Consider the following 57,671-nt stretch of genomic DNA (forward strand, 5'->3'; position numbering starts at 1 on the left):
TGAACGGCGATTCCGGAAATTGGGCACAAGTGTTCAGCTTCGGCCGGAATGGGTGTTCACGTTGAACCAGAATCGGTGTTCACGTTCCGCCGGAATGGCTGTTCACGATGGGCCGGAATATGCAAGTAATCGGTATCATCAACCAATCAGCTTTAACAGTGGAAAACCATGCGCAAACTGACCATCAGTGCAGTCGCAAAGCAAGCCGGAGTTGGCGTCGAGACGATCAGGTATTACCAGAGGATTGGCCTTCTCGCGGAACCGGTGAAACCCGCTGCCGGCTACCGTACCTACAGCCAACGGGATATTCGGCAGATCCATTTTATCCAGCGCGCCAAGCAGCTGGGCTTTAGCCTTAAAGAGATCAAGGTGCTTCTTTCACTTGAGCAGGGGGACTGTGACCGGACCAGGCAACTGGCCACCCATAAGCTTGCTGATGTGCAAAACAAGATTCGGGACCTCAAGGCGATCGCCACCACGCTCGAGCAGCTGATAACCTCCTGCGAACGCAACGAATCCGGCAGCTCCTGCCCGATCATCGACGCCATCTCAGATAAACCGTAGCGCAGGCTTGCGTCCGTACCCGGGTACGGAGTTTATAGTCTATATATGCAAGGCTTTCTTTGAGGGGATCGGTGACAGCTATGCAGCTATCAGCGTTGAGCGAAAAATTGGGCACACTGGGGGCCGTCGTCTCGGCGATGGGGTGTGCATCATGCTTTCCGGTACTGGGTGCCCTCGGCTCCGCACTGGGAATGGGGTTTCTGGCGCAGTTCGAAGGGGTCTTTATCAACCGGTTGTTGCCGCTGTTTGCGGCTGTTGCGCTGCTCGCCGCATTGGCCTCCTGGTGGTCGCACAAACGGCATCTGCGCGGCATGCTTACCAGCGCCGGGCCTGTTATGGTATTGGCGACCTTATACCTGTTCTGGACCAGTGCCTGGAGCACCTACCTGTTCTACGCGGCGCTGCTGCTGATGTCGACGGTGGCGATATGGAATCTGCTGTCGCCGCCACAACGGACCTGTCAGCGAACGGCAATGCACAAGGAGGCAAAATGAGCGATAAGATCCGCCTGAGCTCGACCATCCGCTGTCCAAACTGTGGTCACGAAAAGACCGTGACCATGCCAACGGATGCCTGCCAGTGGTACTACGAATGTGAAGCCTGCGGCACGCTGCTTAAACCCCTGCCTGGCGACTGCTGCGTATTCTGTTCATACGGCACCGTGCCATGCCCGCCGATCCAGCAGGGTAGCCACTGTTGCGCTTCAATAGCCTCCGGGACAAGTAAATCCAGCTGACACCCACGGAATACCTGATTTGGGTATTAGCTGTACTCGGAGAGTTTGAGATGACTGTAGATAAAAATATGCGCTGGGTAGCACGAGCTTTTGGAATTGCTTTTAGTGTGTTCTTGTATCAATTGATATTTGATGGTTCGTTTTCATACAACACCATGGGGCGAGAGATTACGGTCACAGTGAACAGTAATCCGGTAAAATTCTATTTCGCCATAATTTGGTGTTTTGTTATGTTGCCTGTCTGTGTCTATTTTGGGTTTATAGCTAAACTAAAGGACTAAAAATAAAACGGCTAACAAGGTAGTTAAAAGGTCGGGCAAAAGATAGTACGCTTTGTTCGCTTCGCTCAAAAGTATAGCTTGCTACCTTTATCCGTTTATTGCGGCGCTATCAGCCAAAACGACATCGTCCAACTGCAAGGGTTCTCCGCGATTAGAGCACCCAGTTAATCAAAGCGCCGGATCATGTCGACGCTGGCACCTCCTGTACCTTCAGTTCCGGCCCGCAAGATCGCGGGCCGCTCTATCCCAGACAGCAAACGCTCAACCGGGTGTGGCCCGATCCTCCCAGGGGCTCAGCTGCAGACAGGGGCCGCGGAACAGGACCGGGCCATCGGGTGAACTGCCCCGTGTAACCAGCAGTTCACGGCTGTTCTTGATCGCCAGCCACTCCGGTTTGCTGAGCAGCCGGGTCGATTGCGCTTGGGCCAGGGCGCCCAGTGCGGTGATTTCGCCGCTGTCGCGGTCGATCGCCCAGAGGTTCAGGCCGGCCAGCTCCTGCCGGTCCAGCCGTTCGTTCCACTGGATATGCAGGTGCGAACGGCCGGGGGCGTCGCCCTTGTAGGCGGTGATGATCATTGTCGGCTCCGCCTGGGCGGATACCGGTTGCATCATCGCCATATAGTTGACCGCCTGCACGCTGGTCGGCGTCGGTTTCAGCAACAGGCCCAGGCTCACAACCAGCAGCAGCGCAGTGGCCAGGCGCCAGACCGACAGCCGTGCCCAGAAGCCGGTTTTGCGGGGTGTTGCGGCACGGTTGCTGTCGAGCTGCGTCTGAATGTTCCGCCAGACCCGCTCGGGTGCTTTGACGGGGGCCAGTTCATCGTTGATCTGATTCATACGGTCCTGCCAGGCGTAGACAAGGGCTTCTAACTCCGGGTCCTGTCGCATCAGCCGCTCGCAACGGCGTCGTACCCGTTCAGACAGGGTACCCAGCACGTAGTGGCTGGCCAGGTGCTCGCGCACATGCGGTTGCCGGTATCTCAGGTTTCCAGGCATTGATGCAGCTCCTTTAATCCCCGGCGAATCCAGGATTTCAGTGTGCCCAAAGGGGTTTGCAGCCGTTCAGACAGCTCCGCGTGGGTCAGACCGTACAGGTAGGCCGAGACGATGGCGGTACGGGGCTCTTCGCGGATCTTTCGCAGGCAGCGGCTGAGGTCATGGTGCTGCTGCCAGAGCCCGCTGTCATCGCCAATCAGCTGGCCGATCAGCGGGTCGTCCGAGCTTTCCGGGCGTCGTTCCGAGCGCCTGATCCAGTCGATGGCGGTGTTGCGGGTGAGCTGGCAGATCCAGGCCCAGGCACCGCCCAGATCGCTGCGGTAGCTGTCGGCATTGCGCCATATCTTGGCATAGCTCTCCTGAAGCGCGTCGGCGGCCAGCTCCCGGTCCGGGATGATCTTCAGCGTCAGCGCGTACAGCCTGCCGTTGGTCAGCCGGTACAGCTCCTCGAAGGCAGGGCGGTGTTGCAGTTTCACCTGGGCCAGACAGGCTTCGACCTGACGGTTCCATTGGTCCGGATGCAATTGCGAATCCTCGTCAGACCGGCCGGCACGGGGCCGACCGGTGGTTGCTACGTTCCGTTACCGGACGCTCAGTTGCCGGGCTGGTGCGCCAGGTGCCAGACACCTTTTACCCCGTCGCCGCTGATATCGCCGGGCTTGCTGTCCTTGATCCAGGTGTACAGCGGCTTGCCGTTCAGCGCCCACTGGTAGCTGCCGTCGCGGCGTTCGACGATGTTGAACGGGGCGCTGGCCTTGGCGTTTTGTGCGGCCTGCAGCGGCGGCCATAGGGTGGCACATTTGCCGTAACAGTTCGACTCTCCCGCCTTGTCCTTGTCGAAGGTATAGAGGCTCTGCTGGCGGTTGTCGGTCAGTATGCTGGCGTTTGCGGTTTGGTATACCTTGACCGGCACCTCATCGGCGCGCGCCACGAACCAGATGTTTTTCACGCCGTGACCTGTGGTATCGCCTGCCTGGCGGTCCTTGATCCAGCTGTACAGCGGCTGGTTTCGGTAGGTCCACTGTCGGCTGCCGTCCTTACGTTCGATCAGTCCGAACTCGCCGCTCGGCGCAGCATCGCCGCTGGCAATGAACGGCGGCCATTTCTCGGCGCAGGGGCCGTAGCAGTTGGACTGGCCCGGCTGGTCCTTGGCAAAGGTGTACAGCGTATTGCCATCGGCGGTGCGCCATACCGATCCCAGCTGGGTGTGCTGTACGGCGGCAGGCGCCTGGCTGGCCTGCTCGGGGGCATTGGAGGCGCAGGCGGCCAGAGAACCGGTGAGGAGCAGCGGCAGGAGAGGCTTGATCGATTTCATAGAGTGTTTCCCAAGAGTTGAGGTTTGTATCTGAGGAAACGTCGGCCGGATGCATTTGGATGCAGGGGGGCGGAAAATTTTTTCTCGATCCCTTTATCGGGAGTTGCCGGCGATGCCGGTTCTCTATGAGTGCCGCCTACAGAAAGAAGGTGATATGAGGGCGACACCCGCAAGCCATGCCAGAACGGTCGTGGCTGAAGCCCTTCCTACAGGGGCCGAGCCGTGCCACACCCGCCGCGGTCGATACCCAAGGGGCATGCCAAGCCCACTGCTACAGGGTTTTTGTCGTAGCAGCCCGCTCCGAGGGCGACACGCGAAGGCCGTGCCGCACCCGTCGCGGTCGGTACCCAAGGGGCATGCCAAGTCCGCTGCTACACGGCGACACCCGCGGACTGCGCCACACCTGACGAGGCTGTCGTTATCTAAAGGAAGGCCTAAAAGAACGCGAACCGGATTGCCGAGCCCCTCAGCAGAGACAATCCGGTTCGCAAAGAGTGCCGGCAGTGCGCCGGCGGAGGGTCAACTTTCGAAGAAGTTAATGATCCACTGGGTGGTGGTCAGGTCATCGACCTCCGCATCCAGTGAATGCAGCGCTTCACGCACCCGGTTGGCTGGAATCCGGTCCCGCCGGGTTTTGGTCAGTGCCGCGGAGTAGGCCCGGGAAAACTCCGGGTGCCCCTGGATGCCGAGCATGTTCTTGCCGACCTGGATCATGTAGTACGGGCAGAACTGGCTGGACGCCAACACCTGGGTGCCTTCCGGCAGCAGGGTGACCTGATCCTGGTGGCTGACCACCAGATCCAACTCCGGCTGGTAGGGTTCCATCCAGCCCCGCTCATGGGTGATCTGGTTGAACGACACGCCGCAGCCCCAGCCCCGTTCCGACAGTTCGACCCGGCCACCCAGCGCCTTGGCCAGCAATTGATGGCCGAAGCAGATGCCGACATACTTCTTGCCGGCCTGGTGCAGCCGGCGCACGAAGTTTTCCAGCTCGTCGACCCAGGCCAGCCCGTCATTGACGCCATGCCGGCTACCGGTAGTCAGGTAACCGTCGCACTCGTCGAGATCGGCCGGGTATTCGCCCTTGCGTACGTCGTATACCCGGAACTCCAGGTCGTCCCTGACCTGTCGCAGAAGCTGCTCGAACATCTGCGGGTAGTTGCCGAACTCGGGCTGAAGTTGCTCAAGTACGTCATCACACTGCAGGATGCCAATAATCATAGGATTCTCCATCCGTCGGGTTCAGAGTTCACCGCGTACAGCCTGGCGACAGATATCGGCGTACTGTTCGGCAGTGAACTGGATCGGGTTGCCGCCGGCGCTCGGATCTTCGGTCGCCATCTGGCCCACCTTGTCGGCCTGGCTGTCGTCGATGCCGATTGCGCGCAGGTTGTGCGGGATGCCCACCTGTTCACGCAGTGCCAGCACCCAGTTCAGGAAGCCGTCGAAGCTGGCGTCTTCCAGGCCCAGGTAACGTGCGCTGCGCTCGATGCGTTCTTCGATGGCGTTGCGGTTGGCTTTCAGCACGTACGGCATCAGGATCGCGTTCAGCATGCCGTGGTGAGCGTCGTACAGCGCGCCCAGCGGGTGGGCGAGGGCGTGCATGCCGCCCAGGCCTTTCTGGAACGCGGTGGCACCCATCGCCGAGGCGACGATCATCTGCATACGCGCTTCGATGTTCTGGCCGTCTTCGACGGCTGTCGGCAGGTACTCTTTGACCAGCCGGATACCTTCCACGGCGATACCTTCCGCCATCGGGTGGTAGAACGGCGAGCACAGCGCTTCCAGGTTGTGCGACAGGGCATCCATACCGGTGGCGGCGGTGACTTTCGGCGGCAGGCCGACGGTCAGCTCCGGGTCCAGGATCACCAGCGACGGCAGCATCTTCGGATGGAAGATGATCTTCTTGATATGGTTCGCGTCATCGGTGATCACCGACGCGCGGCCCACTTCGGAGCCGGTGCCGGCGGTGGTCGGTACCGCGACGATCGGCGCGACGCCGGCTTCGTTGACGCGGGTCCAGTTGTCGCCGACATCTTCGAAATCCCACAGCGGACGGTCCTGGCCGACCATCAGTGCCACCGCCTTGGCGGCATCCAGACCGGAACCGCCACCGAAGGCGATCACGCCGTCATGGTTGCCGGCCTGGTAGGCGGCCACGCCATCCATCACGTTCTGGCCGGTCGGGTTGCCCTTGATGTTGCTGAACAGGCCGCAGTTCAGGCCGGCTTCACGGCACTGCTGAACCGCCGCTTCCACCATCGGCAGGGCGGCCAGGCCCGGGTCGGTGATCAGCAACGGCGCGCCCATGCCCAGCTGTTTGCAGCAATCGGCCAGCTGGCCGATGGTGCCGGCGCCGGCACGGATGCTGTTCGGATAGTTCCAGTTACCGCTCAGGTTTTCGTAACTCATGCATATCTCTCCTCGGGAACCGGCGTACATCGCGCCGGGCCGTTTGTATTTTTCTGCGTTGTCGGACGTCATGTGGACGGCCTTCATTGTTTCAAGTCGGGTCGCGCGTTGTAGCAGCCCGCTCCGAGGGCGATCGGTCAGGGAGCCGGTTAGCTGCCCCAAGTCTCGGTCGGAGCCCGCTGCTACGCTTCCGTACCTTGTAGCAGCCCACTCTGTGGGCGACCGGTCAGGGGGCCGGTTAGCCGCCCCAAGTCGCGGTCGGAGCCCGCTGCTACGGTTCCGTACCTTGTAGCAGCCCGCTCCGAGGGCGACCGGTCAGGGGGCCGGTTCGCCGCCCCGGGTCGCGGTCGGAGCCCGCTGCTACGGTTCCGTACCTTGTAGCAGCCCGCTCCGAGGGCGACCGGTCAGGGGGGCGGTTAGCTGCCCCAGGTCGCGGTCGGAGCCCGCTGCTACGATTCCGTGCGTTGTAGCAGCCCGCTCCGAGGGCGACCGGTCAGGGGGCCGGTTCGCCGCCCCGGGTCGCGGTCGGAGCCCGCTGCTACGGTTCCGTACCTTGTGGCAGCCCGCTCCGAGGGCGACCGGTCAGGGGGCCGGTTCGCCGCCCCGGGTCGCGGTCGGAGCCCGCTGCTACGGTTCCGTACCTTGTAGCAGCCCACTCTGTGGGCGACCGGTCAGGGGGCCGGTTAGCCGCCCCAGGTCGCGGTCGGAGCCCGCTGCTACGGTTCCGTACCTTGTAGCAGCCCGCTCCGAGGGCGACCGGTCAGGGGGGCGGTTAGCCGCCCCAGGTCGCGGTCGGAGCCCGCTGCTACGCTTCCGTACCTTGTAGCAGCCCGCTCCGAGGGCGACCGGTCGGGGAGCCGGTTAGCCGCCCCAGGTCGCGGTCGGAGCCCGCTGCTACGGTTCCGTGCGTTGTAGCAGCCCACTCTGTGGGCGACCGGTCAGGGGGGCGGTTAGCCGTCTCAGGTCGCGGCTGAAGCCCCTCCTACAGGAGTTCGTCCGTGCGCGACCTAATCCCTTAAAAAACAATAAATTAAACGCTTTTCTTAACGTGGAACGACTTCGGTCGGGTCAGGTGTTCGTAACCCAGCGTCGATAGGGTGCAGCCGCGGCCGGAGTTCTTGACGCCGGTCCAGGCCAGTGCCGGGTCCAGGTAGTCGCAGCGGTTGACGAAGAAGGTGCCGGTGTTGACCTGCTCACCGATCGCCACGCCGGCTTCGATATCCTTGGTGAATACCGAAGCGGTCAGGCCGAACTCGGAATCGTTCATCAGGGCGATCGCTTCCTCATCGCCGTTGACCTTCTGGATGCCGACCACCGGGCCGAAAGACTCTTCGGTCATCACCCGCATGCTGTGATCCACCTCGGTCAGCAGCTGCGGTGCCAGGTAGGCGCTGCCCGGCTGGTCCAGCTCGAACAGGGCCGGATCGATCTGTGCCTTGGCGCCCTTGGCCACCGCGTCGGCAACCTGCTCGCGTACGAAGTCGGCAGCGGAGGCGCGCACCAACGGCCCCAGCGTGGTTTCCGGATCGTCGGAGCGGCCCAGCTTGTACTGCTTGACCAGCTCGACCGCCTTGGCGACAAACGCGTCATGGATGGACGCATCCACGTAGATCCGCTCGATACCGCAGCAGGACTGGCCGGAGTTGAAGAAGGCGCCGTCGATGGTGGTTTCCACCGCGTGGTCGATATCGGCATCGGCGCGCACGTAGGCCGGGTCCTTGCCGCCCAATTCCAGACCGACACCGATAAAACGACCGGCAGCGGCTTTCTCGACCATCGCGCCGCCCGGTACCGAACCGGTGAAGCAGACATGGTTGACCTGCTCGGCCTGGATCACCTGCTCGGTGTCGGCATGGGACAGGTGCAGGTACTGGAATACGCCTTCCGGCAGGCCGGCGGCTGCAAACGCTTCGGCAATCCGCTCGGCGCACAGCGGTGTCTGTGCGGAGTGTTTCAGCAGCACGCTGTTACCGGCCATGATCGCCGGCACGATGGCGTTTACAGAGGTCAGGTACGGGTAGTTCCACGGGGCGATCACGAACACCACGCCCAGCGCTTCGCGCTTGATGTAGCGGTCGAAGCCTTCCTTGTGCGGTACCTGCACCGGCGCCAGCGCCTGTTCGGCGGCGTCGATCATGTAGCGGGCACGTTCTTCGAAACCACCCACTTCACCGGCGCCGTAGCGGATCGGCCGGCCCATCATCCAGGACAGCTCCTCGCCGATCTGCTCCTTGTTGGCGACGAAGGAGTCGACCATCTTGCTGCAGATCGCGGCGCGCTCGGCCAGCGGTACCTTTTTCCAGCTCTGCTGGGCGCTGGCGGCCTTGCTCAGGGCCTGGCTGATCTCATCCTGAGAGGCGTAATCACGGGTAACGTAAACGGAGCCGTCGATCGGCGAAATCGTTTTCAGCTGGTTGCTCATTTGAATTTCACTCAACTAAACAGGGTAACTTTTTAAACCGGATAATACGGGTCAAATCGGGGTGGCGGGGCGCCCCCGCCACCGGCATCAGATAATTTCGAAGTAGCGTTCCAGCTCCCAGTCGGTGATGTGTTTGCGGAACTCGCGGCCTTCCCATTCGCGGGTGGCGGCATAGTGTTCCACAAACTCGTTACCGAACAGTTCACGGGCAACCTCCGACTGGCGCAGTGCCGTGGATGCGTCGAACAGGGTCTGCGGCAACGCCAGGCTCTGCGGGTGCTGCTGGTCGTAGGCGTTACCTTTGACCTGGGCTTCCGGCTCCATCTCATGCTCGATGCCGTACAGGCCGGCGGCCAGCGAGGCGGCCAGGGTGATGTACGGGTTGGCGTCGGCGGAGCCGAGACGGAACTCGACCCGTTGAGATTTGGCGGAACCCGGAATCACGCGCAGGGCGGTGGTGCGGTTCTCGACACCCCAGGTGGCGTCGGTCGGCGCCCAGAAGCCCGGAATCAGGCGCGAGTAGGAGTTGACGGTCTGCGCCATCATCACCAGGAACTGCGGCATCAATTTTTGCTGGCCGGCGATGAAGTGGCGCTGCTGCTTGCTCATGTTGTACGGCTGGTCCGGATCGTAGAACACCGAGCCGGAACCGTCCTTGTTGTACAGCGACATATGGATGTGACCGGACTGGCCCGGGTAGTCGTTGGACCACTTGGCCATGAAGGTGGCCATCATGTCGTTGCGCTGCGCCCAGACCTTGGTGAAGGTCTTGAACAGCGCCGCCTTGTCGGCTGCGTCTGCGGCGTTGTCGACTTCGATCGCCGCTTCCAGTACGCCCGGGCCGGTTTCGGTATGCAGACCTTCGATCGGGAAGTCCATCTGCTCGCCCAGCTCCAGCAGCGAGTGGTACAGCTCGGCGTGGGTTGAGCCGCGCAGTACGGAGTAGCCGAAGAAGCCCGGGGTGATCGGCTTCAGGTTGCGGAAGCCCTTCTCGCGGATGGAATCCGGCGTTTCGTTGAACAGGAAGAACTCGTACTCGAAAGCGGCCTTGGCGCTGAAGCCCATATCGTCCGCTTTCTGCAGTACCCGGCTCAGCAGGTTACGCGGGCACAGCTTGGCGGCTTCGCCGTCGAACTCGCACAGGAACAGCAGCATGCCCGGCTCGAACGGAATGTCGCGGCAGCTGTGCGGCAGCACCCGTACCGGCGCATCCGGGTAACCGGTGTGCCAGCCGGTGTATTTAACATCGGTGTTTTCATACAGCTGGTCGTTGGAATCCCACCCCAGTACTACGTCACAGAACGCGAAACCGCTATCCAGCGAGGAGAAGAATTTCTCGCGGCTCATGTACTTGCCACGCATGATGCCGTCGATATCGTGCAGGCCGACTTTGACGTATTTCAGGCCACGCTCTTCAACGATTCGCTTTGCATCGGCGACGGTTTTGACATCTCTTGGGTTCATCATCTTGGGTGCCTTCTTATAGTTGTTTGAACCAGATTGCAGGAAGGGATCTGTTTCTTATGAAAATCAAATCGCTTTCTGGAATCCGCTTGTTTCAGGTTTCAGGTTTCAGGTTTCAGGTTTCAGGTTTCAGGTTTTTGGGCGGGCTGCCACCCCGGCGGGGTGGCAGCACCTGCTTATATCGCTTAGTTGGACAGCTCGGCTTCCGCCTGGGCGATCGCTTCGAACTCCTCTTCCGGTGCCTGGGCAACCAGGTGATGCCGGCTGTAGAAGCCGAAGTAGGCCACCATGATGGCGTAGAACACCGCACTCCACAGGGCCGCTTCCTGGCTCACCACGAAGGTGGACGCAAAGGCGATGATCGACAGGATGAACGCCACGCCGGAGGTGAAAGTACCGCCCGGAGTTTTGTACGGACGCTCCAGTTCCGGCTCCTTGTTACGCAGGATGATGTGCGACAGCGTCATCATCGCGTAGGAGATGGTGGCGCCGAATACCGCCATGGTGATCATCAGGTCACCTTCGCCGGTCAGCGACAGCAGGAAGCCGATCACGCCCGGTACCACCAGCGCCATGGTCGGCACCTTGCGCTCGCCGGTCACCGACAGGAAGCGCGGCAGGTAGCCGGCACGGGACAGTGCGAACACCTGGCGGGAGTAGGCGTAGATGATCGAGAAGAAGGAGGCGATCAGGCCGGCCAGGCCAACCAGGTTGACGAAGGTGGCTGCGGTGGAGTCTTCACCGTAAACCGCCTGCAGCGCGCCAACCAGCGGTGCGCCGTGGTCTTTCATCGCATCGGCGCCGGCGATACCCGGGGCCAGGAACAGTACGCAGCCACCGAAGATCAGCAGGATGATCATCGCGGTGATGATCCCCTTCGGCATATCGCGGGCCGGGTCTTCGGTCTCTTCAGCGGCCAGCGGCACGCCTTCCACCGCAAGGAACAGCCACATCGCGAACGGCAACGCCGCCCAGATACCCATGTAGCCCTGCGGCAGGAAGCTGCTGGAACCGGCCACGTCCGGGTTGGGGGCGATATCGAACAGGTTGTCGACACTGAAATACGGCAGCGCACCGAAGATGAACACCAGGATCGCCGCAGCAGCGATGGCGGTGATCACCATCATGATCTTCAACGCTTCACCGGCGCCCCACAGGTGGATACCGACGAAGATGGCGTAGAAGGCGGCGTAGACCATCGGCCCGTTCCAGCCGAACAGTTCGTTGACGTAACCGCCAATGAAGATGGCGATAGCCGCCGGTGCGATGGCGTATTCCAGCAGGATTGCGGTACCGGTCAGGTAGCCGCCCCAGGGGCCCATGGCACGTCGTGCGAAGGAGTAACCACCGCCGGCAGTCGGCAGGGAGGAGGAGAGCTCAGCCAGAGTGAGCACCTTGAAGGTGTACATGATCGCCATGGCGATAGTGGCCAGCAGCATGCCGCCGAAGCCACCCTGTTCCAGACCGAAGTTCCAACCGGCGAAGTCGCCGGAGATCACATAGGAGACCCCCAGGCTCGCCAGCAGGATCCAGCCGGCCGCACCTTTTTTCAGCTGGCGCTGCTGAAGGTAGTCGTTCGATACCTTCTCATATTCGACGGAGCTACTCGCATGTGTATCTGCCATCTTATTCGTCCTCGTAGACTTGTTTTTATTGTTTGCATCGGCCATCGGCGCGATACGGGACACAGCACATTGATGGCTGCATTCGGCTCCACAGCTCATCAACGCGATAGAACCATCCTAGTGGAGCCTGCCGAGCGATGACAAAGCAGGATCAACAGGAGCGTTGGGTTACTATCGTATTTTTTAATAGTTTATTAACCTATTGAAAATAAATGGAAATGTCGATGCTTTGCGGTGCTTTTAAAGCGCCCGAAAACAGTGCGTGTTAGCGTAAGCCGGGCAGTTTTGGGGCGTGAATGAAGAAACCGTCATCTTGCCGACAGTCAGCATCGATTTTTTTGATAACGAGCCATTAGACTTTGGTCTTGGTGCGGCCTGATCCAGGCCATGGTCAGGTGATAGACCGCAAAAGCGCAGGGTGTCGATTAGAAGCGCCCTGATGGTAGGTTGGTGGTGAACATAGCGAACCCCAACACCCTAGCTACCCCAGAGCTGCTTCAATAGCTCGGTGGTACGGGCGGCCGGGTTCTGGCGGATCAATTTCTCCTCCGCCGCCAGTTTCAGGAACAGCCCATCCAGCGCGGACTGGGTGACATGCTCGGTCAGGTCCAGCTCAAGCGATTGGCCGACCAGCGGCAGTGACGCCGCCTCGCTGGCCAGGGTGTTGTAGTAGCGGGTGGCGCCGACCTGGTTCAGCGAATCGCTGATCACCGGGCGAAACAGTTCGGCAATCTGCGGGCCGGTCTTTTCGCGGAAATACTGGGTGGCGGCATCGTCCGGCCCCTGGTAGATCCGCTTGGCATCCTCGAAACTCATCTGCTTGATCGCATCCAGCACCAGCCCGGTCGCCTGGGGCGCCGCCTGCTCGGCGGCGCGGCTGAGGCTGGTGTCGAACTGATCGACCAGGTCGGCCAGGCCGTACTTGCGCAGGATGCCGCTGATGGTTTCGATACTGGCCGGCAGCGGGATGCGGATCTGGCTGTCGTCCAGATAGCCGCCCGGCTGGGCGATCCGCTCGATCGCCCGTTCGCTGCCGACCGCCAGCGCCTCTTTCAAACCGTCGATCAGGGTGGCGTTGCTCAGCTGCTGACCCTGCTCAGCCGGTTGCTGTTGCAACAGACTGCCGGCCGATTCCTTGGCCTTGTCCAGCAGATCACCCCAACCGGCCTGGCCGGATAACGGGAGTAACAGTAAAGCGGCAGCGAGTACCTTGCGCATTGGAGAGGTCCTGGGAGGGGATGGAGGTACTCTCTATTCTAGAGCAGTCTGCTGCGATGGCGGGTTGTTCAAAGAAATCTCATCGCCGGATTGGAGGCTCATGAATAGTGGGTACAGTTACTAGGCGAAAATATCGATCATTTCTCTGTATGTCTGACGCACTACGCGGGAGGCGCGCCCCGCCAGGTTCGTCAATCCGGCGAGTCGCTTGATAACCGCCTGCGGCGGTGGCGCCCCGGGTGACGCCCTACATTTGATCCGCCGAGCCTTGTTGCGCCGGCCAGTTGGTAGGTTGCGATTATAAGCCTGTAGCAGCGCGCTCCGCGCGCGATGAATGCTATTTACGGAATCGAAAAACCTTGGATTACGACACCCGAAGCGCAGATAAAGACCGCTATGTCGATACTTAACAGCATGGTGCCTCGAGCCGCGGAAACTTGTAGCCCAGGATTAAACGGCAAGGCACACAACTGTGATGTGACTTAAGAAAGGGGCGTCGGAAGGCCGCCCCTTGATGGATAGCTTTCCGTTTTCAGACTGAAAGCAACTCCCAGGAGGCGCCAAGCACATACAGGGTTACTAGGTCGGTGTGGTTATACACATCATAGGTTTTCCCATCGATCGCGACATTGCTTACCAGACTCCAGCCGCTATCGGTAGTTCTGAAGCTGTCTTCACCGTCTCCGACGACCATCAGCTGGTGACGACCGGCGTAATCGCCGCTGGCTTCGAAGGTGTTAAAGCCAGCCATATCGATCACATCGGCCGCCGTCAGCATCAGACGGTTATCGCCCGCGCCGGTCAGGTCGATTTTCTCGACACTGTCGATACGGCTACCTCCGGTGGGGTTGGCGCCGGCCTGGTTGGCGATAGCGGTGAGGTCCAGTGTCAGACCGCTGCCCGAGAGTTCGAGGGTGTCGAGTCCGCTGCCGCCGTCGATACGGGCCAGCTGGCCGTCGTTGCCGCCTTGGCCGTAGTTCGATTCAAGCGCGGTGATCATGGTGCCATCGATAACGAAGCGGTCGTCGCCCGCACCGCCATAGAGTACGCTGGCGGCGGTGGCGGTCAGGCTGTCATCGCCAAGCCCACCGACCAGGGTGGCGGCGCTGCCGCCGTCACTGAAGCTGTCGTCCTCTGCCGTACCCAACTGGTCCACCGCCGTTTGGTTGAAGGCGCCATCGGTGGCGCCGAAGATTACATAGCTTTTGCCGGCGTTTGAGGTATTGTTCGGGGAAGCGTATGGGGCGCCGACGATCAGGTCGGCCAGGCCGTCGCCGTTGACATCGCCGGCCGCGGCGACGCTCCAGCCGCTGCTGTCGTCTGACGCCTCGCCGTTGATCGCGAAACCGCCGTCGCCGCCGGCGATGGTAGCCAGATCGATGGCATTGGTGTTATCCGCCTTGCCGAATACCAGATAGCTTTTGCCGGCGTTTGAGTTACCATTCGGGTCTGCGCCTAGGGCGCCGACGATCAGGTCGGCCAGGCCGTCGCCGTTGACATCGCCGGCCGCGGCGACGCTGTAACCGCTGTTGTCGTCTGCCGACTCGCCGTTGATTGCGAACCCGCCTGTGCCGCCGGCGACGGTAGCCAGATCGATGGCCTCGGTGTTATCCGTCTTGCCGAATACCAGATAGCTTTTGCCGGCTTCAAAGCCACCGTTCGGGTCAGCGGATGGGGCGCCGACGATCAGATCGGCCAGGCCGTCGCCGTTGACATCGCCGGCCGCGGCGACGCTCCAGCCACTGTTGTCCCATTCCGCCTCGCCGTTGATCACGAACCCGCCGTCGCCCATGGCGGAGAGATTCACAGCGGTGTTATCCGCCTTGCCGAATACCAGATAGCTTTTGCCGGCGTTTGAGGTATTGTTCGGGGCAGCGTATGGGGCGCTGACGATCATGTCGGCCAGGCCGTCGCCGTTGACATCGCCGGCCGCGGCGACCCTGTAGCCACTGTTGTCCCATTCCGCCTCGCCGTTGATCACGAACCCGCCGTCGCCCATGGCGGAGAGATTCACAGCGGTGTTATCCGCCTTGCCGAATACCAGATAGCTTTTGCCGGCGTCTGAGTTACCGTTCGGGTCAGCGCCTATGGCGCCGACGATCAGGTCGGCCAGGCCGTCGCCGTTGACATCGCCGGCCGCGGCGATGCTGTGGCCGCTCAGGTCGCCTTGCGCGTCGCCGTTGATCACGAACCCGCCGTTGCCATTGGCGATCTCGGCCAGATCGACGGCATCGGTGTTATCTGCCTTGCCGAATACCAGATAGCTTTTGCCGGCGTTTGAGGTATTGTTCGGGTCAGCGTATAGGGCGCCGACGATCAGGTCGGCCAGGCCGTCGCCGTTGACATCGCCGGCCGCGGCGACGCTCCAGCCACTGTTGTCGTTTTCCGCCTCGCTGTTGATCACGAAACCGCCATTGCCATTGGCGACCTCGGCCAGGTCGACGGCATCGGTGTTATTCGCCTTGCCGAATACCAGATAGCTTTTGCCGGCGTTTGAGGTATTGTTCGGGTCAGCGTATAGGGCGCCGACGATCAGGTCGGCCAGGCCGTCGCCGTTGACATCGCCGGCCGCGGCGACGCTGTAGCCGCTGGTGTCGCCTGCCGCCTCGCCGTTGATCACGAAACCGCCTGTGCCGGCGGCGATTGCAGAAAGCTCGATGGGGGGCGGTGGGGTGATGGTGACCGTGCCGTTGGCGGCCGATGACAGGTTACCCGTCGGATCCACTGTGTAGACCTTATAGCTGCCATCCACCAAGCCCGTTGCCGCCAGTGCGGTATCGCTGTTGGCGGCGGTGATTGCCACGCTGTTCCACAGATCGTCGTTAGCGTCGGTGATATCGGCCAGCTTGGTTACCGTAACGTTGCTGTTGACCAGGTAGGCGGTACCGATCTCGCTGCTCTGCATGGTGGCACTGCCGCTGTTGTTGATGGTGGCGGCGGTGACGGTGGCGGTCGGGGCGACGGTATCAACCAACTCCAATGCAACGTAAAGGGTATTGGGATAGCTGTCTTCGTAGTCCTGGACGAAGCCATATTCCATGTAGATACCGGCGTGGCCCGAATTCGACGGTGTGGCCGACCAGTAGACGGAGAAGGGATTCCACCCCGAGGGAGTACCGTTGAGGTCAAAACCCGTCCCCGTGCCATTATAGGCGTCCCAGATCGCCAGCAGGCCGTCGTAGGTGCCGTTGGGTTCGCCGGCCGGGTTGTTACCGACCGCAGTGCCGGGGCGAGAGTTCTCGGTAAGTGGTGACTCGCCGATGGTCGGCAGCGCCAACTTGACGCCGTTCAGCTCGGCATAGCGGTAGGTATTGTCGGTGTCCACGTTTTCGTACAGGCCGTCATTATTGTTATCGGTCGCGCCCGTTTTCCGATTTCCATCAATATCGAATACAAAAATACTGTCCAGCTCATCGTGCGTGGCATCGTCCTTGCCGCCGTTCAGGCTGCCAGTGTTGGCGCTGGTGCCGTCACCGGAGCGGTCCCAGTGGTAGTACCACTTGCCATCCACATTCACCGGGACGATCAGCTTGCCGTAGTCGCCCAGGTCGATAATCGGCGGTGCCGGCACGGTAAAGACCGCATTGCCGGACGCTGGGTTACCGGCCGTATCTTCAACCTTTGCCGCCGTGAAGGTCAGCGTATCGTTCACCGCCACGGTCGTACCGTTGCCCAACGTAAGTTCGAAGGTGCGGGCATAGCCGTCAACGGCATCGCTCGCCGCCAGCGCGGCACCCGTGCCCAGGCTGTGGCTGTTGCTTACGGTGAGATCGCCCGCAGTCAGGCTGGCCACCTTCACCGGTTCATTGAGCTTCAGAGTGATCTTGTCGCCGACGCCGTAGCTGCCGTCCTCGGTGCCGCTGCCCGCCGCTATCGGCGTGGTGGCATCAACCGTGGGTGCTGTGCCGTCCACGGTCACGCTGTTGGTCGAGGCGGCACTGAGATTGCCCGTCGCATCCACCGTGTAGACATTGTAAGTACCCTCGCTTAAGCCCGTTGCCCCCAATGCGGTATCGCTGTTGGCAGCGGTAATCTCGACGCTGTTCCACAGGTTGTCGGCGGCGCTGGTAATATCGGCCAGTTTGGTTACCGTGACGTTGCTGTTGACCAGGTAGGCGCTACCGGTCTCGCTGCTCCGCACGGTGGCAGTGCCGCCGGGTTGAATGGTGGCGGCGGTGAAGGTTACGGTCGGAGCGACGGTATCAACCAACTCTAACACAACGTTCATATTGAAGGCGTCGTGGTCATCGTGGACGGTGCCAACGTTCAGATTGATGAAGGCGTGGCCCGAACCCGATGGTGTGGCCGACCAGTAATTGCTGGACTTCCAGTCCGAGGGGGCGCCGTTGATTATAGTATTCGTTTCTGTGCCATTATGGGCATCCCATATCGCCAGCAGGTCGTCATAGGTGTCGTTGGTTTCACCGTTTGGGGTGTTATTGACTGCCGTGCCGGGGCGAGGGCCCTGGATTACCGACGATTCGCCCATGGTCGGCAGTGCCAGTTTAACGCTATTTAGCTCGGCATAGCGGTAGGTATTGTCGGTATCTACGTTTTCGTACAGGCCGTCATTATTGTTATCGGTCGCGCCCGTTTTCTGATTGCCATCAATATCGAATACAAAAATACTGTCCAGCACGTCATGGCTGACAGTGTCGTAACCGTTATTCAGGCTACCGTTGTCGGCGCTGGTGCCGTCGCCGGAGCGGTCCCAGTGGTAGTACCACTTGCCATCCACATTCACCGGGGCGATCAGCTTGCCGTAGTTGCCCAGGTCGATAATCGGCGGTGCCGGTACGGTAAAGACCGCATTGCTGGACGCTGAGTTACCGGCCGCATCTTCAACCTTTGCCGCCGTGAAGGTCAGCGTATCTTTCACCGCCACGGTCGTGCCGTTGCCCAACGTAAGTTCGAAGGTGCGGGCATAGCCGTCAACGGCATCGCTCGCCGCCAGCGCGGCGCCCGTGCCCAGGCTGTGGCTGTTGCTTACGGTGATATCGCCCGCAGTCAGGCTGGACACCTTCACCGGTTCATTGAACTTCAGAGTGAACTTGTCGTCGGCATCGTAGCTGCCACCCTCGGTACTGCTGCCTGCCGCTATTGGCGTGGTGGCATCAACCATGGGTGCGGTAGTGTCCACTGTCACGCTGTTGGTCGAGGCGGTGCTGAGGTTGCCCGAGGCGTCTACCGTGTAGACCTTGTAAGTACCATCACTCAAACCTGTTGCCGCCAGTTCGGTATCGGTATTGGCGGTAGTGATGGCAACACTGTTCCACAGATCGTCGTTGGCGCCAGTGATATCGGCCAGCTTAGTTACCGTGATGTTGCTGTTGACCAGGTAGGCGGTACCTTTTTCGCTGCTGCGCACGGTGGCGCTGCCGCTGCTTTGGATGGCGGCGGCGGTAACGCTGGCGGTGGGGGCCTGGGTGTCTGGCGCTGGACCGGGATTGGGGGTGGGTTGCGGCTTGGGCTGGTAAACCGCGCCGGTGCCGTCGCCGACCGACAGGTTATCGGCTTCGTCGTCGATGGCATCCTGCAGCGTGCTGTCGGTGGTGCGGTCCTTGACGGTGCTCAGGTCATTGTTTTCCGCGCCGCTCTCCAGCTGCTCTTCGATCTCCTCGGCTACGCGCTGCACCTGGGCGATCTTGACCAGCGTGCTGCCCTGATCGGCGCCGCTGGCGACGGCGTCATCGATCGATTTGTTCAGCTTGGCGATGCTTTGGGCGCTGTCGTCGGCCAGGGCGTCGACGCGCGCCTGCTGGGTGCTGTCCGCGCCGGTTTTGCCGGCGGCGGTGCTGAGCAGCTGTTTGACGGTATCGGCGTCGGCCAGGTTCAGCGGCGTGTCGGTCGGCGTCTTGAGCAGTTCGGCCACGGCGGCGACCGCGGCTTCGCTGCCGGCGGCTTCGTCGGCCACCAGGTCGGCGCCGTCCAGCAGCGCGGCGGTCTGGCTCAGCAGGGTGTTGACCTGGGCGGCGGCGGCCTGCACCTTCAGCGCCTGGCCGGTGGCCGCGCTGTCGGTATCCGTGCGCAGCGCTTCCTTCACCGGGTCGTAGTTCAGTAGGTCGATACCGGAATCGAGGCCGAGTTTGCTGGCCAGGGCGGCCTGGGCATCGGCGACGGCGGTGCTGCTGCCGGCATTGCTTTTCGCCAGGCTGTCGATCAGGGTGGTCAGCGGGTTGATCACCTTGGCGCCGGCCGGCGCGCTCATGCGGCCCTCGAACGGCGCACCGGTGGAGATGTCGGTACCGCCGGTCATGGTCAGCTCACCGAAGCCGGCGTCTTCGCCGAAGTCAAAATGACCGTTTTCATCGGTGATGCGGGTTTCCACTCGGGTGGTTTCGACGCCGTCGATCACTTCGGTTACCGTCAGGGTGACGGTGGCACCACTGAAATAGCCGTCGACTACCACGCCATCCTTGGAGAGCCCCGGTACGTCGACACCGCTGTACTCTTCGTTGGCATACAGCTTGGTGATCTCGCCGACCGGGTTGTCGCTGGCCAGTACGCTGTCGATCTCAGCCTGGCTGGGCTCGCGCCCCAGGATGCCGGCGTATTGGGCGATCACACCGATATCGTCCGACTTGGCTTCGATCAGCTCAGCGGAGTTGGCAAAGCTGGCCAATACCTCGGCACGGCTGGAACCCTGGTTGGTCAGCGCGTCCAGCCAGAACGCTTTGCCGTCGGCATCGGGTGCGCGGTCGAAGGTGTGCTGGTAGAGCAGATCGAGAAAGGCGCTGTCATCCTCGGCGGCGCCGTACAGCGTCTGGGATTCGTCGGAAATCATGAAGCTGGCGCAGATATCGAGCAGCGAGGCGCCGTTCTGGGCCTGCTGTGCCCAGAAGTTCAGTCCGCCGGCATCGGGGATACGGTCAAAGGCGGCAAAGTAAAGCCGGGCGACCGGCGCCACGACTTCGCTGAACTCCTGGCTGTCGATCAGCACCTGAGTCAGCTCGGCGGCGTTCAGCGTGCCGCTGTCCAGTTCGTTCTGCCAAAAGGCCTTGCCGCCCTCATCGGCCGGGCGGCCCAGAATCTGTTCGTATAGTTGGTCGATAAAGGTCGCGGTGGCCATCGGTGTTTCTCCCTGATACCGGTTGTGAATGCAGTACCCAAACAGGCGTTTTACACCGGCGATGTAAACCTGGTGTAAACGGCGCGGGGAGATTTGCAGGTTTTCTAGGTATTTTTCAGAGAATTCGAGCGGATTCTGCGGAGGCGGGCTCAATCCGCGACCGCAGTTGCGGATTGAGCCCTGTCCGGGAAGGGAAGCAGAAGGAGGCTTGTCAGTGGAGTGGCGGCGAGGGCTGCTCTGACGAATGCTCGGACATCAGCGTCAGGTATTGCCGGAACAGGTTGTCGCTCAGCGCCGGGTCCTGGCTGAGAGCGGCGTTCTCCAGTTGCCGGGCCAGCTGCATCAGCGTGGTTTGTCCCAGCAGTCCGGCGCCGTTGGCCAGCCGGTGTGCGGCCTGGGCCATGTCGGTCAGCTGGCCTTCGGCTTGGGCGGCCCGCAGTTGTCGGTCGGCTTGCTGAAGCGCGTCTTGCTGCTGGGCGATCAGCTGCTTCAATTCCTCGGGTGTCAGGTAGCCCTGGTATTCGTTCGGCGGCGCCGCGTCCTGCGATGGTTCGGCATGGGCGGTATCCGGCCGGCGGTCGCGATAGTGAGCAAGGGCGCGGTACAGCGCCTGCAGGCGCAGGGGCTTGCTGACCCAGCCATCCATCACGGTGTTTTCGCACCGTTCGATCACCTCGCGGGTGGCGTTTGCGGTCAGTGCAAAAATGGGGGGCAGTTCGGCGCCCTGGCGGTGTTGCTGCCGGATCAGGCGGGTGGCTTCGAAACCATCCATTCCCGGCATCTGGAGGTCCATCAGCACCAGGTCGAATGTTTGCCGTGCCAGGGCATCGGCCGCTGCCTGGCCGTCGGTCACCGCCATGACCTGATGGCCGTCGTGCTGCAGCAGTTTGCCGATAATGTCGCGATTCTGGGCGGTATCGTCGGCCAGCAGTATCTTTAATGGTGCGGGGGCGGGCGCCGGTCGCTCCGATTCGATCGGTATCGTTTGCGGGGGCTGCAGGTTGACCGTAAACCAGAAGACGCTGCCGGTACCGACATCGCTTTCCAGGCCGATATCTCCACCCATCGCCTCGACCAGTCGCTTGCAGATAGCCAGACCGAGGCCGATGCCGCCTTGTCGTCGGCGGATGCTGTTGTCGGCCTGTTCGAAGGGTTGGAAAATGCGCGACTGCATCTCCGCCGGGATGCCGCGGCCGGTGTCTTCGACGGAGATCATCAGGGTAGTCGGCTCGGCTTTCGCGTCCAGCAGCCCGGCGTACACGCGGATCTCGCCCCGGTCGGTGTATTTGATGGCGTTGTTGATCAGGTTCGCCAGTACCTGGCGGATGCGGACGGGGTCGCCAATCGCCTGTAGGGGCAAGTCGTTTATCGATAGTGACAGGCCGAGCCCTTTTTCATCCGCCAGCGACTGCGTCAGTGTCACCGCCTCCCGGATCACGTCGGCCGGCTGAAAGCGCTGTTGTTGCAGGCTGACCTCGCCCTTTTCCACCTGGGACATATCCAGCACGTCGTCAATCAGGGCCAGCAATTGCTTGCCCGCGTTGTCCACGGTGTAGAGCAGCTGTCGGTTGTCCGGCGTCAGGCTGGTTTTGTCCATCAATTGGGTCGCACCCAGCACCGCAGTCATCGGGGTGCGCAGTTCGTGGCTCATCATGGCCAGGAATTCACCTTTGGCGGCGCTGGCCGCTTCGGCCTGCTCCTTGGCCAGGTTCAATTGTCGGGTGCGTTCGGCCACCTGGTGCTCAAGCGACTGGGTCAACTGTCGTTCGGCATCCAGGGTACGCTGTTGGGATTGTTCGTGCTCCCGGCGCAGCAGGTTGTAACGGTCGGCAAAGGAAACGGCAAACAGCGGAATGATACCCAGCAGCGTCACCAGCATCTCTGATTCACTGAGAATATGGGGGATGACCCCCATGACGCCGAAATTAAACAGGGCGGCCGTCAGGATGAAGATGAACAGGGAGAGCAAGAACATGCGGGCAGCGCGATTCCCCTTGTACATCACGGTGATGCCTGCGGCGAGCGCAGCGATCAGATTCACTGGGGTTATCAGCGTGATCAGTTGGGAAGCCGTACGGATGTCCGCCCAGAGACAGACTCCTGTCATTAGCAGTGTGGTGATCAGCAAGCCGTTCAGTATTCGCCACCAGCTCCGACTGAATTGTCGGGTCTGCAGGAAGGCGGTCGAGAACGCCAGGTAGAAAAAGTTGGTGACCGCAATGCTGATGGGGATGAGGCGCATGGCCAGGTCGCTGTTAAGACCGCCGGCATATTGGAGGATTAGGCCGTTGAAGGCGGCAAAGTAGGTCAGAAACGAGAGAATAAACAGACTGAAGTAAACATAGAGTGCTTCACGCAGCACGAAGGTGACCAGTAGATAATAGATTCCGATGCCGAGGAGCACGCCACAGAGCAGCACCAGCAACATGGTTTTCTGATCGGTTGCCGCCCTGAAAGCCGATGGTTGCCAGACCTTCGGGGAGAGATTGACGGAGGTGTGGGTATTGATTTTCAGGTAGACGGTGCGCGTTTGGCCCGGCCTGATGGTGACCGGGAACAGGTTGGCGCGATGTTTGATCGGCCGCTGACTCACCGGCGTTGAGGCGCCCAACTGCAAGGGCTGCCAGTTTCCCGCGCTGTCTTGCTGATACAGGATGATGCTCTGTACGCGTGAATGGTCGCCTTCGATCCACCAGTCGGAATGGGCGCTGTTATTGTGAATCTGCAGGCGCGCCCAGATCGTATCGTGGGTGTAACCGATACTGCGGCTATCGCCGGGAGGGCTGGGCGAGAAAACCACCGGGCTGTCCGGCGCGGTAATCGCCTCGATGGTAAGTTCCCCGGCCGGCGCTTGCAGCAAGCCAAGTTCTGCGCCCACGACATAGCGGGCCTGGGTATCTGTCAGCGTCAGTGCCGCCTGTTGCGCATGGAGATTAACGGGCAATAGCAGCAACATCAGCAGGGCATAGAGCAGGATTCGCATTATTTGGTCGCTTCGAGGCGGTAGCCCTGTCTAGGGACGGTGATGATGTGGCGTGGATTGGCCGGGTCCGGCTCGAGCTTTTTCCGCAAGCGTGAAATCAGTACATCGACGGTTCTCGGGTGGCCCTCGCTTTCGCCGCGGGTCACCGCCTCCAGCAGGCTGTCTCGGCTGACCACATGGCCTTGGGCGGCGAACAGCCGTTTCAACAGGTCAAACTCGCCGGGGGTTAGCTCAACGGCCGTGCCCGAGTCCATGATCAAGTTGGAAGTGCTTGGATCGAGCACCCATGGGCCAAAAGGGGGCAGGGCATCCGCTTCCTCCGCTCCCTCCGCTGCCGGCGCGCGCCTCTGACCGGACAACAGACCCTGTACCCGGTGCAGCAGCTCGCCCGGGTGGAAGGGTTTGATCAGGTAATCGGTGGCACCCGCCTCGAAGCCCTCGAAGCGCTGCTCCGGCGTATTACGCCCGGTCATCACCAGAATGGGGGTGGCTCCGGCGAGGCTTTCGGCATGAACCAGCTGCAAACCGTCACCGTCCGGCAGGTTCAGGTCGATGATCAGCAGATCGAAGGCGGCTGTTTCAAGCGCCTTGCGTGCTGCCTGAATCGTTGTAGCAGCGGTTGTTTGGTATCCGTTCTTACGTAATACGGTATCACAGAGGTAGCGAATAGCGCCTTCGTCCTCGACAAGCAGAACATTCATGTACTTATTTACTCACAAATCCCGTCATGTGCGGGATGGCGGCCACTGCCGGGCGGCATGCAGAATACGCAGCACACGCACCAGGTCCCGTGTTATGTCGTAAATCAAAATGTAGTTCTGGTGCGCGATCAATTCGCGCGTACCTGCAACACGTCCAGGGCGACCAAGGCCAGGGTGATCGACCAGCCGCGAAGCTTTTTCCGATATCAGCTCATCGAGGGCGAGGGCGGCGGTCGGGTTGTCCTGGGCGATGTATTCCCGGATCTCCTTTCGGTCGAGGTCAGCTGGTTTGGTCCAAACCAGTCTCACGAATCAGTGCCTGAAAGTTTGCGCCGCGTTTCTGCCCGCCATGCGGCGGCTTCGGCTTCCACGTCCTCAGCGGCGATCAGCTCGCCCGCATTGGCCGAGTCTATGCCTGCCTGCACTTCGCGCCGAAACCAGGCATCATGCTCTGCTGCTTCCTGCTGCTGCCGCACAACTTCTCGCATAAAGTCCCGAAGAAGCTGTGCCCCACTACGGTCGCGAGACTTGGCGGCCTGGGTGAATTGCTGTTTTAAAGCGTCATCGACCCGGAAGGTGAAGGTTGCTTCGCTCATGGCTATATTCTCATGTGTTACAAATTATGTGCAATGTAGCACGTGGGCTGTTTTCCGTCTATTTACCACCGTCGCACAAGCCCTGAAACCGGAGACATAAAGTTATGAGGGATAGGAACATGACCAATTATCTCGCCCGCTACGAATGAATATTCATCGGGGCTGACGTCCATGGCGGAGGTTCTGTTTTTCCGCCGTTTTTCCGGGTGGGGCGGTACGCTTGTTGGACGGGGATCGGGCTGTCAGCGGGTGGCAAAATCGCTTGTTGAAGTGCTTGGGCTACTATGCACGTGTATCGATCAACAAGCCCCGCAGTTCTTCCAGCTTGTTGGCGATCGCCAAGGCTTCTTCGGTGGGGATCTGACGTACCAGTTCATCGGTGGAACGTTCGACCACCTTGATCACCGGCTTGCCGCTCTGTTCATCAACATTGAATTCAAGGTCGCGCTCCAGTGACCAGGCAAGATCGCTCATCCGGTTGGCCTGTTCTTCAAGCCGTTGGTCGATTGTGTCGGTGCTTTTATCATCAGGGTCGAGCACAACCAACCGAGGCGGTTCCACCTCTGTAGCAGAGTGGCCTGATGTTTTATTGCGGTCCGCCGCTACACCCTCGATTGAAAACTCCGGTGCTACTGCATGCGCCGGACCTGTACCGTTGCCAATGAAAGATTCCATAACATTCCCCTTCGAACTCGAAACCATGAGCATCGGTAATAAATTTAGCCAAGACGAGGGGAAGAAAGTTTTGGAATATTGAATAATTGTTTTGCTAAATCAAATTATTATTTCAGGATATCTTTATTTGAAAAATTCCAAAGCAGCGAGAGTGATGCGTGCCTCGCGTGATCCGGCAACTCGCCATTCAACCGTTGGCGATCAGCCCCCGTTGCTGCAGGTAGGCCAGAATCTGCCCGGTGGTGTCGGCGACGCTCTGGGCCGGGGTGCGCAGATGGAGTTCCGGCTGCAGCGGCGGCTCATAGGGGGAATCGATGCCGGTGAAGCAGGCCAGGTTACCGGCCCGCGCCTTGCGATACAGGCCCTTGGGGTCGCGTTTTTCGCACAGCGCCAGGGGCGTATCGACAAACACCTCGATAAAGGGGGTATCGCCCGCGCGTTGACGGGCCAGCGCCCGTTCCCGTCGAAACGGGGAGATAAACGCGGTGATTGCGATCAGGCCCGCGTCGCTGAACAGCCGGGCGGTCTCCGCCACCCGGCGGATGTTTTCGGCCCGCGCCTGCTCGCTGAAGCCCAGGTCCCGGCACAGGCCGTGGCGGACATTGTCGCCATCGAGCAGCATGGCGTGATGGCCACGCTCGAACAGCGCCCGGTCCAGCGCGTTCGCCAACGTCGTTTTGCCCGCACCGCTGAGACCGGTAAACCAGAGGATGAACGGCGTCTGACGCTTTTGATCGCTGCGTTGCGACGGCGTCACGGCCGTGGCTTGCCAGTGAATGTCTTCCGGGACCGTCATTGTGCGTCTCCCTGCGTTTTATTGTGTTTTTTTGTTTTTTTGTTTTTTTGCGTTCAGCGATGGCGCGCACGTCTGCGCGTGCTCGCCCTCTCCGGCGGGTGGTTCAGCTCAAACATTGCGGCTCAGCAGCGCCTGCCCATCCGGCAAGTCGGCAAAATCGGGCAGAGTGACAACATCCGGCCCGTCGGCACCGGTCGGCTCGTCGCGGGCAACCGGGTGCGATCTGTCCAGGGCGTCCGCTTTCTCGCTCTGGCCGGTCAGACGGTAGGCGCGGGCCAGGTTTTCACGCCAGTCTTGATGCCAGGGGGCCTTGGCGGTCGCCTGCTCCAACAGCTCGATACCCTCCAACAGGTGATGCTTGCGCAGATAGATCAGGCCCACCATATAGGTGCAGGCGGCGTGTTCCGGGTTGTGGTGCAGCATCTTCTTGAAGCTCAGCTCGGCGCCGTCCAGGTCGTCGGCATGGTACAGCGCCATGCCCTCGGTCAGAAACCCCGGCTCGGGCAGGGTGATCATGTCGTCGATCGGGTCCCATTCTATCCGGGCGTTGGTGCCCTGGATCAGCGGCGCCAGGTATTGTTCATACCGCTTCCATTTCGCCTTGGAGGTTTTGTACACCGGCTGGCGCACCTGCCAGACGCTGGCGGTTTTCACCGGCCGGTCCAGCTCGTTGAACTTCAGCACCTGCGGTTGCCAGTCCACGCCGATATAGTCCAGCATCCGGCGGGCGCAGCCTTCCAGGTCTTCGACGACGTCTTCGTAGTTGATCTCCAGAATTTCGCCGGGGAAGGTCTGATGCCAGTGGTGCATCAGCAGGTTGTGATCCGCCAGCTGCTCGCCGATATCGGTCAGGTCGTAGGCGAAGCCCATGCCGCCGTGCTTGGCCTGGTAATCGGTAAAATAGTTGGACAGCGCGATATCGCGCGGGTCGCGCCGCACCGAGATGATCTTCGCGTGGGGAAACAGGAACTTGATCAGGCCGATGTTCTCGAAGTTGTGCGGCAGCTTGTCGACCACGTGCCGGGCTTCGGGCGCATAGTCCTGCAACTCCTTCAGGATGCCGTCGGCGATCCCCCGGGTGACCCCCTGGGTCAAGTCGTCGACACAGTCAGGGTAGTGGCGGTCGGAACCGGTATGGCGCTCCCAGCGCTCCAGCCCTTGAATCCGCTGCGGAATCACCCCCAGCTCGCCGGCGCCGAAAATCTCGCTGTGGCCGGCCAGAATCTGCTCCACCAGGGTGGTGCCGGAGCGGGGCATGCCGACCACGTACACCGGCAGGGTCGAGTCCGAGCCGTACCCCGGCCGGTGCTCATACAGCGCCCGGCAGAACGCCATACGGATGCGGGCGCACTGGTTGCGGTGTACGCGGGCGTTGTAGTGCAGAAACTTGCGGCTGGCGTCATTGGCCTGGCGGGCCAGCTCGAACGCCTTGTCATGGTCCTTGCGCTTCTCCCAGGCGGCGGCCAGCTGAAACAGGATGCTTGAGCGCAGGCTGCCCTCCAGGCTGGGGGTTTTCGCCGCCTGCTCCAGGGCCGCCAGCGTTTCGGCGTCCTCTGGAAACCGGCGGGCGTTGATCAGCGACAGCTGGCCTTTGATGGGGTCGAGCTGCTGCACCCGCTCGAACAGCGCCACCGCCTCCTCAATCCGGCCCTGCTGCATTTTCTGCTGGCCCAGGGCGCTGAGCGCGGGCAGGAAGTCGGGGTGTTCGGCCAGTACCGCGTCAAAACGCTGCTGCGCCGTCGCGTAGCGTTGCGCCTGGCTGTCCACCTGGGCCAGCGCGGTGTTCGCTTGCGCCAGTTGGTAGCGCCGACTGGCATCGTCGTCCGGCAGGGCGCTTGCCAAAGCCAGCGCTTTCTCGGATGCCTGTTGTGCCAGGACCTCATCGAAGCCCTGTACGCAGGCGCCCGACAGCTGTAGCCAGAGCGCGATGTTGTCTTGGTCCTGACGCAGTGCCCGCCGCAGCAACTGCACCGCCTGTAGGGTATAGCCCTGTAGCTGGGCCAGCTCGGCCTGCAGCAGGCACAGTTCGGTGCTGTCCGGGGTCTGCTTCAGGTAGCGGGCAATGACTTCGCTGGCCTGGTCATGATGGTCGGCGGCGGCCAGCTGACGGCCGTACTGGCAGACGGCGTCACTCTGCTGCTCGGCACTCAGGCCATCCAGCCACTGTTCCGCCCGTTCGAACTGGCCACCCAGAATCCAGAGGTGCAGTTGCTGGCCGTCCAGCAGCGCTTGTTGCTGGCTCAGGGCGGCTGGCGGCAGCTTGTCCGTCAGCTCGGCCAGCAGCCTGTATGCCTGCGCCAGCCAGTGCCGGGTTGCCGCCCGGTCATCCAGCTGCAGGCAGAGGGCGACCAGGTTGTTCAGCGTCGCCAGTCGGTCGGGCGCCAGTGCAATGGCGCGTTCGAACTGGGCGCGAGCCGCCGTGGTGTCGCCCTGCGACCAGCGGCAGTAGCCCAGGCGGGCGATCGCCGGCGCGTAATCCGGCTGCTGCGTCAGTGCCTGTTCAAGTTGGGCTTCGGCCTCGGCAAAGCGGCCATGGGTAATCAGAACGGCGGCCAGGTCGGTACGTACCGGTGCGGCATAGTCGGCCTGCTGGGCCAGGGCTTGCTCCAGCCATTGGCGGGCGTCGGTGTAGCGATGGGTATGGGTGCCTGCCAGCGCCAGCAGCGGGAGCCCGTCCGCCGGCGGACGATCACCGCTCAATGGCTGGCATTCGGTCAGCAATTGCTCATACTGCTGGTAATCGGCCAGCACCCTGAGTCTGTCTATCTGCGTCATCTGTTCTGCCTTATTGCAAAAACTGCTCTGTCCTGAAACCCTGGCCACCGCCTGGCGGTGGCTGCTGCAGCAACGGCGTCACTTTCCGGCCAATGCCGATAGCTGGCATCTGCGCTTTCACAAAACCCGGCTGCTTGCCGAACTGATCGCCGAGATTGCGGCAAACCGTTACCTGTTCTCGCTACTGCAGCGGGTCAGAAAAGCCGACGGCAGCTGAACCGGTTTTTCAGTATCTAGGCTATCAACAACAGCCAAAACCTTGACCGGACGCCTGGCCAAGGGGATGGAGGGGGTGGGTTATCAACTGAATCACCGAGGCGTCATCGCCCCGGCGACCCGTTGTGTCGAAAAATGCGTGCTGCACTGTCGCCGGCTTTACGAGCGAGGCCGTTGCCGGGCGGGGGAAAACGCCCGGCAACGGCTGGCGGACTCTGTGGCACGCTGGCGGCGCTGGTTAATCGCCGGCCTGTCGACGGATATCCAGGCCCGCCTGGAGCACGCGCTGAGCGGGTACCCGAATCGCTGGCTGCGTCATTGCCTAGACCACCAGGCCTTGTGAAGTTAGGATGCCGTTGGGGATGGTAACGTCGTATTGTGCAAGGGGGACGCTTTTCCATGGGCCGCCTGACCAAATAAAACAAGTATCAGTAATGGTAAAAAGGTCGCCGGGTTCTCCTCCTGTTGTAAATGACGCGTCCTGACCGTAACTCCTTACGACTTTTCCTCCTTTAGAAAACTGAGCGGCAAAATGTATAGTATCTGTCTTGAAATTTATCCCACCGGTTACCCTGTCTGTCCCCGACACCTCTGCTTCCTGCGCCCCCCTCACCGGGTTCCCGCTCCCTACTAAAATGATTTTATCGTCCCCCGACAGTTTTTCACCTCCCGACCAGAGACCAAATGCCGCGTTATGGTCAGCTGTCGGGCTGTTGACTAAATCCGCCGAATCACTATCAACACGGATAAAAATCTTATAACTAACCTCTTCGCTAAACGTCCGGTTGCTGTGATAAGACGACAGGCCGTTCACCAGATCGAAAACGACCACGCTCTTGTTCGGGCTCGTAAACTCGTCACCGGGTGACTCGTTGCCCGCGCTATCACGGGTGAATCCGGCTGTAACTGCCAGTACGTCGTCATTAGTCAGCGGATCGAATCCTTCGACCCCTTCGAGGTCCGGCTTGTTCGGATCGGTCTTATCCCCGGTCAGCGTGATCGCCAGTGTTTTGGAATCCGTCACCTTGGCGCTGGCGATATCGTCTGCGACGAACGAGATCGGGCTCGTATCGCTGCCGTCGATCTTCCAGGTCAGTTTGCTCCAGTCCAGTCGAGCCTTGATATCGGTGCTTGCGGTTTCGTCACTTTCCAGCAAGGTATCAAAGTTGGTGCCGGTCAGGGTCAGGGTGTTGTTTTGAGTATCGTAGGCCGCGCTGGTGATGGTGCTGGTGGGCGCGGTGGTATCCAGGGTGTAGCTCTGCTGGGCGACCTTGCCGTCGTTACCGGCGAGATCGGTGACCTTCAGCTCGATGGCGCTGTTGTCGCCGCTCGCCAGCGTGACGCCCTCCCATGTCAGCGTTTTGTCCGTCACCTCGTCACTGATATCGACCCAGTCGCCGCCGTCGACGCGGCCTAACAGTGCTTCGCCCGTGGCCAGCGTGGCACTGAGCGTGGCGGTGATGGTCTGGTTTTCGGCGGTTTTGGTAATGAAATCGCTGGCGCTGACGCCCGTATCGGCGCTGAGGGCGATGTTACTGAGCGTGGTGGTTGGCGCGATGGTGTCCAGCGTGGCGGTCAGGGTGTGGGCGCCGTCCGCGTTAATATTGCCGGCGCTATCGGCCACGGCGAACCGCAGGTTGTTTTCGCCATCTTTCAGGGTAAGACCACCCAGCGCGTAGATACCGCTGCCTTCATAGCTCAGTGTCGCCCAGGTCGTTCCGCCGTCCAGCGAACCGTACAGGGTTTCACCTTCCGGCAGGGCATCCGAGAGGTATACGTTCACGGTCTGCTCGGCTGTTTTAGTGACTTGATCGCTGTCGCTGCTGCCAGTGTCGGCCGACAACGTAACGCTTTGGATCAGATTGGAGGCGTTGCTGTCCGGCGCGGTGGTATCCAGGGTGTAGCTCAGCGCCGCACTGGCCTCGGAGACATTGGCCGAGTCGGCCGTATCGGCGATTTTAGCGGTTAGCGATTTGACACCATCCTCACCCAACGCGCTGGCCGTAATGTCGACATACTTCGCGTCGATATTATCGTTGCTCAGGGTGGCGCTGCCCACCGCGTTCTCGCCTTCATACAGGGTGACCGTATCGCCGACACGGGCCGCCGTGGTGCCGCTGCCAGCCAGCGCGACCCGCACGGTCGGGGTGCTGTCGTTACTGATGGCATCCGTATCGCTGCTGCCGCTGTCCGATGTTTTGACTAAACTCAGCGTCGGCGCGGCTGGGGCGATGGTGTCGACTGTGCTGTTGTTGGTGATGGTGTTGACTGTCTGATCTTGCGCGGCGTTCCCTGCAATATCAGTGATCGAGTTGGCGGTGCCGACGTCGGCGTCGTATTGAACACTGTCGACGGTCACGCCGGCCTCGATCTTGTTTTTAAGGGACAGGGTCACCTTGTCGCCGTCACCGGTTATGCTCGCCGTATTGATGGTGACCGGCGTGTTATCTACCGTGACGGTAAAGTCTGCCGCTTCGAGCTTGGGAGCGCTGATCTTTTCGTGCCAGCTGATTTCGATATCGCCGTCGGCATTGACCTGCACGCCGCTAATGGTGGGAGTATCGCCGTTCACCGTATAGTCCTGCTGGACGACCTTGCCGTCGTTACCGGCCTTATCGGTCACTTTCAGCTCGATAGGGTATGTGCCTTTCGTCAATAAAACATTCCATGTCAGCGTTGTGCCTTCGACCTTGTCGCTGATGTCGACCCAGGTATTGCTGTCACCGGCCCGCCCGAACAATCGCTCATCGTCGGCCAGTGCCGTGCTGAGCGTGGCGGTAACGGTCTGGCCGTCTTCATTGGTGATGAAGTCACTGTCGCTGATACCCGTATCATTACTGAGGGCTATGTCGCTGAGGGTTGTGGTCGGCGCGCTGGTATCCAGGGTGTAGTCCTGGCTGACCAGCGGGCCTTTGTTGCCGGCCTGATCCCGTACCTGCAGCTGCAGGCTGTTGCTGCCGCTGGCGAGGGTAGCCTCCCAACTGACCGCCGTGCCACTCACCGTGTCACTGATATCGATCCATGTGGTGCCGCCATCCACGGAACCGTACAGGCGCTCGCCGTCTGCCAGCGGCTGGCCCAGGGTGGCGCTGAGGGTTTGTTGCGCAGTACCGGTGTTGAAGTCACTGTCGGATGCGCCGGTATCGGCGCTGAGGGTGATGGCCGGTGGAGTGTACAGTGTGCCGTCGGCGTTGAATTTCTGCACGAAGATGCTGTAATCATGGCCGTCGTCGCTGTCTTGCCCATACCAGGTCACTATGAACTCACCGTCGCTGCCGATGGCGGTGATCTGCGGTGCCTTGTCATTGCCCGAGCTGTTGCCGGTCGCCTCCAACTGGACCGGGTCATTACCATCGGTGGTGCCGTTGGCATTGAACTTCTGCACGAAGATGCTGGTGTCGTGGCCGTCGTCGCTGTCCTTTCCATACCAGGTCACCACAAACTCGCCGTCACTGCCGATGGCGGTGATTTGCGGCGCCTTGTCATCGCCCATGGTGTTGCCGATCGCCTCCAGTTTGACCGTCTCATGGCCGGTGGTGGTGCCGTCGGCGTTGAATTTCTGAACGAAGATGCTGGTGTCGCCGTCGCCGTCGCCGTCGCCGTCGCCGTCATTGCCGTGCCAGGTCACCACGAATGCACCGTCGCTGCCGACGGCGGTGAGCTGCGCAGATTGCTCAATATCATTGATGTCGCTGATCGCTTCGAGCTGGACCGGGTCGTCGCTGGCGGTGGTGCCGTCGGCGTTGAACTTCTGTACGAAGACACCGCTGTTACCGTCACCGTTGCCGTCCGCACCTATCCAGGTCACCACGAAGTCACCGCTGTTGCCGACAGCGGTGATTTGGGGGAAGCCGAGTGCCTCGAGCTGGACCGGGTCGTGGCCGTTGGTGGTGCCTTCAGCATTGAACTTCTGCACGAAGATGCTGAAGCTGCTGTCGCCGTCCATTCTCGCCCAGCTCACTACGAATTCACCGGCGCTGCCGATGGGGATGATTTGTGGTAACAGGTCCATGTTGTTGCCGAGTGCTTCGAGCTGGACCGGATCGTTGCCGTTGGTGGTGCCGTCGGCATTGAACTTCTGCACGAAGATTCTGAAGGCTAGGCCATCGTTGCTGTGCACTCCCATCCAGGTCACCACGAACTCACCTTCGCTGCCGACGGCCGCGATCTGCGGAGACCCGCCGATCTCTGAAGCATTGCCGAGCTTGACCGGACCGTTGCCGCTGGTGCTGCCGTCGGCGTTAAACGTCTGCACGAAGATGCTGGGGTAGCCGTCGCCGTCGCCCTCGCCGTCCAGGCCGCTCCAGGTCACCACGAAGGCACCGTCGCTACCCACGGCGGTGGGCTGCGGATATTGTGTAATACCAACGATGTCGCTGATCGCTCCGGGCTGGACAGAGGTCTGTTGGGTGGTGCCGTCGGCGTTGAACGTCTGCACGAAGATGCTGCTGTCACCGTCACTGTCCTGTCCAATCCAGGCCACCACGAATTCACCGCTGGTGCCGATGGCCGTGGTCTGCGGATAAAAGTCGTTACCCGAAGCGTTGCCGAACGCTTCGAGCTGGATCTGGCTGGCGATTCCGGTGGTGGGCGCCGTATTATCGACGGTGATGGTGTTGCTGGCCGATGCGCTGAGGTTGCCGGTTTTGTCCACCGTGTACACTTTATAGCTGCCCTCCGCCAGGCCCTTGGCGGTCAGAGCGGTGTCGCTGTTGGCGGTGGTAATCTCAACGCTGTTCCACAGATTGTCGTTGGCGCCAGTGATATCGGCCAGCTTGGTTACCGTGATGTTGCTGTTCACCAGGTAGGCGGTACCTTGTTCGCTGCTGCGCACCGTGGCGCTGCCGCTGGCATTGATGGCGGCGGCGGTAACGCTGGCGGTGGGCGCCTGAGTATCCGGTGCCGGGCCCGGATTTGGGGTGGGTTCCGGCTCGGGCTGATAGACCGCGCCGGTGCCGTCGCCGACCGAGACGTTGTCGGCTTCATCGTCAATGGCGTCCTGCAGCGCGCTGTCGGTGGTGCGATCCTTGACGGTGCTCAGGTCATTGTTTTCCGCACCGCTTTCCAGCTGCTCTTCGATCTCCTCGGCAACGCGCTGCACCTGGGCGATCTTGACCAGCGTGCTGCCCTGGTCGGCGCCGCTGGCGACGGCGTCATCGATCGACTTGTTCAGCTTGGCGATGCTTTGGGCGCTGTCGTCGGCCAGGGCCTCGACGCGCGCCTGCTGGCTGCTGTCGGCGCCGGTTTTGCTGGCGGCCGTATTGAGCAGCTGTTTGACGGTGTCGGCGTCGGCCAGGTTCAGCGGGGTATCGGCCGGGGTCTTGAGTAGTTCGGCCACGGCGGCGACCGCGGCTTCGCTGCCGGCGGCTTCGTCGGCCACCAGGTCGGCGCCGTCCAGCAGAGCGGCGGTCTGGCTCAGCAGGGTGTTGACCTGGGCGGCGGCGGCCTGCACCTTCAGCGCCTGGCCGGTGGCCGCGCTGTCGGTATCCGTGCGCAGCGCTTCCTTCACCGGGTCGTAGTTCAGCAGGTCGAGGCTGCTGTCGAGGCCGAGTTTGCTGGCCAGGGCGGCCTGGGCATCGGCCACGGCGGTGCTGCTGCCGGCATTGCTTTTGGCCAGGCTGTCGATCAGGGTGGTCAGCGGGTTGATCACCTTGGCGCCGGCCGGCGCGCTCATGCGGCCCTCGAACGGCGCACCGGTGGAGATGTCGGTACCGCCGGTCATGGTCAGCTCACCGAAGCCGGCGTCTTCGCCGAAGTCAAAATGACCGTTTTCATCGGTGATGCGGGTTTCCACTCGGGTGGTTTCGACGCCGTCGATCACTTCGGTCACCGTCAGGGTGACGGTGGCACCACTGAAATAGCCATCGACCACCACGCCGTCCTTGGAGAGCCCCGGCACGTCGACACCGCTGTACTCCTCGCTGGCGTACAGCTTGGTGATCTCGCTGACCGGATTGTCGCTGGCAACGAAGCTGTCTATCTGCGCCTGGCTCGGCGCCTGGCCCAGAATCGCGCTGTACAGCGCGATGACGCCGATATCGTCCGATTTGGCGTCGATCAGCTCGGCGGAGTTGGCAAAGCTGGCCAGTACCTCGGCACGGCTGGCGCCCTGGTTGGTCAGCGCGTCCAGCCAGAACGCCTTGCCGTCGGCATCGGGTGCGCGGTCGAAGGTGTGCTGGTAGAGCAGGTTGAGGAAGGCGCTGTCATCCTCGGCAGCGCCGTACAGCGCCTGGGATTCGTCGGAGTCCATAAAGCCGGCGCAGATCTCCTGTAGCGAGGCGCCGTTCTGGGCCTGCTGTGCCCAGAAGTTCAGGCCGCCGGCATCGGGGATACGGTCGAAGGCGGCAAAGTAGAGCCGGGCGACCGGCGCGACCACTTCGCTGAACTCCTGGCTATCGATCAGCACCTGAGTCAGTTCGGCGGCGTTCAGCGCGCCGCTGTCCAGCTCGTTCTGCCAAAAGGCCTTTCCGCCGTCATCTGCAGCACGGCCCAGGATCTGTTGGTACAGTTGATCGATAAAGGTCGAGGTGGCCATCGGTTTCTCTCCTGAAATCCGTCTACTTAAGGTGATGGAGAGCTTTTTAACATAGGGAGGTAAACCCGCTTTAAACGAGCTGTTAACGAGATGTTAACGGCGCGAAAAAATTTGGGCATTCGTCAAAAAATGTTGCCTGCGGCCGTGCGGAGCTGCGTGACCGGCGGTGAGGCGGTGTCGATCCAGGTGTTTTTATCAGTGAAACGACGATGTTTATCCGTCAGGCGCGGATGGCGGTTTCGGGTTGTCTGCGGGGTTCCCGGCAACAGGGGGGGGGGCACGGATGTAGATCAGGCCGGTCGCCATCCCGATCTTAGAGCTGGCATAGCCAGTAATATGCTGGCCTCGAGGTCTGCTATGCGGCCTTCGAGGCCGGGGATTTCTATAGGGGTTAATCGATTTACGTATCGACAGAAATACGGCGGGCCTGGAATTGCTCCATCAGGCTCGTCAGCCGTTGCCGGTCAGCGGTACGGGCGGCGCGTCCTGCGTGGTTCGGTAATTCGGCTATCTGTTCGATGACCAACAGTCAGCGGCGGTGGCGCCCGGGTGATGCCCTACAGTCGATTTGCCAGCCTCTGTCGCGCCGGGTAGATGATAGGCAACGTTTATACGCCTGTAGCAGCGTACTCCGTGCGCGACGAAGCCTATTTCCGGAATGGCAAAGTCTGGCTATGACAGCCGAAGCACAGATAAAGAGCGATATTTCGAAACTTAACAGCATGGTGCCTCGGGTCGCGGAACCCTATAGTGCAGGGTAAAACGGCAGGGCACCAACTGTGTAGTGGCATAAGAAAGGGACGCCGAAAGGGCGCCCCTTAATAGACAGCTATTCCGTTTTCAGACTAAAAGCCTTACAGAATAAGTGATGTACCCTCTGCCACGGAGGTTTGTCGCAAGGCCGGCGTTACAGGCTGAAATCCCACTGCTCGCCCTGCAGGTACTGGCCACTCAGCTCCACCGAGGTGGCGAAGGCGCCGGCGATCTGTTCGATGGTGGAACCACTGGTCAGTTCGCCCAGCCAGAACGCCTTGCCCTCCGTGTCCGATTCACGACCCAGCACCGCCACATAGAGCTGCTCGAGCTGATCTTCGGTGCTCAGACTGTCGAACTCGACGCCACTGCTTTGCTGGTACTCCGCCGAGCGCAGGAACTCCAGTGCGATATAACCCAGCGACAGCCCGTTGGCACTGTCCTGGGTCCACCACTGGAAACCGCCCAGATCCGCCTGGCGACCGAGCACCTGGCTGTACAGCGTGGCGACCGCCTGCAGCTCGCTGCCGTAGACCGGATTAAAGCTGCCGTCGGCGAAGGTCAGCTGCTCGATATTGACCAGGGTGTCACTGTCACTGGCGTCGTCCTTGCGAGTAACAGTGACCACGCCGTTGACCTGCACCACCTCGTAGTCGGCCAAGTTGCCATCGTAGGTAGCCGTATCGCTGTCGGTACCGCCGTGCAGGGTATCGGCGCCGGCTCCGCCGAACAGGGTGTCGTTGCCGGCCTCGCCGAACAACAGGTCGTCTCCACCTTCGGAGCCGACGGTATCGTCGCCGGCGCCGCCGTAGAGCTGATCATCATCGGCGCCCAGCACGATATCCTGGCTGCCGGCACCGGCGAACACCGTATTCGAGCCGCTGCCGCCGCGGATGACCGTGCCTTCGCCTACCACCACGGCAAACTCGACGTCTTCGAGCTGCAACTGGGTGCCGCTCGGCAGGCTGCGGGTGTCGATCACCAGCGCCGCCCGGCTGTCGTCGTTGCCGTTGCTTCCGGTGGTCTGGCTGTTGCCGCTGACCACGATCGGGCTGTCCGGCGCGCTGTCGCCACTGGTGGTCAAGGTGAGCTTGTTGACCCAGAGATTTTCCTCCTGCAGGGTCTCCAAGAAGCGCTGGCCGCCCTGCAGCATATCGCCCTTGTCAGCCGCTTCGAGGGTGTCGTCGGCGGTTTCATCGATATAGCGGATCAGGTCGGCGACGCTGTCCTGGGCTGTTTTGGCCTGGTCATTGCCTTCGGCTGTAATCCCCACCCCTGTCGGTATAGCCACCTTCAGGGCCGCGTTACCATCACTCTCCTGTCGCAACGGAATATCGGCCTTGTCGCCGTTGTCGGTATTGTTGTCCTCCTGCCGATCGGTGGTGACCGGATCGATGGTCACCGTACTGGAGGTGGTGCCGTCGGTATTGGTGGTGGTATTTTTCTTGACCGTTACGCCGTCGATGGTGTCGTTGGTGGTGGTGCCGGTGTTGCCGCCTCCGCTCGACGGTACATACCAGCTCAGCGTGGTGCTGGCGGCCTGGCTGGTGCCTCCCTCCTCATCTTCCAGTATGAAGCTGAAGCTGCGGGTACTCTTGTCCGGTGTCTCTGTATTGGTGTTTTCGTAGCTGATGTTCTGCAGCAATGCGCTGATCGCGGTATCGTTGGCGTCATCAAAGAAAATGACCAGGTCATCGCCATTTGTGCCGCCGGTATAGCTGCCGATGGGGTCACCACCATAAGTGACATCACCTTCAATCAGACCGATTTGGCCCTCTTCGTAGCCTTCGTTGTTGATCGACAGCACATCCTCGCCGTCAACGCCGCCGCTGCTGATACTGACGGTCAAGGAGCCGGCGTTATAGCCGCTACTGTCGGCATCGCTGACCGCGGCATCAGCCCCCTTGTCCAGCAGCACCGCGCCACTGCCGGCCTTATAGTTGCTGACTTTGTCGCCGCTGAGGTGACTGATTACCGGCGGGCTGCTCTGCACCGTTACGCTCGGTTCCAGCGCCACCGACGTTGCGCCATCACCGTCGCTGAGGGTGACGTTCAGATTCACCGTACCGGCGCTGGTCGCACTGAACTTCAGATTCTGCAGTAGGGTCTGCAGATTGGCCGGGGTAGCATCGCCGTTCAGGCTGATGGTCAGATCATGACCACCCTGGCCGTCGTTGGTGCTAACCGTACCGATGGCGGTACCGCCGACGTAGATATTGTCACCGGCGGTCAGACTGCCATCGGCGGATTCACTGTCGGTTCCGGCGGTAACATGGGTACCGTCAACGCTGAGCGCACCGTTATAGCCAAAGCCATCATTATTGGTAATGGCCAGTGTGCCGCCATCGAAATCCGTGCTGTCGGCATCGGTCACGATGGCATTGCTGCCGCTGTCGAGCGCTACCGCCTCGCCCAGCGCCACGACCGTGATGTTATCCAGGCCACTGATTGTCGGTGCGTCGTTGGCCGCCGTGATGCTCACGGTGGTGCTGCCGCTGGCGGCGAGCGCGCCGCCGGTGCCCTGGGCACCGCTGTTGCCGTCGTCGAAGGTCCAGTCGATCTGGACCGAGGCGGGCGGCGCATCGGAGCTGTTGCTGTAGGCGATGGATCGCATCGCCTCGTTCACCAGAGTCTGGGTGGCGTTGCCGTTGAAGCCGAGTGTCAGGGTGCCGCTGGAGTTGGCGCTGACCGTGCCGATGACGGTGCCCGACAGGCTCAGGTCGCCGCCTTCGCTCAGAGCGGCCAAGTTGCCGGTGGCGGAGAACTGGTCGTCGGCGTTGGCGCCGCCGTTACGTGCCAGCGTCAGGGTGGCGCCGTCATAGTTGTCGGCCGCCGCCAGTTCCGCATCGTTGATCACCACATCGGCATCCAGCACCACCGCCGCGCCATCTTCGGTAAAGGCCGGTGTGGCGTCGAGTGAGCTGACCGGCCCGAAGCTGGTGTCCAGGCTACCGTCGCTGTTGTAGCGCACCAGGGCGATATCTTCGTTGCCCCAGCCTCCGACCAGGATCTTGCCGTCGGACAGGACGGTAACACTCTCGCCACCGTCATAGCTCGTTGCGAAGTCCGTGGTCACCTTGCCGTCGCTGCCGAACGTGGTATCGAGGCTGCCGTCGCTGTTGTAGCGCACCAGCGCAACATCGTTACGATTGCTACCGTTCCAGGCCCTGCCCGCCAGGAGGATCTTGCCGTCGGACTGGACGGTAACGCTACGGCCCTGGTCATTGCCCTCTGCGAAGTCCGTGGTCACCTTGCCGTCGCTGTTGAAGGTGGTGTCCAGGCTGCCGTCGCTGTTGTGGCGCACCAGCGCGAAATCGTAGTAGTTGGTCCTAAAAGTACCGGTCATGCCGCCGACCAGGATCTTGCCGTCTGACTGGACGGTAACGCTCGAGCCAGAGTCGTTGTCCGCGCCGAAGTCCGTGGTGAGCTTGCCGTCGCTATCGAACGTGGTGTCGAGGCTGCCGTCGTTGTTGTAGCGCACCAGCGCGAAATCGTAACCGCTGCCGGTATAGGACCTCCCCGCCAGCAGGATCTTGCCGTCGGGCTGGACGGTATGGCTCCAGACCTGGTCAGAGGTTGATGCGAAGTCCGTGGTGAGCTTGCCGTCGCCGTCGAACGTGGTGTCGAGGGTACCGTCGCTGTTGTAGCGCGCCAGCGCGAAATCGTCGGTGCTGCCGTTATAGGCAGTCCCCGCCAGCAGAATCTTGCCGTCGGACTGGACGGTAACGCCCCAGCCTTGTTCATAACCCGGTCCGAAGTCCGTAGTCACCTTGCCGTCGCCGTCGAACGTGCTGTCGAGGCTGCCGTCGCTGTTGTAGCGCACCAGCGCGAAATCGCTGTCGTCGCTGCCATTATCGGCAACGCCGCCGACCAGGATCTTGCCGTCGGACTGGACGGTAACGCTCTGGCCATAGTCAAAGCCCGCTCCGAAGTCCGTGGTGAGCTTGCCGTCGCCGTCGAACGTGGTGTCGAGGGTACCGTCGCTGTTGTAGCGCACCAGAGCGAAATCGCTGTCGTTGTAGTCGTCACTATAGGCATATCCGCCGACCAGAATCTTGCCATCGGCCTGAACGGCAACGCTCCAGCCAATGTCGTCGTCCGCTGCGATATCCGTGGTCACCTTGCCGTCGCCAACGGAGAAGCTGGGCGCGTCGTTAACGGCATTGACCGTGACGGTGGCGGTTGTTGCCGGGCCGGTATGGCCGTCGGTATCGCGACCGGTAAAGGTGATGGTGCGGTCGGCGGCATTCGGGTCGTGCGAGCTGTTACTGAAGGTCGCTTGCCGAATCAGCGCCAGGTAATCCGCCTGGGTGGCGGTACCCGACAGGGTGATCTGGCTGCTGGCGTTCTCGGTGATGGTGATGCCGTTGACGGCCTCGCCATCGTTGTGCGAACCGATCTTCAACAGGTCGCCAGTCTGGGCGTTGGTCAGCTGAATCACCAGCTGATCGAGATCGGTACTGTCGGTATCGGTCAGGGCGGCGTCGGCATCCGCCAGGGCAACCGCGCTGCCGCCTTCGGTGAACGCGGTGCTGAAGCCGGTGCCCGATTCGCTGCCGTCCAGATCGATAACGGGTGCCTTCACCACGTCGATGGTGCTGGTGGCCGTGTTCGAGTCGCCGTCTCCATCGTTCACGGTGACCGTCAGGGTGCGGTTGCCGGTGGTGATGTCGGCAGCAGCCGTGCTGTTGTGGTAGAGGACCGATTCGATCACTGCCTGGTAGTCGGCTTTGCTCGCCGTGCCCGACAGGTCGATACGGGTGGCCGATGTATAGGCGATACTGATGCCGTTGCTGGTGTCCGGGCTGCCGCTGATGGTGATCGATTCATTGACGCCATCCTGAACGCCGTTCAGGCTGATAACCGCCGATTCGATATCGCTGTCATCGACATCGGTGATGGTGAAGTCGCTGTCGACCACCGCCACGGCGCTGCCGCTGGCGGCGAAGCTGGTGGCGAAATCGGTGCCGCCGGCACCGGAGCTGTTGTCGGCATCCAGGCTGAGTGTCGGCAGGTCGTTGACGGCATTGATAGTCAGCGAAACCGTATCCGTGGCGCTCGAGAAGGCGGTGCCGCTGCTGGTGTCCACGCCGGTGTCGCCGTTGTTGCCGCTGCTTTGGTCCCAGGCTTTGAAGGTGAGGGCATCGTTAATGGTGCCGTTAACATCGGCATCCGGCTTGAAGTACACCCAGGTATTGGCGTCGGCGGCGAGCAGCAGGGCGCTGCTGCTGGAAACGGTGCCGGTCAGCTCGGTCCAGTTGGCGCCGCTGTCGGTGGAATAGTACAGGGTGCCCTGTGCGGCAACGGCGGTGACCGCGATACCGAAGCTGTCGCCCTCGGCATCGCTGACGTTATCCAGGCTGCCGCCGCTGTTGATCAGCGTCGACACCAGCGTGGCGTTGACGATCGAGTCGTTGGTTGGCGCGGCCAGGTCTTCGTTGATGGCGGGCAACGCCGGTGATGCGGAGGCGTTCAGTACCGGGGCATCGTTCACCGCCGTGATGCTCACGGTGGTGCTGCCACCCGTGGCGCGCGCGCCGCCGGTGCCCTGGGCGCCGCTGTTGCCGTCGTTGAAGGTCCAGTCGATCTGGACCGAGGCGGGCGGCGTATCGGAGCTGTTGCTGTAGGCGATGGAGCGCATCGCCTCATTTACCAGAGCCTGGGTGGCGTTGCCGTTGAAGCTAAGTGCCAGGGTGCCGCCCGAGTGGGTGCTGACCGTGCCGATGACGGTGCCCGACAGGGTCAGGTCGCTGCCTTCGCTCAGGGGGGCCAGGTTACCGGTGGCGGAGAACTGGTCCTCGGCGCTGGCGCCGCCGTTACGTGCCAGCGTCAGGGTGGCGCCGTCATAGTTGTCGGCCGCCGCCAGTTCCGCATCGCTGATCGCCACATCGGCGTCCAGCACTACCGCCGTGCCATCCTCGGTAAAGGCCGGCGTGCCGTCGAGGGTGTAGACCGGACCGAAACTGGTGTCCAGGCTGCCGTCGCTGTTGTAGCGCACCAGCGCGAAATCGTCGTTGCTGCCATTATAGGCATAGCCCGACACCAGGATCTTGCCGTCGGACTGGACGGTAACGCTATAGCCATAGTCATCGTCCGCTGCGAAGTCCGTGGTGAGCTTACCTCCGTTGCCGAAGTCGCTGTCGAGGCTGCCGTCGCTGTTGTAGCGCACCAGCGCGAAATCGTCGTTGCTGCCGTTTTTGGCAGACCCCGCCAGCAGGATCTTGCCGTCGGGCTGGACGGTAACGCTGTAGCCTATGTCATCGTCCGATGCGATGTCCGTGGTCACCTTGCCGTTGCTGCCGAAGTCGGTGTCGAGGCTGCCGTTGCTGTCGTAGCGCACCAGCGCGAAATCCTTGTTGCTGCTGTTATCGGCAGATCCCGCCACCAGGATTTTGCCGTCGTCCTGGACGGCAATGCTGTAGCCTTTGTCATCGTACGATGCGAAGTTCGTGGTGAGCTTGCCGTTGCTGCCGAAGTCGGTGTCGAGGTTGCCGTCGCTGTTGTAGCGCACCAGGGCGAAATCCGTGTTGCCAAAGCCTCCGACCAGGATCTTGCCGTCGGAAAGGGCGGTAACACTCTGGCCAGAGTCGTTGCTCGTTGCGAAGTCCGTGGTGAGCTTGCCGTCGGTGCTGAACGTGGTGTCAAGGTCGCCGTTGCTGTCGTAGCGCACCAGCGCGAAATCGTAGTTGCTGCCATTAAAGGATTCGCCGCTGACCAGGATCTTGCCGTCCGACTGGACGGTAACACTATGGCCCAGGTCAGAGTACGACCCGATGGCCGTGGTGGACGTGCCGGAGTTGCCAAACGTGGTGTCCAGGTTGCCGTCGCTGTCGTAGCGCGCCAGCGCGAAATCGTATTTGCTGCCAGTAAAGGCATAACCCGCCAGCAGGATCTTGCCGTCGTCCAGGACGGCAAGGCTCCGGCCAAAGTCTGGGCCTGATCCGATGGTTGTGGTGAGTTTGCCGTCGGTGCTGAACGTTGTGTCGAGGCTGCCGTCGCTGTTGTAGCGCACCAGCGCGAAATAGGTGGAGCTGCCGTTATTGGCATAGCCGCCGACCAGAATCTTGCCGTCGGCCTGGAGGGTAACGCTGTAGCCTTTGTCATTGCCAGATGCGAAGTCCGTGGTCACCTTACCGTCGCCGGATGTGAAGCTGGGTGCGCTGTTCTCCGCCAGTAACCCCTCGAAGGCCGGAGCGGCGATGGCCGCCGTTTCCAGAACGCCGTCGCTGCCGTCGCTGTGTGCCACTTCCAGTTGCCAATCCCCGCCCAACGCCGCCGCGCCGGTGAGATCGGTCGATGCCGCCACATCGGCGCCGGTCAGTTCTGACAATGCAGCAACAAACGTCTGACCGTCACCCGCCGCGACCTCGCAGCCATACAGCAGCAGGTCGCCCTCTGCCGAAAGCGCCGCGCCCAGCGTCTGCAAGTCGGCCGCGCGCGCCTCGGCGGTGGCGGTGTCCAGCGTCAGGGCGCCCAGGTTCACCTGGCCTTCAGCACCGTGACTGATCAGGTGAATGGCGTCGATGCCACTCTGCCCGGCAAGGTAATCCGCCATCTGTCGCAAGCCGTCGTCCCGGCTGTCGAGCACAACCACCTCTACGCCGGGCGTCACTGCCGCGGCGAGGGATTCAAAATCGGTGACGTTGTCGACGATAAATACGACCTCGTAACGCCCGCTGTTGATGGCGTTGACGCCGTTGATGGCGGTATCGAGCTGTGAGTTATTTTGTGACTGTGTCATCGCTTGATAGTCCTTTTTGTTAACCTGCTTGCCGAGTCAACCTGTGGCTCAGGCATTGATTGCCTTGTTTGCTTCTTGTCCACACGGCCGTCTATTGGCTGGGTGCACGGTCGAAGATGTGCTATTGCCAGAAGTTCAGGCCGCCGGCATCGGGGATACGGTCAAAGGCGGCAAAGTAGAGCCGGGCAGCCGAGAATCTGCGTGTAAAGCTGTTCGATTGAAGTCTCACAGGCCCTCGGTTTCTCTCCTGAATTCCGTCTTAGCTAAGGTGATGCAGAGCTTTTTAACATAGGGAGGTAAACCCGCTTTAAACGAGCTGTTAACGAGATGTTAACGGCGCGAAATAAATTGGGAATTCGTCAAAAAATGTTGTCTGCGGCCGTGCGGAGCTGCGTGACCGGTGATGAGGCGGTTTCGATCCAGCTGTTTTTCTCAGTGAAATGACAATGTTTGGCCGTCAGGTGCGGATGGCGGCTTCGGGGTGTCTCCGGGGTTCCCGGCAACAGGGGGCGGCTGTCGATCAGGTTGGTCGCCATGCCGATCTTGGCGTTGGCATAGTCAGTAATATGCTGGCCTCGAGGTCTGCTATGCGGGCTTTGAGGCCGGGGATTTCTATAGGGTTTATTCGATTTACGTATCGACAGAAATACGGCGGGCCTGGAATTGCTCCATCAGGCTCGCCAGCCGTTGCCGGTCAGCGGCACGGGCGGCGTGCTCCAGTTGGTGGGCGAGCGTTGAGGTATCGGCCAGGCCGGCAATGGCGCTGGTACCGGCAAGCTGGTGTGCAACTTGGGCAAGCTTGGTCAGATCGTCCTGCTGCCAGGCGGCCAAAAGCAGGCGGTGCTGTTGTGCCAGGGTTTGCTGCTGCAGTTGCAGCAGCGTGTCCAGCTGGTCGTCGGTAAGGTGATGGCGGTAATCGGTGAGCAGGTCCGGCTCGAGTGCTGGCCGAGGATCCTCATCGGGGGACGGGTCGCCGCGATGCGCGCTCAGGGCGTCGTACAGCTCATCAAGACGGAGCGGTTTGCTGACCAGACCGTCCATGCCCGCTGCCCGGCAACGTTCTTTCATCGCCTGAGTGGTGCTGGCGGTCAGTGCGAATATCGGTACCTTGGGCTGGTGTTGCGGCGTTTGTCGGCGGACCAGTCGGGTTGCTTCCAGGCCATCCATGCCCGGCATCTGAATATCCATCAGGACTAGATCGAACGACGCGCTAGCGCAGGCGTCAACGGCAGCCTGGCCGCTATCTGCCTGGGTTAACTGATGGCCGTCACGTTGCAACATGTGGGCGATGATACTGCGGTTCATCTCGACGTCATCGACCAGCAATATACGCAGTGGGGCCGGACGGGCGTCGATCGGTGCCGGTTGCTGCTCGTCGGCATCGGCCGGCAGCAGGTCCACGGTGAACCAGAACAGGCTGCCCTTGCCAACTTCGCTCTCCACTTCGAGGGTGCCGTTCATTGCATCGACCAGCCGCTTGCTGATCGCCAGGCCGAGGCCGGCGCCGCCCTGCTGGCGGCTGTTGCTGCCATCCATCTGTTCGAAGGGTTGGAAAATCTGTTGCTGCCATTCCGGCGGAATGCCTTGGCCGCTGTCCTGCACCGAAATATAGAGCGGCAGGTGTCCGTTGTCCGGGTCCAGCTGTTCCGCCTGCACGTTAACCTGGCCCTGGTCGGTGTATTTGATGGCGTTGCCGATCAGGTTGTTGAGTATTTGGCGCAGCCGCGCCGGGTCGCCCTTGGCGCGTGCCGGTAACGGGCCGAGCGTCAGGCCCAATTGGATACCTCGTTCGCCGGCGGTCGATTGCAGCAGGTCGACGGTGTCTTGTAGCAACTGCCGTGGTGAGAAGATTTGCTGATTGAGCGTCAACTGTCCCTGTTCGGACTTGGACAGGTCCAGCACGTTGTCGATCAGGGTCAGCAAGTGCTGGCCGGCGGTGTTGAGGGTCTGCAACAGCTGGCGATTGGACTGGCCCTGGCCGGTTTGATCAAGCAATTGGGCGGCGCCGAGTACCGCAGTCATCGGGGTGCGCAGTTCATGACTCATCACCGCCAGGAATTCGCTCTTTGCCTGGCTGGCAGCTTCGGCCTGCTGCCGGGCGCGTTCCAACTCGACGGTGCGCTCGGAGATCTTGCTTTCAAGCTCTTGCACCAGTACCCGCTCCGCCTCCAGGGCACGAGCCTGGGCGGCCGCTTTTTCCTTCAGCAGCAGGTTGTAGCGGTCGGCAAAGGATACGGCGAACATCGGGATGATACCCATCAGCGCAATGGCCATCGCCGTTTCGTCGAGCAGCACAGGCGTGACGCCGAACACGCCGAGGACGTGCACAATCACCGCCAGCCAGAAAACGCTCAGGGCTAACACCAGCAAGCGTGCGGGGCGATAACCCCGCCACAGGGAGGTGATGGCGGCACCCAGAGTAGCTAAACCGTTAACCGGGCTGATCAGGGTGACCAGTTTGCTGGCCGTGCTGTAATCGATCCAGAGGGCTGCCGCTGTTGACAGCAGTGTGTAGGCCATCAGCAGGCTGAGCAGCCGGTGCCAGCCACGGCTATAGCGACGGGTCTGCAGAAAGCTTCGTGAATACGCCAGGTAGAAGAAATTGATGAGACCGATACCGAGCGCAATGGCGCGGACCTGCCAGTCACCGGTAAGCCAGTCGATATACTGATGCAGAAAGCCGTTGTAGGCGCTGGAATAGAGTAGGTAAGAGAAGGTAAACAGGCTGAACTGGAGGTAGATTAATTTACGCAGTATCAGGGTTACTAGCAGGTAGTAGATGCCGATACTTAAAAAGGCGCCATAGAGGGCAGCGATCAAAAGCGTCTCGTGATCGGTCTTTTCGGTGAATGCCGTTGGCTGCCAGAGCGTCACCGGTAGTGCGATGGCGGTCTTGGATCGCACCTGCAGATAGAACGTGCGGGTCTCGCCTGCAGGTATGCTGATCGGGAACAGATTGGCGCGGTGATTGATGGCGCGTAAGTCGAACGGCTGCGCCAAGCCCAGTCTCTGTTGCTGCCAGCCGCCCTGTGCCTTGGATTGATAGAGGGTAATCTGTTGCAGGCGTGGCGGACCGGCTTCCAGCCACCACTCGGTGTTCGGGCCTTTATTGAGGATGCTGAAACGAACCCAGATGGTCGCATTGGTATAGCCGAAATTAGGTGTATCGCTTTGGCTGGGTGTGAAGTTCAGCGATGCATCGGCCGCGCTGATCTGCACGATATCCAATGCCCCTGGCGGAACTTGCAGAAATTCCATCGTGTGACCGAGCGAATAGCGTGTCTGTTGTTGGTCGATGACAAGGGGGGCCCCGTTAACCTGCAGGCTGATGGACAGCAGCAACAGGGTGCACAAGGTTAGCAGGGTGGTCAGCCTATCGCGTCCAATGAAGCGATAATCGTTCACGACAGATTCTCCAGACGATAGCCGAGACCGGGTACGGTGAGAATATGGCGGGGCTGGCCGGGGTCGGATTCGATCTTCTTGCGCAACCGGGAGATCAAAACATCGACGGTTCTTGGGTGTCCATTGCTGGTATCTCCGGTAATGGCTTCGAGCAGACTATCGCGGCCGAGCACCCGCCCCCGGGAAGAGGCCAGGGCGGCCAGCAGGTCGAATTCTCCTCGGGTCAGGTTGACCGGGTTGCCGGCCTGGTCGGCCAGGGTGCGCTCGACAATGTCCAATGTCCAATCGCCAAACTGAAGGCGATCTTGTACCTCTTGTTTACCGGACTTACGCATCAAGTGCTGGACCCGGTAGATCAGTTCGCCCGGGTGAAAGGGCTTGATCAGGTAATCGGTGGCGCCGGCTTCAAAGCCGAGGTAACGCTCCTGAGCGGCCCCGCGGGTGGTCATGATCAGGAAGGGTAACGAGTCGGGATGACAGTATTGCCGGGCAAGCGTCAGACCGTCGCCGTCGGGCAGGTTCAGGTCCAGGATAACCAGGTCGTAAGTACGGGCTTTAAGTGATGTGCATGCATCGGCGATATTCGTGACAGCCTGTACCTGATAACCCTCCTTGAGAAGCAGGGTTTCACATAGGTACCGATTTGCATCATCGTCTTCGACGACAAGAACATCCCTATTCAACAACATTTTCGAGAAATCCGTAGCTGATCACGTGAAGATCGGAAAACACTGGACGTATTGGCACAGTTTACCGTGATAAGCCTTTGTTCGAAAATGTGTTTTTTACGATGCTAGAAAGCATTCGCCCAATTTGACTAGCGGGTTTTCATTTTGAGGATTATCGCGTCGCTATGCTCGTGTATCGATCAACAAGCCCCGCAGTTCTTCCAGCTTGTTCGCGATCGCCAGCGCTTCTTCGGTGGGGATCTGACGCACCAGTTCATCGGTGGAACGTTCGACCACCTTGATCACCGGCTTGCCGCTCTGTTCATCGATATTGAATTCAAGGTCGCGTTGCCGTGCGCTCGCCAGCTCGCTTAGCCGGTCGACCTGCTCGTCAAGTTGCGGCGCGGCTTTCGTGGAGCTGTTGTCTTCAGGCCCGATCACAACCAGCCGGTTTGCGGAACCGTCCGCAGCCGTGCGGTTTGAAGCTTTATCGAGATTCTGGCCCGCCGCTACACCCTCAATTGAAAACTCCGGTGTTACTGCATGCGCCGGACCTGTGCCGTTGCCAATGAACAATTCCATAACTATCCCCTTCGAACTCGAAACCATGAGCATCGGTTATCAATATAGCTAGCTTCTGCGGGAAAAGTTTTGGGATATTGAATAATTGTTTTGCCAAATCAAATAGGTTTGACGGTCATCTTTGATTGGACTATTGCATGGAGCCGGGAGGGCGGCGTGCGTCGCGAGGCCCTGCAATCTGGTGATTGGCCAAAAAACCGCCTGCGGCGGTGGCGCCCCGGGTGACGCCCTACAAGCGAACTGCCTACATCTGTAGGGCCGGACCTCGCCGGCCGCACCTAGCCGGCCGCACCTAGCCGGCCAAAAATAGTAGCCGGAAGCGAGCTGTGGTAAATGGCCGGCTTGGTCGAAAATGTCGTAGCAGCGCGCTCCGAGCGCGACCCGGCCGTTCAAGTCTTTGGTTGGTCGCCCTCAGCACCCAATGGGCATACCAAGCGGGCTGCTACAGTATTTCCCTCATTATCCGATCCGGATGGCTGCTCCGCCAGCCGGTTCTTGGCCTCGATCCACTGCGACATATATTGGGTGCTTTTATGGTGGTGGTGGCGCAGCATCTGGCCGGTGAAATTGGCCAGCCGGCGGGATTCCAACTGCTGGTGTGCGTCGAGCAGACGCTCGATCAGCGCCGGACCAAGTCGGTCGCGGTCATAGTAGTGGCGGATGATGTCGAAGCCCTGTTGCTGGGCCTGTTGCCAGCGCTTCTGATCCTGGTAGAGGGCCACGGCGGCATCGGCGATCTGTTCGGGACTTTCAGCACTTCCTGTGGATTCAACAATTACGCCGCCCCAGGGCAGGCCGTCGCTCATCGCTTCGGCGCCGACTTCGGTGGTGACGTTCGGGGTGCCAAAGATCATCGCATCGGCCAGCTTGCCCTTGATGCCGGCGCCGAAGCGCAGCGGCGCCAGGCAGAGCCGGGCGTTGCGCATCACCTCTCCGGCGTCGGCCGCCCAGCCCTTGACCAGAAAACCCTGTTTCGGATTGTGCAGCGCAGTCGCCTTGGGCGGTGGGTAGGCGCCGTAGATATGCAGTTCCGCCTGCGGTAGCCGTTTACGGATCAGAGGCCAGATCTGCTGCTTGAGCCAGAGCACCGCGTCCCAGTTGGGCGGGTGGCGAAAGTTGCCGATCGAGACGAAATGATCACGCTGCTCGAACGTGGGCACGGGCTGCTCGGTCAGCGCCGGCTCCAGCATAAAGGGCAGGGTATGCAGCAGGGCGGGACTAACGCCGAACTTATCCTGCAGCAGTTGGGTTTCCACCTCGGAGATCATCAGCGTCAGGTCGCTGCGGTAGATCGCCGCCACCTCGCGCTTGGCCATATCGGAGCAGAGGTCGGGCCAGTCGACGTCGCGGCCCTGCTTAACCGCCTGCTGGCGGGCGTTACGCAGGAAGTGCAGGTCGGAGGTCTCCAACACCCGCAGCGCCTGCGGGCAGGCTTGCTCTACCCGCCAGCCGAACTGCTCCTCCATCATGAAACGGTCGAACAGCACCAGGTCGGGCTGCAGTTCCGCGACATAGTGGTCGAAGCTGCTGCTGTTCAATTCGATCGAGACGGTGGCGACATCCAGTGCCGCCAGGTCGTCCATATGATCACTCAGTTGTGCCGGGCTGGCGAAGATCACCCGCCAGTCCTGCTGACGAAACAACCTGATCAGCTCCATCATCCGGCCGCCGGCGGCGGAGGAACGGGATTCGGGCCAGACATAGCCGACTATCAGTACGGTTTCGATCGACATTTTTACCAGATTTCCAGCGGTTTTCGGCAGGTTAATAGCAGGCGTGAACAGGGCGGGGATTGTAACGCCGGGGCGCAGCGCTGTCAGGGGGCGTGTTATACTGCGCGGCTTTATTCTTTCCGGGGCACAAACCCGTTGAAGCGGGCGGAAGCCTTTTGCTTCGCTCGGCTGTGCCTTTTGCTGTTGGCGGTTGTTCTCATCAGGAACACCGAAGGGACTATCAATACATGCGCATTCTGCACACCTCCGACTGGCATCTGGGCCAGCATTTCATGGGTAAAAGCCGGGAAGCGGAGCACCGCGCGTTTCTCGACTGGCTGCTGGAGCAGATTGAGCGGCAGGATGTTGATGCGTTGATCGTCGCCGGCGACATCTTCGATACCGGCACCCCGCCGAGCTACGCCCGGGCGCTCTATAACCAGTTCGTGGTGGAGATGCGCGACAGTGGCTGCCAGCTGGTGATCCTGGGTGGCAACCATGATTCGGTGGCGACCCTGCATGAATCCCGTGATCTGCTGGCCTGTCTCGGTACCCAGGTGATCGGCGGTCTGCTGGCCGATCCGGCCGAGCAGGTATTGCAGCTGAACAAGCGCGACGGCAGCCCCGGCGCGCTACTCTGCGCGGTGCCGTTCCTGCGCCCGCGCGATCTGCTGGAGAGCCGGGCCGGCCAGAGCGGCGAACAGAAGCAGCAGGCACTGCTGACGGCGGTCAGCCAGTTTTACCAGCAGATCTTCCAGCAGGCTGAACATCTGCGCGACGCCCTGGAGGTCGAAGGCGCAAAGTTACCGATTATCGCCACCGGGCACCTGACCACCGTCGGCGGGCAGAGCTCGGAGTCGGTGCGCGATATCTACATCGGCAGCCTGGACGCCTTGCCGGTCAATGCCTTCCCGCCGGCCGACTATATCGCCCTGGGCCATCTGCACCGCGCCCAGCAGGTCGGCGGCCAGCGCCATATCCGCTATAGCGGCTCGCCGATTCCGCTCAGCTTCGACGAACTGAGCAATGACAAGCAGGTGTTGCAAGTCGATTTCGAGGGCGCGGAGCTGAAAGAGATCACCCCGCTGGCGGTGCCGCGCTTCCAGCCGATGGCCCGGCTGAAGGGCTCGCTGGCGCAGATCGAACAGCAGCTGGCGGTTGTTCTGGTAACTGGCGAGGAACCGGTAGAAGCAGCGCAGGCCGTTAAGGCCGAGGAGCAATTGGGCTTCGATTTTCTGGAGCCTGAGCCGCCAACCTCCGTTCAAGAAAACGAGCCGGAAACAGCCACGCAAGAATTGAAAAAACCGATCTGGCTGGAGGTGGAGGTGGCCGAGGATGATTACCTGTCCGACCTGCAGAACCGGGTTGAAGCGATCGTCGCCGATAAGCCGGTCGAGCTGCTGCGGGTACGCCGCCAGCGCAAGGCGCGGGTGTCGTCCATCCAGGCCGAACAGCAGGAAACCCTGGCGGAGCTGAGCGTCGAGGAGGTGTTCAGCCGTCGGCTGGCGGAGGAGGCGCTGTCTGAGGAACAGTTGCCGCTACTGCATACCGCCTTTGCCCAGGTGGTGACGGAGCTGGAGCAACCGGAAGCCGTGGCCGAGGAGACGAACGCATGAAGATCCTCAGCCTGCGCCTGAAAAACATCAACTCGCTGAAGGGCGAGTGGAAGATCGATTTTACCGCGCCGCGCTTTGCCGAGAACGGCCTGTTTGCCATCACCGGGCCGACCGGTGCCGGCAAGACCACATTGCTGGATGCGATCTGTCTGGCGCTCTACCACGCCACGCCGCGCTTCCGGAGCGTCTCCCAGCAGAGCAACGAGCTGATGACCCGCCACACCGGTGAGTCGTTGGCCGAGGTGGAGTTCGAGGTCAAGGGCGTCGGCTACCGGGCGTTCTGGGCGCAACGGCGGGCCCGCGGCGCCGGTGACGGCAAATTGCAGCCGCCACGGGGCGAACTGGCGCAGATCTCCGACGGCAAGATTTTGACTGACAAGCTGAACGAGAAGGTTCAGCTGGTGAGCGAATTGACCGGATTGGATTTCGGTCGATTCACCAAGTCGATGTTGTTGGCCCAGGGTGGATTCGCCGCCTTCCTGAACGCAAACCCCAATGAACGCGCCGAACTGCTGGAGGAGCTGACTGGCACCGAGATCTATGGTGCCATCTCCAAGCGGGTGTTCGAGCGGATGCGCGACGAAGAGCAGCAGCTCAAATTGCTTGGCGCCAAGGTGGAGAGTACCGAACTGCTGGATGAAGACGCGCAGGCGGCGCTGGTGGCGGAGCAGCAGATGCTGACGGCGCAACTGCAGCAGCGCAAGCAGCAGCAACAGCAGTTGCAGCGCGAGCAGCAATGGCTGGAGAAGGTCGCCACGGCTGAACAACAACTGCAGCAGGCCGGTACCGAACACCAACAGGCGCAGCAGGCACTGGACGACCGGCAGACCGAACTGGCCGGGCTGGATGCTGCGCTGCCGGCGCTGGAGATCAAGCCGCATTACGACCGCTGGCAGGGGCTACAGCAGCAGGGTGCCGAGCAGCGTAAAACGCTTGAACAGCTGCAACAGCAGCAGGCCGAGGCGGCCGAAGCGGAACGGCAGACGGCACAGCAGTTGGAACAGCAGCGGCAGCAGCTGGCTGAGCAACAGCAGGCCCGCCAGCACCTGGAAACCCTGCTCGATCAGCAGGTGATCCCGCTCGACCATCAAGTGGCGACTCAGCAGAGCCAGCTGAAACAGCTGGACGAGCAGCTGATGGCGGATCGGCAGCGTCAGCAGTCCGTCGAACAGCGACAGAGCGGGCTGCAGCAGCAGATCAGCGAACTCCAGAAGGCCCATGATGAGGGGGCTGCCTATCTGCAGCAGTATGCTGCCGACGCTCAATTGGGCAACCGGCTGGCCAGCTGGCAGCAGCAGTTCGAGCGGCGCGCCGAGCTTTCAGCCGACCTGGCGCAAATGCAGGGCCATCAGCGGGACCTGCAACAAAAGCAGACCGCGCTGGTGCAGCAGCAGTCCGAAGCTCAGACCCGTTTACAGCAGGCCCGGCAGCAGTTCGACAGTGCCAGCCAACAGACGGTGCAGCTCAACGAAGCTCGGCAGATGCTATTGGCCGGCCAAAGCGAAGCGGATTTGCGCAGCCAATTGCAGCAACAGCAGCAACAGGCACGGCTGCAGCAACAGCTGAGCAGTATTTTTGAACAGGTCCGGACGCAGCTCGGACAACAGGGTGATTTGGCTAACCAGCAAACTGGTTTGGCGGAACAGTTGGTAGAAAAACTGGCCGAACGGGATAAAGCCCGCGAGCAGTTCAAGCAGGTGCAGCAGCAGCTGAAAGACCTGGAGCGGCTGTTGGAACAGGAGCGGTTGATCGCCAAGTATGAGCAGGACCGGGCCCATCTGGTCGATGGCGAGCCCTGTCCGCTCTGTGGCGCGCTTGAGCACCCGGCGGCCGAGGGTGTGCAGCTACCGGACGATACCCGGCAGCGGCGCGACCAGGCGCAAGCCCAGCTGGAGCAGATCCGCCAGCAGGGCGAGCGGTTGTCTACTGAGATCGCCCGGCTGGAAACCCGCCAGTCCGAACTGCAGCGACAGCTGGCGCAGAGCGAGAATCAGTTGGTCGAACTGCAAGCTCAGTGGGCACAGCTCTGTCAGGCGATGGCAATCGAGCTGCCGCTGGATGATGGCGAACAGATCAAAGGCTATCTGCAACAGCAGCAGGATGCGCAGCAATCGCTTAACAACCGTCTGCAGCAACTCGATGAGTTGAATCAGCAGTTGCAGGCCCATCAGCAGCAGCTGAACAGCGCCCAGCAGGCGTTGGCCAATGAGCAACACCAGCAGCAGATGCTGAGCCAGCAGCTCGAACAGCTGGGCGACCAGTTGGCGGCATCGGGCGAGCAGCAGCAGGGCATTCAGCAGCAACTGGACAAGCTGGAACAGCGTCTGGTCGAGGAGATTGGCGGCCAACTGCCTGCGGCGCAGCAGCAGGCCCAGTGGCTCGAGGCTCAACAGCAACGCTGGCAACGCTACCAGCAGACCGAGCAGGCGCAGCAGGAGCGTAACAGTCAGTTACTGCAGTTGCAGACAGAGACGAAGGCGCTGGCGGAGCAGCAAACCGAGGCGGCCAATCAGGTGCAGCAGCGGCTTGCCCAGCGCGAGCAACAGCAGCAGTTGGCGGATGATCTCAAGCGGCAGCGCCAGGCGCTGTTCGGTGATCGGCAGGTATCCGAGGCCCGCCGAGAGGCGGCCGAGATGTTGCAACAAGCCGAACAGCTGCGCGATACCAGCCAGCAGGCGCTGGAACAGTGCCGCCAGCAGCTCAGCCAGCTGACCGGCTCGCTGACCAGTCAGCAACAGCAACTGGTACAGATCAACGAACAAACGGCACAGGCGCAGCAGCAGTGGCAGCAGGCATTGGCACAAAGCCCGTTCGACAGCACCGAGCAGTTCGAACAGTCGCTGTTGCCGACCGATGAACGCAACCGCCTGACAGCGCTGCGCCAGCAACTACAGGAGCAGCTGCAACGCAGCCGTGCTTTGCAGGAGCAGGCGCAGCAGCAACTGGCCGCGCTTCGGGAACAGCCGCTCAGCCAGCAGACCCTGGCGCAACTGGCCGAGCAGTTGGCGGCGTGCGAGCAGGCCGTGCAGCAGCTGATCGCCCGGCAGGGGCAGATCGAGCACGCGCTGCAGGAGGATAAGCGCAAGCGTGACGCCCAGCAGACATTGCTGGCTGAACTTGAAGCGCAGCGCCAGCAGTACGACCTCTGGCAGCAGCTCAGCAGCCTGATCGGCTCGGCCGACGGCGCCCGTTTCCGCCGTTACGCCCAGGGGCTGACGCTGGATCATCTGGTCGAGCTGGCCAACCGCCAGCTCAACCGGCTGCACGGCCGCTACCGTCTGCAACGCAAGGCCGAGGCGGAACTGAGTCTGGAGGTGGTCGACAGCTGGCAGGCGGATACGGTGCGCGACACCAAAACCCTGTCCGGCGGCGAAAGCTTTCTGGTGTCGCTGGCACTGGCACTAGCACTGTCCGACCTGGTCAGCCACAAGACCAGCATCGATTCGCTGTTCCTCGATGAGGGCTTCGGCACCCTGGATGCCGAGACGCTGGAACTGGCACTGGATGCGCTCGACCAGCTCAACGCCAGCGGCAAGATGATCGGGGTGATCTCCCACGTCGAGGCGCTGAAGGAGCGGATCCCCAACCAGATCAACGTGCAGAAGAATGCCGGCCTGGGCTACAGCAAATTGAGCCCGGAATTTGCTGTGGCGGAGTGAGGCATTGCGAAGGAGGCCGTTGATAACGCCGTGGGCTGCTACAAAGCCAGGCCTCTGTAGGAGGGGGATTTATCCGCGACCAACGGCGGTTCTAGCGGTGCCATGACCGGTCGCCCTAGCTACCCGTAGCAGCGGGCTCCGACCGCGACATGGTTGGTATCGTCCACGGCCTGTCGTCCTCGGAGCGGGGAGCTACAAAGCCCGGCCCCTGTAGGAGGGGATTTATCCGCGACCAACGGCGGTTCTATCGGTGCCATGACTGGTCGCCCTCGCTACCCGTAGCAGCGGGCTTGGCATGCCCCTTGGGTACTGACCGCGACAAGGTTGGTATCGTCCACGGCCTGTCGCCCTCGGAGCGGGCTGCTACAAAGCCCGGAATCCGTAGCAGCGGGCTCCGACCGCGACAAGGTCGGTATCGCCATGACCGGTCCGCCCTCGGAGCGGGCTGCTACGGCAGGCCCTGTAGGGCGTCACCCGGGCGCCAGCGCCGCAGGCGGTTGAAAACGCCCGTTGGCGTTTGGCCGGCCAGGCCTACCCGGCCGGGTCCGGCCCTACATTGGCGTGGTGAAGAACCAGCAGGAGCTCCAGCCACAAGAAAAGGCCGTTGTGGCTGGAAACGAGAGAAGGTATCTACAAGGCCGGGCCTCTGTAAATGCACCCTGTCATGCTGCCAATACCGGCAATCAGCCGTTCAGCAACGCCAACGCCTGCCGGTGCAACTCCGGCGTGGCCGCCGCCACCGCGGTACCATCCCAATCGGCTTCGTACAGCGGTTTGCCCTGCCAGTCGGTAATAATACCACCGGCTTCCTCGATCACCGGGATCAGCGCCATCACGTCATAGATCTTCAGATCTGCCTCGACGATCAGATCCACATGGCCGGCGGCCAGCAGGCCGTAGCTGTAACAGTCGCCACCGAAACGGCGCATCCGGCAGGCTTGCTCCACCCGCTTGAACTGGTCGATCTGCTCACCGACGAACATGTCCGGGTCGGTGCAGAACAGCAGGGCATCCTTGATCTCCTGGGTCGCCGACACCTTACAGGGCTCGCCGTTCAGGGTCGCGCCCTGGCCGACCTGCGCCAGCCAGCGGTCGCCGACCATCGGAATATCGATCACGCCCAGTTCCGGCCGGTTATTACGGGCCTGGCAGATCAGCGTGCCGAAGGTCGGCATACCGGTGATAAAGGCGCGGGTACCGTCGATCGGGTCGATGATCCAGGTGTATTCGCTGTCCTGCTCGGTGCGGCCATGCTCCTCGCCGATGATGTTGTGGTCCGGGAAATGCTCGGCCAGCATCGCGCGCAGCTCCGCCTCGGTGTTCTTGTCGGCGATGGTCACCGGGCTGGCGTCGGACTTATCGTCGATGCTCAGATGGGCGCGAAAGTAGGGCCCGATCACTTCGCGGGCGCGGTCGGCCATCTTGACGGCCAGTTCAGCGGGGGTCAGGGACATGGAACAGGGCTTCCTGCGGTCAGTTAACGAAAAACGAAACAGTCGGGCATTCAAGCAGGAGTCGGGCGGGAAGGCAATGGTAGTCGCCGGCGGGTTAACAACCGCCGGCGACCGAAGCGCGGCTTACCAGTTCTTCATATCTTCAGGCACTGGATAATCCTGGGTTTCTATTGGCAAGTTTCCCCAGACGGCTGGAATCGGCGGTTCGCGGTTGGCGATCATCTCGCCGGCCAATGCTTCGAGGCTGCCCGGTTTGGCCGGATAGTCGGTGTGCCATTCTTGCGGCCAGTTTTCGCTGGTCGCCCTCTGTAATACCTGCGCCATCCAGCGCCGACGTAGCTCTGCCCAGGCCTCACTCTGTATACCGCTTTCGATTATTCCGTCGAAAGGACGGTACTCCACGTAGATGGTGCGTCGCACGCCCGGCGAGCGCTTGGGTTGGGAACCATGCAGGATCATCATATCCTGAATCAGGATATCACCAGCCTTGGCCGGCAGTTCGACTACTCCCGGGACCTCCCAGCCGTGCTGCCGTGAAATATCTTCGATATCCAGCAGCTCGTGCTGTGTACCCGGTACGTAGCGTAGGCAACCATCGCCTTCGGGGGCATCATCGAGATAGATACCGATATTTAGATAGGGGTACTTGCGCGAATGGGGTGCACCCTGGTGCCATTTGATTACTGGGTGCGGATGTTGCTG

At 61.3% G+C, this 57,671-nt stretch carries 32 protein-coding genes (1 of these 32 running past the window's edge); 6 read left to right on the plus strand and 26 right to left on the minus strand.

Annotated features, from left to right (window positions below; all coding sequences use genetic code 11):
* The first annotated feature begins 168 nt into the window (after window positions 1-168).
* From K6T12_RS13620 to K6T12_RS21765, 3 genes are all read left to right on the plus strand, one after another.
* Entirely contained in the window at window positions 169-564 is a 396-nt protein-coding gene (locus K6T12_RS13620; protein WP_222223418.1) for a MerR family transcriptional regulator, read from the plus strand.
* 95 nt (window positions 565-659) lie between these two features.
* Window positions 660-1,058 (plus strand): organomercurial transporter MerC, encoded by a 399-nt coding sequence (merC, locus tag K6T12_RS13625; protein ID WP_255611727.1) that lies wholly within the window; start codon window positions 660-662, stop codon window positions 1,056-1,058.
* The gene (locus tag K6T12_RS21765) at window positions 1,055-1,300 is read left to right on the plus strand and encodes a GDCCVxC domain-containing (seleno)protein (protein WP_315853607.1); all 246 of its coding nucleotides are present in this window, start codon (window positions 1,055-1,057) and stop codon (window positions 1,298-1,300) included. Before merC ends, K6T12_RS21765 begins: the two co-directional genes overlap by 4 nt.
* A 542-nt stretch (window positions 1,301-1,842) precedes the next feature.
* On the opposite strand, the gene K6T12_RS13630 is transcribed toward K6T12_RS21765, so the two are convergent.
* The 17 genes from K6T12_RS13630 to K6T12_RS13710 all read right to left on the minus strand — a co-directional run bounded on the left by K6T12_RS13630 (window position 1,843) and on the right by K6T12_RS13710 (window position 28,628).
* Complete coding sequence (locus tag K6T12_RS13630; protein ID WP_222223420.1) at window positions 1,843-2,577, minus strand: anti-sigma factor; 735 nt, start codon at window positions 2,575-2,577, stop codon at window positions 1,843-1,845.
* Window positions 2,562-3,101 (minus strand): sigma-70 family RNA polymerase sigma factor, encoded by a 540-nt coding sequence (locus tag K6T12_RS13635; protein WP_222223422.1) that lies wholly within the window; start codon window positions 3,099-3,101, stop codon window positions 2,562-2,564. The genes K6T12_RS13630 and K6T12_RS13635 overlap by 16 nt, the downstream gene beginning before the upstream one ends.
* A 68-nt stretch (window positions 3,102-3,169) precedes the next feature.
* Entirely contained in the window at window positions 3,170-3,892 is a 723-nt protein-coding gene (locus K6T12_RS13640; protein WP_222223424.1) for a hypothetical protein, read from the minus strand.
* Between the two features lie 519 nt (window positions 3,893-4,411).
* Window positions 4,412-5,113, minus strand: coding sequence for a glutamine amidotransferase-related protein (locus tag K6T12_RS13645; protein WP_222223425.1), 702 nt, complete (start codon window positions 5,111-5,113; stop codon window positions 4,412-4,414).
* Window positions 5,114-5,134: 21 nt separating this feature from the next.
* A complete protein-coding gene (locus tag K6T12_RS13650; protein ID WP_222223426.1) occupies window positions 5,135-6,304 on the minus strand; it encodes an iron-containing alcohol dehydrogenase in 1,170 nt (389 codons plus the stop codon).
* Window positions 6,305-7,334: 1,030 nt separating this feature from the next.
* Entirely contained in the window at window positions 7,335-8,726 is a 1,392-nt protein-coding gene (locus K6T12_RS13655) for an aldehyde dehydrogenase family protein (RefSeq protein ID WP_222223427.1), read from the minus strand.
* An 87-nt stretch (window positions 8,727-8,813) separates the two neighbouring features.
* Entirely contained in the window at window positions 8,814-10,193 is a 1,380-nt protein-coding gene (locus tag K6T12_RS13660) for a glutamine synthetase family protein (RefSeq protein ID WP_222223428.1), read from the minus strand.
* Between the two features lie 182 nt (window positions 10,194-10,375).
* Window positions 10,376-11,815, minus strand: a complete 1,440-nt coding sequence (gene eat / locus K6T12_RS13665; RefSeq protein WP_222223429.1) for an ethanolamine permease — start codon at window positions 11,813-11,815, stop codon at window positions 10,376-10,378.
* 477 nt (window positions 11,816-12,292) lie between these two features.
* A complete protein-coding gene (locus K6T12_RS13670; RefSeq protein ID WP_222223430.1) occupies window positions 12,293-13,033 on the minus strand; it encodes a DUF4197 domain-containing protein in 741 nt (246 codons plus the stop codon).
* Between the two features lie 532 nt (window positions 13,034-13,565).
* Window positions 13,566-20,102, minus strand: coding sequence for a DUF4214 domain-containing protein (locus tag K6T12_RS21705; protein WP_222223431.1), 6,537 nt, complete (start codon window positions 20,100-20,102; stop codon window positions 13,566-13,568).
* A gap of 211 nt (window positions 20,103-20,313) precedes the next feature.
* The gene (locus tag K6T12_RS13680; RefSeq protein WP_222223432.1) at window positions 20,314-23,085 is read right to left on the minus strand and encodes a hybrid sensor histidine kinase/response regulator; all 2,772 of its coding nucleotides are present in this window, start codon (window positions 23,083-23,085) and stop codon (window positions 20,314-20,316) included.
* A complete protein-coding gene (locus tag K6T12_RS13685; protein ID WP_222223433.1) occupies window positions 23,085-23,786 on the minus strand; it encodes a response regulator transcription factor in 702 nt (233 codons plus the stop codon). Before K6T12_RS13685 ends, K6T12_RS13680 begins: the two co-directional genes overlap by 1 nt.
* Window positions 23,787-23,810: 24 nt before the next feature.
* Window positions 23,811-24,095: a type II toxin-antitoxin system RelE/ParE family toxin gene (locus K6T12_RS13690; RefSeq protein WP_222223434.1), complete on the minus strand. Its 285-nt coding sequence runs from the start codon at window positions 24,093-24,095 to the stop codon at window positions 23,811-23,813.
* Window positions 24,092-24,382, minus strand: coding sequence for a CopG family ribbon-helix-helix protein (locus tag K6T12_RS13695; RefSeq protein WP_222223435.1), 291 nt, complete (start codon window positions 24,380-24,382; stop codon window positions 24,092-24,094). Before K6T12_RS13695 ends, K6T12_RS13690 begins: the two co-directional genes overlap by 4 nt.
* 282 nt (window positions 24,383-24,664) lie before the next feature.
* Complete coding sequence (locus tag K6T12_RS13700) at window positions 24,665-25,057, minus strand: flagellar protein FlaG (RefSeq protein ID WP_222223436.1); 393 nt, start codon at window positions 25,055-25,057, stop codon at window positions 24,665-24,667.
* Between the two features lie 187 nt (window positions 25,058-25,244).
* Entirely contained in the window at window positions 25,245-25,853 is a 609-nt protein-coding gene (cysC, locus tag K6T12_RS13705) for an adenylyl-sulfate kinase (protein ID WP_222223437.1), read from the minus strand.
* A 108-nt stretch (window positions 25,854-25,961) separates the two neighbouring features.
* Window positions 25,962-28,628: a tetratricopeptide repeat-containing sulfotransferase family protein gene (locus K6T12_RS13710; RefSeq protein WP_222223438.1), complete on the minus strand. Its 2,667-nt coding sequence runs from the start codon at window positions 28,626-28,628 to the stop codon at window positions 25,962-25,964.
* Window positions 28,629-28,641: 13 nt separating this feature from the next.
* Here K6T12_RS13710 and K6T12_RS13715 point away from each other — a divergent pair, with 13 nt between their 5' ends.
* Entirely contained in the window at window positions 28,642-28,845 is a 204-nt protein-coding gene (locus K6T12_RS13715; RefSeq protein WP_222223439.1) for a hypothetical protein, read from the plus strand.
* Between the two features lie 321 nt (window positions 28,846-29,166).
* Here the strand turns inward: K6T12_RS13715 and K6T12_RS13720 are convergent, their stop codons facing one another.
* The 7 genes from K6T12_RS13720 to K6T12_RS13750 form a co-directional block, all read right to left on the minus strand.
* A complete protein-coding gene (locus K6T12_RS13720; protein WP_222223440.1) occupies window positions 29,167-35,379 on the minus strand; it encodes a DUF4214 domain-containing protein in 6,213 nt (2,070 codons plus the stop codon).
* A gap of 907 nt (window positions 35,380-36,286) precedes the next feature.
* Window positions 36,287-43,873 carry a DUF4347 domain-containing protein gene (locus K6T12_RS13725; protein ID WP_222223441.1) on the minus strand — a complete coding sequence of 2,529 codons (7,587 nt, stop codon included), beginning with the start codon at window positions 43,871-43,873 and terminating at the stop codon, window positions 36,287-36,289.
* Window positions 43,874-44,232: 359 nt separating this feature from the next.
* On the minus strand, window positions 44,233-44,409 hold the full coding sequence (locus tag K6T12_RS13730; protein WP_222223442.1) for a hypothetical protein: 177 nt from the start codon (window positions 44,407-44,409) through the stop codon (window positions 44,233-44,235).
* A 94-nt stretch (window positions 44,410-44,503) separates the two neighbouring features.
* Window positions 44,504-47,278, minus strand: a complete 2,775-nt coding sequence (locus tag K6T12_RS13735; RefSeq protein WP_222223443.1) for a hybrid sensor histidine kinase/response regulator — start codon at window positions 47,276-47,278, stop codon at window positions 44,504-44,506.
* Window positions 47,275-47,967, minus strand: a complete 693-nt coding sequence (locus tag K6T12_RS13740) for a response regulator transcription factor (RefSeq protein ID WP_222223444.1) — start codon at window positions 47,965-47,967, stop codon at window positions 47,275-47,277. Before K6T12_RS13740 ends, K6T12_RS13735 begins: the two co-directional genes overlap by 4 nt.
* Window positions 47,968-48,129: 162 nt before the next feature.
* A complete protein-coding gene (locus K6T12_RS13745; RefSeq protein WP_222223445.1) occupies window positions 48,130-48,528 on the minus strand; it encodes a flagellar protein FlaG in 399 nt (132 codons plus the stop codon).
* A gap of 389 nt (window positions 48,529-48,917) precedes the next feature.
* Window positions 48,918-50,261, minus strand: a complete 1,344-nt coding sequence (locus K6T12_RS13750; RefSeq protein WP_222223446.1) for a glycosyltransferase — start codon at window positions 50,259-50,261, stop codon at window positions 48,918-48,920.
* A 227-nt stretch (window positions 50,262-50,488) separates the two neighbouring features.
* Here K6T12_RS13750 and sbcD point away from each other — a divergent pair, with 227 nt between their 5' ends.
* Both sbcD and K6T12_RS13760 read left to right on the plus strand, forming a co-directional pair.
* On the plus strand, window positions 50,489-51,856 hold the full coding sequence (gene sbcD, locus K6T12_RS13755; protein ID WP_222223447.1) for an exonuclease subunit SbcD: 1,368 nt from the start codon (window positions 50,489-50,491) through the stop codon (window positions 51,854-51,856).
* On the plus strand, window positions 51,853-55,515 hold the full coding sequence (locus K6T12_RS13760) for an AAA family ATPase (RefSeq protein WP_222223448.1): 3,663 nt from the start codon (window positions 51,853-51,855) through the stop codon (window positions 55,513-55,515). The genes sbcD and K6T12_RS13760 overlap by 4 nt, the downstream gene beginning before the upstream one ends.
* A 683-nt stretch (window positions 55,516-56,198) precedes the next feature.
* On the opposite strand, the gene hisN is transcribed toward K6T12_RS13760, so the two are convergent.
* Together hisN and K6T12_RS13770 are read right to left on the minus strand one after the other, a co-directional pair.
* Entirely contained in the window at window positions 56,199-56,969 is a 771-nt protein-coding gene (hisN, locus tag K6T12_RS13765; RefSeq protein WP_222223449.1) for a histidinol-phosphatase, read from the minus strand.
* 123 nt (window positions 56,970-57,092) lie between these two features.
* A protein-coding gene (locus tag K6T12_RS13770) for a phytanoyl-CoA dioxygenase family protein (protein ID WP_222223450.1) crosses the window boundary here: on the minus strand, window positions 57,093-57,671 show its 3' portion. The gene runs 342 nt beyond the window's last position; only the last 579 of its 921 coding nucleotides appear in the window; its start codon lies off the right edge, out of view; its stop codon occupies window positions 57,093-57,095.

The sequence above is a fragment of the Marinobacterium arenosum genome, assembly GCF_019795155.1.
Classification (GTDB): Bacteria; Pseudomonadota; Gammaproteobacteria; order Pseudomonadales; family Balneatricaceae; genus Marinobacterium_C; species Marinobacterium_C arenosum.

Coding starts and splice junctions, on each gene's coding strand:
- K6T12_RS13655 (WP_222223427.1), bottom strand. CDS start 8,726: ATGAGCAACCAGCTGAAAACGATTTCGCCGATCGACGGCTCCGTTTAC.
- K6T12_RS13645 (WP_222223425.1), bottom strand. CDS start 5,113: ATGATTATTGGCATCCTGCAGTGTGATGACGTACTTGAGCAACTTCAG.
- K6T12_RS13725 (WP_222223441.1), bottom strand. CDS start 43,873: ATGACACAGTCACAAAATAACTCACAGCTCGATACCGCCATCAACGGC.
- K6T12_RS13745 (WP_222223445.1), bottom strand. CDS start 48,528: ATGGAATTGTTCATTGGCAACGGCACAGGTCCGGCGCATGCAGTAACA.
- K6T12_RS13680 (WP_222223432.1), bottom strand. CDS start 23,085: ATGCGAATCCTGCTCTATGCCCTGCTGATGTTGCTGCTATTGCCCGTT.
- K6T12_RS13700 (WP_222223436.1), bottom strand. CDS start 25,057: ATGGAATCTTTCATTGGCAACGGTACAGGTCCGGCGCATGCAGTAGCA.
- K6T12_RS13760 (WP_222223448.1), top strand. CDS start 51,853: ATGAAGATCCTCAGCCTGCGCCTGAAAAACATCAACTCGCTGAAGGGC.
- K6T12_RS13750 (WP_222223446.1), bottom strand. CDS start 50,261: ATGTCGATCGAAACCGTACTGATAGTCGGCTATGTCTGGCCCGAATCC.
- K6T12_RS13650 (WP_222223426.1), bottom strand. CDS start 6,304: ATGAGTTACGAAAACCTGAGCGGTAACTGGAACTATCCGAACAGCATC.
- K6T12_RS13640 (WP_222223424.1), bottom strand. CDS start 3,892: ATGAAATCGATCAAGCCTCTCCTGCCGCTGCTCCTCACCGGTTCTCTG.
- K6T12_RS21765 (WP_315853607.1), top strand. CDS start 1,055: ATGAGCGATAAGATCCGCCTGAGCTCGACCATCCGCTGTCCAAACTGT.
- sbcD (WP_222223447.1), top strand. CDS start 50,489: ATGCGCATTCTGCACACCTCCGACTGGCATCTGGGCCAGCATTTCATG.
- hisN (WP_222223449.1), bottom strand. CDS start 56,969: ATGTCCCTGACCCCCGCTGAACTGGCCGTCAAGATGGCCGACCGCGCC.
- K6T12_RS13630 (WP_222223420.1), bottom strand. CDS start 2,577: ATGCCTGGAAACCTGAGATACCGGCAACCGCATGTGCGCGAGCACCTG.
- K6T12_RS21705 (WP_222223431.1), bottom strand. CDS start 20,102: ATGGCCACCGCGACCTTTATCGACCAACTATACGAACAGATTCTGGGC.
- K6T12_RS13685 (WP_222223433.1), bottom strand. CDS start 23,786: ATGAATGTTCTGCTTGTCGAGGACGAAGGCGCTATTCGCTACCTCTGT.
- K6T12_RS13620 (WP_222223418.1), top strand. CDS start 169: ATGCGCAAACTGACCATCAGTGCAGTCGCAAAGCAAGCCGGAGTTGGC.
- K6T12_RS13710 (WP_222223438.1), bottom strand. CDS start 28,628: ATGACGCAGATAGACAGACTCAGGGTGCTGGCCGATTACCAGCAGTAT.
- K6T12_RS13670 (WP_222223430.1), bottom strand. CDS start 13,033: ATGCGCAAGGTACTCGCTGCCGCTTTACTGTTACTCCCGTTATCCGGC.
- cysC (WP_222223437.1), bottom strand. CDS start 25,853: ATGACGGTCCCGGAAGACATTCACTGGCAAGCCACGGCCGTGACGCCG.
- K6T12_RS13695 (WP_222223435.1), bottom strand. CDS start 24,382: ATGAGCGAAGCAACCTTCACCTTCCGGGTCGATGACGCTTTAAAACAG.
- K6T12_RS13720 (WP_222223440.1), bottom strand. CDS start 35,379: ATGGCCACCTCGACCTTTATCGATCAACTGTACCAACAGATCCTGGGC.
- eat (WP_222223429.1), bottom strand. CDS start 11,815: ATGGCAGATACACATGCGAGTAGCTCCGTCGAATATGAGAAGGTATCG.
- K6T12_RS13730 (WP_222223442.1), bottom strand. CDS start 44,409: ATGGCGACCAACCTGATCGACAGCCGCCCCCTGTTGCCGGGAACCCCG.
- K6T12_RS13660 (WP_222223428.1), bottom strand. CDS start 10,193: ATGATGAACCCAAGAGATGTCAAAACCGTCGCCGATGCAAAGCGAATC.
- K6T12_RS13740 (WP_222223444.1), bottom strand. CDS start 47,967: ATGTTGTTGAATAGGGATGTTCTTGTCGTCGAAGACGATGATGCAAAT.